The 55,532-nt window shown below is 63.5% G+C and carries 53 protein-coding genes, 1 tRNA gene, 1 other RNA gene and 3 pseudogenes (2 of these 58 cut by a window edge); 30 read left to right on the plus strand and 28 right to left on the minus strand.

The window, feature by feature from the left end:
- Together DC363_RS01385 and DC363_RS01390 are read left to right on the plus strand one after the other, a co-directional pair.
- Window positions 1-164, plus strand: partial view of a LysM peptidoglycan-binding domain-containing protein gene (locus DC363_RS01385; RefSeq protein ID WP_146180726.1) — the 3' end only. 1,501 nt of this gene lie to the left of the window's left edge; only the last 164 of its 1,665 coding nucleotides appear in the window; its start codon lies off the left edge, out of view; it ends in the stop codon at window positions 162-164.
- Window positions 161-1,153, plus strand: coding sequence for an XdhC family protein (locus DC363_RS01390; protein ID WP_108639332.1), 993 nt, complete (start codon window positions 161-163; stop codon window positions 1,151-1,153). Before DC363_RS01385 ends, DC363_RS01390 begins: the two co-directional genes overlap by 4 nt.
- A gap of 58 nt (window positions 1,154-1,211) precedes the next feature.
- Here the strand turns inward: DC363_RS01390 and DC363_RS01395 are convergent, their stop codons facing one another.
- The 6 genes from DC363_RS01395 to DC363_RS01420 all read right to left on the minus strand — a co-directional run bounded on the left by DC363_RS01395 (window position 1,212) and on the right by DC363_RS01420 (window position 4,967).
- Complete coding sequence (locus DC363_RS01395; RefSeq protein ID WP_108639333.1) at window positions 1,212-1,451, minus strand: hypothetical protein; 240 nt, start codon at window positions 1,449-1,451, stop codon at window positions 1,212-1,214.
- 62 nt (window positions 1,452-1,513) lie between these two features.
- Complete coding sequence (locus tag DC363_RS01400; protein WP_108639334.1) at window positions 1,514-1,978, minus strand: baeRF12 domain-containing protein; 465 nt, start codon at window positions 1,976-1,978, stop codon at window positions 1,514-1,516.
- Window positions 1,968-2,177, minus strand: coding sequence for a hypothetical protein (locus DC363_RS01405; protein ID WP_108639335.1), 210 nt, complete (start codon window positions 2,175-2,177; stop codon window positions 1,968-1,970). The genes DC363_RS01400 and DC363_RS01405 overlap by 11 nt, the downstream gene beginning before the upstream one ends.
- Before the next feature lie 342 nt (window positions 2,178-2,519).
- Window positions 2,520-4,232, minus strand: coding sequence for a sensor histidine kinase (locus DC363_RS01410; RefSeq protein WP_108639336.1), 1,713 nt, complete (start codon window positions 4,230-4,232; stop codon window positions 2,520-2,522).
- 11 nt (window positions 4,233-4,243) lie between these two features.
- Entirely contained in the window at window positions 4,244-4,798 is a 555-nt protein-coding gene (locus DC363_RS01415) for an RNA polymerase sigma factor (protein ID WP_108639337.1), read from the minus strand.
- Window positions 4,788-4,967, minus strand: a complete 180-nt coding sequence (locus DC363_RS01420) for a NepR family anti-sigma factor (protein WP_108639338.1) — start codon at window positions 4,965-4,967, stop codon at window positions 4,788-4,790. The genes DC363_RS01415 and DC363_RS01420 overlap by 11 nt, the downstream gene beginning before the upstream one ends.
- 94 nt (window positions 4,968-5,061) lie before the next feature.
- Between DC363_RS01420 and DC363_RS01425 the strand changes: the two genes are divergently transcribed.
- Complete coding sequence (locus DC363_RS01425) at window positions 5,062-5,871, plus strand: response regulator (RefSeq protein ID WP_108639339.1); 810 nt, start codon at window positions 5,062-5,064, stop codon at window positions 5,869-5,871.
- A 20-nt stretch (window positions 5,872-5,891) separates the two neighbouring features.
- Here the strand turns inward: DC363_RS01425 and DC363_RS01430 are convergent, their stop codons facing one another.
- Together DC363_RS01430 and DC363_RS01435 are read right to left on the minus strand one after the other, a co-directional pair.
- Window positions 5,892-7,034, minus strand: coding sequence for an HWE histidine kinase domain-containing protein (locus DC363_RS01430; protein ID WP_108639340.1), 1,143 nt, complete (start codon window positions 7,032-7,034; stop codon window positions 5,892-5,894).
- A gap of 126 nt (window positions 7,035-7,160) precedes the next feature.
- Window positions 7,161-7,331, minus strand: a complete 171-nt coding sequence (locus DC363_RS01435; protein WP_108639341.1) for a DUF1328 domain-containing protein — start codon at window positions 7,329-7,331, stop codon at window positions 7,161-7,163.
- 115 nt (window positions 7,332-7,446) lie between these two features.
- Between DC363_RS01435 and DC363_RS01440 the strand changes: the two genes are divergently transcribed.
- The gene (locus DC363_RS01440) at window positions 7,447-7,788 is read left to right on the plus strand and encodes a hypothetical protein (RefSeq protein ID WP_108639342.1); all 342 of its coding nucleotides are present in this window, start codon (window positions 7,447-7,449) and stop codon (window positions 7,786-7,788) included.
- Between the two features lie 352 nt (window positions 7,789-8,140).
- Here DC363_RS01440 and DC363_RS01445 read toward each other — a convergent pair whose 3' ends face one another.
- From DC363_RS01445 to DC363_RS01475, 7 genes are all read right to left on the minus strand, one after another.
- Entirely contained in the window at window positions 8,141-8,896 is a 756-nt protein-coding gene (locus DC363_RS01445) for a DUF3618 domain-containing protein (protein WP_158270815.1), read from the minus strand.
- Entirely contained in the window at window positions 8,889-9,290 is a 402-nt protein-coding gene (locus DC363_RS01450) for a phage holin family protein (protein WP_108639344.1), read from the minus strand. Before DC363_RS01450 ends, DC363_RS01445 begins: the two co-directional genes overlap by 8 nt.
- On the minus strand, window positions 9,287-9,754 hold the full coding sequence (locus tag DC363_RS01455) for a hypothetical protein (RefSeq protein ID WP_108639345.1): 468 nt from the start codon (window positions 9,752-9,754) through the stop codon (window positions 9,287-9,289). Before DC363_RS01455 ends, DC363_RS01450 begins: the two co-directional genes overlap by 4 nt.
- Before the next feature lie 147 nt (window positions 9,755-9,901).
- The gene (locus DC363_RS01460) at window positions 9,902-11,047 is read right to left on the minus strand and encodes an AI-2E family transporter (RefSeq protein WP_108639346.1); all 1,146 of its coding nucleotides are present in this window, start codon (window positions 11,045-11,047) and stop codon (window positions 9,902-9,904) included.
- 87 nt (window positions 11,048-11,134) lie between these two features.
- On the minus strand, window positions 11,135-11,497 hold the full coding sequence (locus DC363_RS01465; RefSeq protein ID WP_108639347.1) for a DUF4112 domain-containing protein: 363 nt from the start codon (window positions 11,495-11,497) through the stop codon (window positions 11,135-11,137).
- Window positions 11,497-11,655 (minus strand): YqaE/Pmp3 family membrane protein, encoded by a 159-nt coding sequence (locus tag DC363_RS01470; RefSeq protein WP_108639348.1) that lies wholly within the window; start codon window positions 11,653-11,655, stop codon window positions 11,497-11,499. The genes DC363_RS01465 and DC363_RS01470 overlap by 1 nt, the downstream gene beginning before the upstream one ends.
- Window positions 11,656-11,691: 36 nt before the next feature.
- The gene (locus DC363_RS01475) at window positions 11,692-12,639 is read right to left on the minus strand and encodes a YihY/virulence factor BrkB family protein (protein ID WP_108639349.1); all 948 of its coding nucleotides are present in this window, start codon (window positions 12,637-12,639) and stop codon (window positions 11,692-11,694) included.
- Window positions 12,640-12,854: 215 nt separating this feature from the next.
- Here DC363_RS01475 and DC363_RS01480 point away from each other — a divergent pair, with 215 nt between their 5' ends.
- From DC363_RS01480 to DC363_RS01495, 4 genes are all read left to right on the plus strand, one after another.
- Window positions 12,855-14,090 carry a putative DNA modification/repair radical SAM protein gene (locus DC363_RS01480; RefSeq protein WP_108639350.1) on the plus strand — a complete coding sequence of 412 codons (1,236 nt, stop codon included), beginning with the start codon at window positions 12,855-12,857 and terminating at the stop codon, window positions 14,088-14,090.
- The gene (locus DC363_RS01485) at window positions 14,087-15,568 is read left to right on the plus strand and encodes a UdgX family uracil-DNA binding protein (RefSeq protein WP_108639351.1); all 1,482 of its coding nucleotides are present in this window, start codon (window positions 14,087-14,089) and stop codon (window positions 15,566-15,568) included. The genes DC363_RS01480 and DC363_RS01485 overlap by 4 nt, the downstream gene beginning before the upstream one ends.
- A gap of 35 nt (window positions 15,569-15,603) precedes the next feature.
- A complete protein-coding gene (locus tag DC363_RS01490; protein ID WP_108639352.1) occupies window positions 15,604-17,295 on the plus strand; it encodes an FAD/NAD(P)-binding protein in 1,692 nt (563 codons plus the stop codon).
- Window positions 17,296-17,379: 84 nt separating this feature from the next.
- The gene (locus DC363_RS01495; protein WP_158270816.1) at window positions 17,380-19,431 is read left to right on the plus strand and encodes an OmpA family protein; all 2,052 of its coding nucleotides are present in this window, start codon (window positions 17,380-17,382) and stop codon (window positions 19,429-19,431) included.
- Between the two features lie 148 nt (window positions 19,432-19,579).
- Here DC363_RS01495 and infC read toward each other — a convergent pair whose 3' ends face one another.
- Window positions 19,580-20,131, minus strand: a complete 552-nt coding sequence (gene infC, locus DC363_RS01500) for a translation initiation factor IF-3 (RefSeq protein ID WP_108639354.1) — start codon at window positions 20,129-20,131, stop codon at window positions 19,580-19,582.
- A gap of 198 nt (window positions 20,132-20,329) precedes the next feature.
- On the opposite strand from infC, the gene DC363_RS01505 reads away from it, so the two are divergent.
- The gene (locus DC363_RS01505; protein WP_108639355.1) at window positions 20,330-21,202 is read left to right on the plus strand and encodes a hypothetical protein; all 873 of its coding nucleotides are present in this window, start codon (window positions 20,330-20,332) and stop codon (window positions 21,200-21,202) included.
- A gap of 72 nt (window positions 21,203-21,274) precedes the next feature.
- Here DC363_RS01505 and DC363_RS01510 read toward each other — a convergent pair whose 3' ends face one another.
- The 6 genes from DC363_RS01510 to cysG all read right to left on the minus strand — a co-directional run bounded on the left by DC363_RS01510 (window position 21,275) and on the right by cysG (window position 26,777).
- Complete coding sequence (locus DC363_RS01510; protein WP_108639356.1) at window positions 21,275-22,135, minus strand: ferredoxin--NADP reductase; 861 nt, start codon at window positions 22,133-22,135, stop codon at window positions 21,275-21,277.
- Between the two features lie 78 nt (window positions 22,136-22,213).
- Window positions 22,214-22,639 (minus strand): DUF934 domain-containing protein, encoded by a 426-nt coding sequence (locus DC363_RS01515; RefSeq protein ID WP_108639357.1) that lies wholly within the window; start codon window positions 22,637-22,639, stop codon window positions 22,214-22,216.
- Window positions 22,640-22,696: 57 nt separating this feature from the next.
- On the minus strand, window positions 22,697-23,416 hold the full coding sequence (locus DC363_RS01520; protein WP_108639358.1) for a phosphoadenylyl-sulfate reductase: 720 nt from the start codon (window positions 23,414-23,416) through the stop codon (window positions 22,697-22,699).
- Window positions 23,406-25,082, minus strand: coding sequence for a nitrite/sulfite reductase (locus DC363_RS01525; protein ID WP_108639359.1), 1,677 nt, complete (start codon window positions 25,080-25,082; stop codon window positions 23,406-23,408). The genes DC363_RS01520 and DC363_RS01525 overlap by 11 nt, the downstream gene beginning before the upstream one ends.
- Window positions 25,075-25,380, minus strand: coding sequence for a DUF2849 domain-containing protein (locus DC363_RS01530; protein ID WP_108639360.1), 306 nt, complete (start codon window positions 25,378-25,380; stop codon window positions 25,075-25,077). The genes DC363_RS01525 and DC363_RS01530 overlap by 8 nt, the downstream gene beginning before the upstream one ends.
- Window positions 25,380-26,777, minus strand: coding sequence for a siroheme synthase CysG (gene cysG / locus DC363_RS01535; RefSeq protein WP_108639361.1), 1,398 nt, complete (start codon window positions 26,775-26,777; stop codon window positions 25,380-25,382). Before cysG ends, DC363_RS01530 begins: the two co-directional genes overlap by 1 nt.
- A gap of 134 nt (window positions 26,778-26,911) precedes the next feature.
- Here cysG and DC363_RS01540 point away from each other — a divergent pair, with 134 nt between their 5' ends.
- Complete coding sequence (locus DC363_RS01540) at window positions 26,912-27,373, plus strand: Lrp/AsnC family transcriptional regulator (protein WP_108639532.1); 462 nt, start codon at window positions 26,912-26,914, stop codon at window positions 27,371-27,373.
- Window position 27,374: 1 nt separating this feature from the next.
- Here the strand turns inward: DC363_RS01540 and DC363_RS01545 are convergent, their stop codons facing one another.
- The 3 genes from DC363_RS01545 to DC363_RS01555 all read right to left on the minus strand — a co-directional run bounded on the left by DC363_RS01545 (window position 27,375) and on the right by DC363_RS01555 (window position 28,884).
- Window positions 27,375-28,019, minus strand: coding sequence for a DUF1194 domain-containing protein (locus DC363_RS01545; protein ID WP_108639362.1), 645 nt, complete (start codon window positions 28,017-28,019; stop codon window positions 27,375-27,377).
- A gap of 115 nt (window positions 28,020-28,134) precedes the next feature.
- Window positions 28,135-28,483, minus strand: a transfer-messenger RNA (tmRNA) gene (gene ssrA / locus DC363_RS01550).
- A 47-nt stretch (window positions 28,484-28,530) separates the two neighbouring features.
- Window positions 28,531-28,884: a DUF4345 family protein gene (locus DC363_RS01555; protein WP_108639363.1), complete on the minus strand. Its 354-nt coding sequence runs from the start codon at window positions 28,882-28,884 to the stop codon at window positions 28,531-28,533.
- Window positions 28,885-29,071: 187 nt separating this feature from the next.
- Here DC363_RS01555 and acuI point away from each other — a divergent pair, with 187 nt between their 5' ends.
- From acuI to DC363_RS01605, 10 genes are all read left to right on the plus strand, one after another.
- Window positions 29,072-30,055, plus strand: a complete 984-nt coding sequence (gene acuI, locus DC363_RS01560; RefSeq protein WP_108639364.1) for an acryloyl-CoA reductase — start codon at window positions 29,072-29,074, stop codon at window positions 30,053-30,055.
- A gap of 124 nt (window positions 30,056-30,179) precedes the next feature.
- On the plus strand, window positions 30,180-31,589 hold the full coding sequence (locus DC363_RS01565; RefSeq protein ID WP_108639365.1) for a cryptochrome/photolyase family protein: 1,410 nt from the start codon (window positions 30,180-30,182) through the stop codon (window positions 31,587-31,589).
- 117 nt (window positions 31,590-31,706) lie between these two features.
- Window positions 31,707-32,915 carry an SAM-dependent methyltransferase gene (locus tag DC363_RS01570; RefSeq protein WP_108639366.1) on the plus strand — a complete coding sequence of 403 codons (1,209 nt, stop codon included), beginning with the start codon at window positions 31,707-31,709 and terminating at the stop codon, window positions 32,913-32,915.
- Between the two features lie 39 nt (window positions 32,916-32,954).
- On the plus strand, window positions 32,955-33,395 hold the full coding sequence (locus DC363_RS01575) for a TrgA family protein (protein ID WP_108639367.1): 441 nt from the start codon (window positions 32,955-32,957) through the stop codon (window positions 33,393-33,395).
- The gene (locus DC363_RS01580) at window positions 33,395-34,513 is read left to right on the plus strand and encodes an NUDIX domain-containing protein (RefSeq protein WP_108639368.1); all 1,119 of its coding nucleotides are present in this window, start codon (window positions 33,395-33,397) and stop codon (window positions 34,511-34,513) included. The genes DC363_RS01575 and DC363_RS01580 overlap by 1 nt, the downstream gene beginning before the upstream one ends.
- Before the next feature lie 60 nt (window positions 34,514-34,573).
- Window positions 34,574-35,602, plus strand: coding sequence for a cysteine synthase A (locus DC363_RS01585; RefSeq protein ID WP_108639369.1), 1,029 nt, complete (start codon window positions 34,574-34,576; stop codon window positions 35,600-35,602).
- Window positions 35,602-38,175 (plus strand): mechanosensitive ion channel family protein, encoded by a 2,574-nt coding sequence (locus DC363_RS01590; protein WP_108639370.1) that lies wholly within the window; start codon window positions 35,602-35,604, stop codon window positions 38,173-38,175. The genes DC363_RS01585 and DC363_RS01590 overlap by 1 nt, the downstream gene beginning before the upstream one ends.
- A complete protein-coding gene (locus DC363_RS01595) occupies window positions 38,172-38,891 on the plus strand; it encodes an alanyl-tRNA editing protein (RefSeq protein WP_108639371.1) in 720 nt (239 codons plus the stop codon). The genes DC363_RS01590 and DC363_RS01595 overlap by 4 nt, the downstream gene beginning before the upstream one ends.
- Window positions 38,891-39,268 (plus strand): hypothetical protein, encoded by a 378-nt coding sequence (locus DC363_RS01600; protein ID WP_108639372.1) that lies wholly within the window; start codon window positions 38,891-38,893, stop codon window positions 39,266-39,268. Before DC363_RS01595 ends, DC363_RS01600 begins: the two co-directional genes overlap by 1 nt.
- A 62-nt stretch (window positions 39,269-39,330) precedes the next feature.
- Window positions 39,331-39,420, plus strand: a tRNA-Ser gene (locus DC363_RS01605).
- A gap of 1,057 nt (window positions 39,421-40,477) precedes the next feature.
- Here the strand turns inward: DC363_RS01605 and DC363_RS01610 are convergent.
- The 3 genes from DC363_RS01610 to DC363_RS01620 form a co-directional block, all read right to left on the minus strand.
- Complete coding sequence (locus DC363_RS01610; protein WP_158270817.1) at window positions 40,478-41,632, minus strand: NYN domain-containing protein; 1,155 nt, start codon at window positions 41,630-41,632, stop codon at window positions 40,478-40,480.
- A gap of 379 nt (window positions 41,633-42,011) precedes the next feature.
- On the minus strand, window positions 42,012-42,725 hold the full coding sequence (locus tag DC363_RS16640) for a hypothetical protein (protein ID WP_146180727.1): 714 nt from the start codon (window positions 42,723-42,725) through the stop codon (window positions 42,012-42,014).
- 418 nt (window positions 42,726-43,143) lie between these two features.
- Window positions 43,144-44,019 carry a GIY-YIG nuclease family protein gene (locus DC363_RS01620; RefSeq protein ID WP_108639375.1) on the minus strand — a complete coding sequence of 292 codons (876 nt, stop codon included), beginning with the start codon at window positions 44,017-44,019 and terminating at the stop codon, window positions 43,144-43,146.
- 103 nt (window positions 44,020-44,122) lie between these two features.
- On the opposite strand from DC363_RS01620, the pseudogene DC363_RS01625 reads away from it, so the two are divergent.
- From DC363_RS01625 to DC363_RS01670, 10 genes and pseudogenes are all read left to right on the plus strand, one after another.
- Window positions 44,123-44,542, plus strand: a pseudogene (locus tag DC363_RS01625) (acyl-CoA transferase).
- Window positions 44,543-44,566: 24 nt separating this feature from the next.
- Entirely contained in the window at window positions 44,567-45,505 is a 939-nt protein-coding gene (locus tag DC363_RS01630) for a phage tail tube protein (protein WP_108639376.1), read from the plus strand.
- A pseudogene (locus DC363_RS01635) lies at window positions 45,505-45,959 on the plus strand (hypothetical protein). Before DC363_RS01630 ends, DC363_RS01635 begins: the two are co-directional and overlap by 1 nt.
- 98 nt (window positions 45,960-46,057) lie before the next feature.
- Entirely contained in the window at window positions 46,058-46,186 is a 129-nt protein-coding gene (locus DC363_RS17225; protein WP_255453286.1) for a DUF7697 family protein, read from the plus strand.
- The gene (locus DC363_RS01645; protein WP_108639378.1) at window positions 46,179-48,596 is read left to right on the plus strand and encodes a phage tail tape measure C-terminal domain-containing protein; all 2,418 of its coding nucleotides are present in this window, start codon (window positions 46,179-46,181) and stop codon (window positions 48,594-48,596) included. The genes DC363_RS17225 and DC363_RS01645 overlap by 8 nt, the downstream gene beginning before the upstream one ends.
- Window positions 48,596-49,222 (plus strand): DUF2460 domain-containing protein, encoded by a 627-nt coding sequence (locus tag DC363_RS01650; protein ID WP_108639379.1) that lies wholly within the window; start codon window positions 48,596-48,598, stop codon window positions 49,220-49,222. Before DC363_RS01645 ends, DC363_RS01650 begins: the two co-directional genes overlap by 1 nt.
- Complete coding sequence (locus DC363_RS01655; protein ID WP_108639380.1) at window positions 49,219-50,103, plus strand: DUF2163 domain-containing protein; 885 nt, start codon at window positions 49,219-49,221, stop codon at window positions 50,101-50,103. Before DC363_RS01650 ends, DC363_RS01655 begins: the two co-directional genes overlap by 4 nt.
- On the plus strand, window positions 50,100-50,534 hold the full coding sequence (locus tag DC363_RS01660; RefSeq protein WP_108639381.1) for an NlpC/P60 family protein: 435 nt from the start codon (window positions 50,100-50,102) through the stop codon (window positions 50,532-50,534). The genes DC363_RS01655 and DC363_RS01660 overlap by 4 nt, the downstream gene beginning before the upstream one ends.
- Window positions 50,535-50,543: 9 nt before the next feature.
- Window positions 50,544-54,507 (plus strand): annotated as a pseudogene (locus tag DC363_RS01665) (baseplate multidomain protein megatron).
- Window positions 54,508-54,517: 10 nt separating this feature from the next.
- Window positions 54,518-55,532, plus strand: partial view of a DUF2793 domain-containing protein gene (locus DC363_RS01670; RefSeq protein WP_108639382.1) — the 5' portion only. Its footprint extends 62 nt past the window's final position; the window shows 1,015 of its 1,077 coding nt (coding positions 1-1,015); it begins with the start codon at window positions 54,518-54,520; its stop codon lies beyond the right edge, outside the window.

Genomic DNA, 55,532 nt, shown 5'->3' on the forward strand with positions numbered 1-55,532 from the left:
CCACGCTCTGGGCCATTGCCAAGGATCGCTACGGCGCGGGCATCCTGTACGTGCATGTCTTCGAGGCGAACCGCGACCGCATCCGCGATCCCGACCTGATCTACCCCGGACAGGTCTTCACGCTTCCAGCGGACGTGGCGGTGGACACCGCGCAAGAGCCATGAGCACGGTGGACGTGCTGGCCCAGGCGCTGGAGTGGTATCGCGCCGGGCAGGCGGTTGCGGTGGCGACGGTGGTCGAGACCTGGGGCTCCGCACCGCGTCCGGTGGGCAGTCAACTGGTGGTGCGCGGCGACGGGCATATGGAGGGTTCCGTCTCGGGCGGTTGCGTCGAAGGCGCGGTGATTGTCGAGGCGCTTGAGGTCATGGAAGACCGCGCCGCGCGGCTGTTGTCCTTCGGGGTGAGCGACGACAACGCCATCGCCGTCGGGCTCGCCTGTGGCGGGAAGATTCGCGTGCTGGTCGAACCGGTGGCTGACGAGGGGCAGGGCGTTCTGCCGCTGGCCCTGCTTGAAGAATTGGTCGCAGCCAAAGCAGCGCGGGACCCGATTGCCTATGTGGCAGATCTGGACAGCGGCGCGCGGCGGGTGGACGGGCCTGCTAACTGGCCCGAGCGGTTTCGCCTCCAGCGCTCGGGGCTTGAGCCAGACGGCCGCACCTTTGTGACGCTCCACGCGCCGCCCCTGCGAATGATCGTCGTGGGCGGTGTGCACATCGCGCAACATCTGCTGCCCATGGCCCGCGCCTGCGGCTATGACGTGACGCTGGTGGACCCGCGTCCGGCCTTTGCCTCGCCCGCGCGGTTCGGGGATGCGACGCTGGTCGAAGAGTGGCCCGACGAGGCGCTGCGAGGCGCAGGGCTGGACGCCCACACCGCCGTTGTGACGCTGACCCATGATGCGAAACTGGACGATCCGGCCATCGAAGCGACACTCGGCTCGGAGGCGTTCTATCTGGGCTGCCTCGGCTCGAAGCGCACCCACGCCAAACGGCTGGACCGCTTGCACCAACGGGGGTTCACGCCGGACCAAACCGCGCGCATTCACGCACCGGTGGGGCTGGACCTCGGGGGGCGCTCGCCCGCGGAAATCGCTGTGAGCATCATGGCCGAGATCGTGCAGACCGCGCGGCGCCAGGGAACGGCCCCCGTATAGCCAAAGGGCGCGGTCTTTCGACCACGCCCTTTCTAACTCTAAACGTTATGCAAACCGATTATTCGGTCGTCTCATCCGCGTCGTCTTCGGGCGGCGTGACTTCGAGCGTTGGAACCGTAATGGTTTCCTCCTCGACACTCACATCGCCAACGTCTGCGTCAAACTCGGGCATTTCACCCCCTTCGACAGAGACTTCAGGCATGGAGCCTTCCTGCGTCTGATCGATGTCGATCATGTAGAAGGCGAAGATGGCAAGCACGATGACGACGATAACGCCAATAATAACACCGGGTTTCATTACGGTTTCCTTTTCTATTTACAGACACCTAACCGAGTGGGACGCGTTTGGTTCCCGCAAAATCACGCTTCGGCAAGTTCCCGTGCGATCAGTTCCTCGATCTCGTTCATCGGGTGGTTTGTCAGCACCTTCGGCACGTCGAGAATGATCTTGTCGGTGACCGTCTTGTGCAACTCTGAGCGAAGCGCACTGAGCACCGGGCGGCTGGCAACGATCACCAGCTTGTCGAACTTGCCCCCGTGGGCTTTCTGGTAAAGATCTTCGGCCAAATCCTTGGCGAAGCGTTCCTTTTCAAGCTCGTGCCAGTCGGTGTCCTCCATGGCGGACCGGTGGCCGCTTGGCCCGTCGCTCTTGCGGCCGGGGCGGTTCGCGGCCCAGTCCTGCGCCATGGGGTTGTCTTGCTCTTCCTTGCGCACGACGTCAAGGTTCATATCCTCGTCATCGCCCTTGTTGACCATGTAAAGGGCCTTTTCGCCGTCCGCGATCAGCACCCAGGTTCCTTGTGGCAGGCCTGCGTTACGCTTCATCTTCGTTATCCTTTTCCATGGATTTCGTGACGCGCGTGGCCCCGGCGGGGCGCTCGGTCGCGCGCTTCAATTCGTCCTTGCTGCCGACCGCTCTGCTCAGGCGGCCGCCTTCGCGGCCCTGCTGGTCGACAGTGCCACCTTCTCCGAGGACTTTGTCGGTATCTCTGCTCCCGTCGGTGGAGCGTTTGCGATCTGCCATTGGCTGTCCTTTCTTGGTTTTCGGGAAATCAGGGGGCGTGCTGGCGCGTGTCAGAGAAGCTGAGAGAGAAGCGAGACGGCCAGCACGACCGGGATCCACGACATCAACGCCAGATCGGCGGGGGATGTCATGGCAAGGTGCAGCACCCGGGTCCCATGACGTACGGGCTCGTCAACTGTTCGATCGGGTCGGGAGAAGTGACGATGTGACATGGTAAACCCCTTGCTGCGTCTCGAATATGAAACGCGCAAGGCGAGGGATTTGTTCCCGGTGTGGGGGATTGTCCAGCGGAGTCAGGCAGGTATACCGTGTGGGCCGTCCCGGTCGGGGGACGGCTGCCTTTCAGCGCCGTGACAGCCCGTGTTCGGGCAAGGCCTCGGCCCGGCGGGGGAAGGCGATCTCGATCACGTAACCACTGTCGTCGAACTCGATGGACAACTCGCTGTTGAGCTGGTTGGCAAAGGCCGCCATCAGGCTGCGCCTGAGGTTCTCGTCCGCAGTGGGCTCGCGGTCGTTGCCCTCACCATCGGTGTTCTTCACCACTAGGCGGATCTTGCCCGTCTCGTCCTCATGCATCGTGACATTGACGTTGAACGTATGCGCGCGCCCGGTGCTGGCGTTGATCAGCGCGTTGGGCAGGGCTTCTGCCACGAACATCGACAGCGGCATCGCCTGATCGGGGAACAGGGGCACGCTTTCGAGGCTGGATTCAACCTCGACCACGCCGTCTCGGGCGGATTTCGACACGTCATCGACCGCCGCCTGCACCAGTTCGGCCGCGTCGATTGTCGTCATGTCCTGCGTGGTCTGCAACGTGCGGTGCATCATCGCCATGCCGCGCACCCGCCGCTGCAAGCTGGCCAACATGTCCTTGGCCTCTTTCGAGGTCGTCTGCCGCGCCTGCATGTTCATGATCGAGGCGATCAGTTGCAGGTTGTTGTTCACCCGGTGATGGATCTCGCGCAGCAGCACCTCTTTCTCGCGCAGGTTCTGGGTCTGGCGGTCTTCCGCGTCGGCGATGATCAGCGCCATGCGGTTGAAAGCCCGCTGCGCCTCTTCGAACTCTTCCGGCGGATCCTCAAGCTGCAACTCGATTTCCTGCCGGTCACCCAAGGCGAACTGCCGCATGGCCGAGCGCAGCTTGCGGATGTGGCGCACCACAAGGCGCTGCAGACCGAAAAAGGCCACAAAGACCGCCGCCATCCACATCAGGATCGGGAAGATCACCGCCGACCCGGGGAAGACATTGCCCGCGCCGCTGTTGATCGGCTTGCTGCCGACCATGAACAGGTTGTCTTCCAACACCGACGAGACCGCGAAAAGCCGCTGTTTGCCATCTCCGGCTTCGGCCTGGAAGGTCAGGCGGGATTGCCCGTCAAGCGAGCGCAACGGGAAATCGCGCGGCATGTAGAGGCTGGCGTTCTTGACCCCTTCCGAGGCTGAAATCACCTCGCCTCTGGTGTTGACGGTCATGAATTTCATGTCGCTGAGCACAGCACTCTCGCGGGAGACCATGCCGATCACGTCAATCGGGTCGGTGATCCGCAGATAGCCCAGCAGCGTCCCGTCGCGTTCGACAGGGTGCTGGGTGACCAGCACGGCTTCCTCGGAGTCGGTGTCCAGACGGTTGACCAGCACGCGCTGCATGGTCTGGTTGGGCAGCTCTTCGGTGGGGACGGGGGCGTATTGGTCGCCGCCCGTGCCGGTCGAGGAACAGATCGTCGCCCCTTTCAGGTCGATGTAGCGCGCGATCATGATCCGGTCCTGGCTGGCGACATAGTCGCGCAGCAGGCCCCGGCAGGTGTCTTGATCGGTGTTGCGCACGGCTGCCGCAAGCGCCTTGGCGGCGCCCCGCAGCTCGCGGTTGAACTCACGCTCCTTGGCGGCGACGTCCACGGTCTCGGACAAAAGCGCGGCCCGGGTCAGGGCCTGCGCTTCATCGACGACCACCTGCGTCTGATACACGGAAATCAGCCCAAGCGGCAGCATTGCCAAGGACATCAGCATCGCAATTCGCCAAGCCAGAGACTTGGGCAAGAACGAGAAGACATCCATGACGTTCAGCCTTACGCGATGCTTTTCTGTGCCGATACGATGCCGCTGGTCACGCGGTCCGTCATCTCCAGCGACTCGTTTTCATCCAACCCCATGAGCTCCGCCAGACGGGCGCGTCCGCGGTTCACCCGGCTTTTGATCGTGCCCACCGCAACGCCGCAGGTTTCGGCGGCTTCTTCATAAGAAAAGCCTTCCGCGCCCACCAAGGTCAAAGCCTCGCGCTGTTCCGCCTTGAGGGTGCTGAACGCGGTGTTGAAATCGCGCATCTGCAGGCGGCCGTCGTGATCGGGCTTCTGGGACAGTTGCGCCGACATGGTGCCGTCGCTGTCCGAAACCTCACGCCGGGCCTTGCGGAAGTGCGAATAATAGGTGTTGCGCAGGATCGTGAACAGCCAGGCCCGCATGTTGGTGCCGGGCTGGAAGGTGTCGATCTTCGACCAGGCCTTCACCAGGGAATCCTGCACGATATCGTCGGCAAGGGCCGAGTTCCGCGTCAGGCTGAGCGCAAAGGCGCGCATGGCGCCCAAGTGGTCTTTGAGTTCGTCGCGTGGATCTTCAGTTTGCATTTTGGGAACCGCCATTGCTCGACGTTTTGCCCGCTTCAGCGGCCTTCAGTTGCTCAAGCAGTGACGTAAATCTATCGGGGACCTCTTGCTGGATCACCTCATCATAGGCGCGCTTTAAATTCCGCTCGATCTCGAGCTGAACCTTCGAATTTGCCGACTTTGAGTTCATGTTATTTTACACTTTTTTCTCGCTTCTCGGAACTTAATGCTCCAAAAAGCGTTCTGGTTCCACTGTTTGAATAAAAAAGTTAGGGCTCTGGGAGATGACTACAACCGAAACGACGGATCTATCGGCCATGATTGGGAGCAATCTGCCGTTCTTGCGCCGCTATGCGCGGGCGCTGACCGGATCTCAGGACAAGGGCGATATGTATGCCGCCGCAACGCTTGAGGCAGTGTTGAGCGACATGGACTCCTTCGAACGCTCGCTTGCGCCCAAGGTGGCGTTGTTCAAGGTGTTCCACACCATCTGGTCGGGCACCGGTGGCGCGCTGGAAGGGCGCGACGACGGGCTTGCGGCCAAGGCGCAGAAACATCTGGCGCGTCTGACGCCGGACACGCGCGAAGCGCTGCTTTTGCACACGGTCGAGGAGATGAGCTTCGAGGACGTGGGCCACGTGATGTCCTGTTCCGCCGATGAGGCGAAGGAGCTGGTCGACATCGCGTACTCCGAGATGGCGAAATCCGTCTCGGGCCGTGTGATGATCATCGAGGATGAGGCGATCATCGCCATGGACATCGAGGGCATCGTCACCGACATGGGCCACAAGCCCACCGGCGTGGCCCGGACCGAGACCGAGGCGCTTGAGCTGTTCAAGGCCGAAAAGCCGGATCTGATCCTGTCGGACATCCAGTTGGCCGACAACAGCAGCGGCATCGATGCGGTCAACAAGATCCTTGAGGACAACGCCGATATCCCGGTGATCTTCATCACCGCCTTCCCGGAACGTCTGCTCACGGGGCAGGGGCCGGAGCCTGCGTTCCTCATCACCAAGCCGTTCACGGAAGATCAGGTGCGCTCGGCGGTCAGCCAGGCGATGTTCTTCTCGTCCACCGAGACGCTGGCGTCCTGACGCCCTTGCGGTGCTGGGGGTCAATCCTCCAGCACCGTGCGCGGCAACGTGATACGCTGCGCATATGTCCCCGCATCCAGTTCGGCCCTGCGCTCGCCGCCAAGCTGGCGTTCGATTGTCATGGTCAACAGTCGCGACCCGAAGCCTGACGTATCGTCCGAGCGGTCCGCTTCGCTTACCCCGTGTTCTTCCCAATCCAGCTGCAAGGCCTCGTCCGTCACATGCCACGTGATGGCAATACGGCTGTCCTTGGCCGAGAGTCCGCCGTATTTCACCGCGTTCGTCACCATCTCGTGCAGGGCAAGGGTCAGCGGCACCGCCGCCTCCGCCCGCAACGTCACCTGCGGGCCATCGAGGGACAAATGCCCGCTCGTGGTGCCGCTATAAGGGGCAAGCAGCTTCTCCGTCAGCGCCGCCAAGTCGACACCGGTCTTGCCGCCGCGCCCGCTTTGCACCACCGGCAGGATCAGCCCGTGCGCATCGTTCAGCGCGCGCAGCCGACCGTCGAGGCTTTTGGCGAAGGCGTCCACCTCGTCATGGCCGCGGCTTTCCATGCGGATCATGCCGCCCACAAGGGTGAACAGGTTCTTGACCCGGTGGTTGAGCTCATGCACGACAACCTCACGCGCGCGCGCAGTTTCGCGCAAAGAGAGCTCGGTTTCGACCATGGCGGCAAGGTCGTGCAAGCTGGCGAGCTCGGCTTCGGTCCAGTCGCGCGGCTGGTTATCGATGGCGCAGAACGATCCCAGCACCGCGCCGTTGCTGGCGTGCACCGGAACCCCGAGATAGGCGATCACATTCAGATCGTTGATCGCCATGTTGTCCCGCACAAGGGGGTCGTTGCGCGCGTCGCGCACCCGCAGGGGGGCATCGGTATCGACGACATGCTGGCAAAAGGAATGGGACAGAGGCGTGCCGCGCTCTTCGGCCGCCCAGCCGGTCAGCCCCTGTTGGGATTTGAAGAACTGGCGCGTGTCATCAACGAAAGACAACAGGCTGACCGGGGTGCCGATGATCTGCGCGGCAAGACGGGTGGCCCGGTCGAAGGCTTCTTCCTGTTCGGTGTCCAGCACGCCTGCGCCCTCAAGGGCTGAGAGACGCGCCGTGTCGTTCAGGGCGCGCGCCATGGCGGGATCCTGCGCCGTCTGATTGGTGTCCGTCATCTTGCTCCATCCGGTAGCTTTCGGCCTGTTTACCGAAAAAACCGCGCAGGGATACACCAAAACCGTCTTGATGGGCGGCAAATCGCGACCCGCCCAATGTGGCGGATCGCGCTTTTACTTGGGCCGTCATCGCAATCGGTCGTTCGCAGCCATGAGGGCAAGCGCGGCGATGAAGAGCACGCCGAACAGCACAAAGACGATCTGTGCAACCCCCTCGGATGCGCCGGCAAGTCCGGCGAACCCGAAAAGGCCTGCGATCATTGCAACGGCCAGAAAAATCAGTGCCCAATGTCGCATGGGACCCTCCTGTTTTCGTGGCGCGCCATTTGCGGGCCCAACCGGCCCAACGCAGATTCGGTTCCAAGGAACTTTAAGGCCTGTCATCCGTTGTTTGCCTGAAAGGAGACTTATTATGGCCAACACAACAACATCCACAGGTGCAACCACGTCTGCCGCGGCGGACAAATCGACATCTGCGAAGAAGAACAAGGCAGGCGAAAAGATTTCCGAGGCAGCATCCACCGCCAAGGAAAAGGTCGACACCGCTGTTGAGCGCACGCGCGAGGCAGGTCAGGACGCCATCACAAAGGCGCAGGAGACCGGCCAGAAGCTTTATGAGGATGGATCGGACATGGTGCGCACCGCGCAGTCCGAACTCGACATCGCCATCCGTCGCAACCCGACCGCTTCGGTTCTCGGAGCCCTCGGGCTGGGCATCCTGATCGGTGTCGCTATTCGCGGCCGCGATCACTAGGCACTGGTTTTCAGCGGGGCGTGCCCCGCCGCAAAGTTTCAATGGGTGGCCTTGGGCCACCCATTTTTTGTGCGGGACATGTTAGGGGGCGGGCAGGTGACCTCTGGACAAAAAGAAACCGCCAGAGGGGGCTCTGGCGGTTTCAAATGTGAGGTGGGCAGAGGGACAGCTGCACACCCGGGGACGATGCAGGGGGCCGACTGCTCCGGCTTTACCCAGTATCTGAAGGGTAACGCGGTGCGGTGACTTCGGTTCCGCCTTTTTCAGGAATTTTTCGGGCTATTCGGCCGGCCGCAATGCAAAAGGCCCCCGCGGGGCGGGGGCCTTCCATCAATAGATCGCAGCGCTTGGGTCAGTCCGACCGCAGCTCGTTCTGCACGGCTTCGACGCCGGAATTTACGGCGTCCGTGCCTTTCGCGTGCAGTCGGTCCACCTCATCGCGCAGGGTGGCTTCGGCCTGGCGCATCAATTGGTCGCGCTTTTCCCCCATGAGGTCGGCTTCCGCCCGGGTCGAGGGGATGAGCGAGCCAATGAGCGCACCGATCCCGGCAGCGGCCAACGTTGTCGCCAGGGGCTGCGTCTGATGCGCGAGATGGGCCGCCTCGGTGGCCTTCGCCGCCTGCCGCTCCACGCCTTCCTGCGCTTCGATCACTTTCAGCCGCGCCTTGGTCACGCGGTCGCGCGCCTCCGGGCTGAGTTTGTCGAGACCGGTGTCGAGCCATTGGCGCATGGTGCTGGACGACGTCGAGCCCACGGGGTGGTTGGCGCGAATGTGCTGCTTGGCCTTGATCTTGCTGTCGGCGGCAGCGATGCGCGCCTCTTCCCCGCCGCGGTAGTCGGGCGAGGCCACGGCAGCACGCGTCTGCTTGCCCGGATTGATCGCGACAACGGCGGCGCCAAGGGCCAGCAGTGCCAGTCCAGCCGGGTTGCGTTTCGCGGCACCGACCACCGTGTGGATCACGCTTTGTGAGAGGTCCGATGTCGTGCCCATCGCTTCATTGGCGATACGCTGCGGGTTGAGGGCGCGGCTCAGCTCATTGAGGGTTTCACCGACGCGAGCGCGATGTTGCGCGGCGTTCTTTTCATGGATTTCGTCTGCTTTAAGCACGGGGCGCCTCCTTGATTGTGTGAATGTCAGCCTTGATGTTGCGCAAGGTCTGCTTTGGCTTCAGATTTTCGGCCTTGATGCGGGATTTGCCCATGAAGAACAGGACCAGCGCGATCACCACAAGGATCAGCGCGACGATCAGAACAGCCCAGCCGGCGGCAATGTCCAGCGCCATCAGTCCGAAGACCGCAGCGGCGGCCAGGGCGTGAAACGCGGTGAACGCGATCAGCGCGGCCCCCACGAGCATGCCAGCCCCGACGCCTAACTGCGTCAGCTTGTCGGACACCTCTTGCTTGGCGAGCTTCACCTCGCTCACCACAAGCATTTTGGTTTCCGTCATCAACCGTGACAGAAGGGACGGCGCATCTGTGATATCAGGTTTGTGTGGGGTCATGATGCATCCTTCGAATTGTGCTCACCAACGGGACCCGCATAAAGATGTCCGGCCCAAGGATCGTCCCCGCGGCGGGTGCTGCTGCGGCGCGGGCTGGCTTTCATGAACCGTGCGGCGGCAAAGCCCAGCACAGCGGCGCCGGTCAGCACCAAGAGCGGGTTGCGGCGGGCGAAGACGGCGGCATCGTCGAGCATTTCGTCCACCGGCTTGTCGCGCAACTGGCTGGTGAATCCTTCGATGGTGCTCGACACCTGCCGCAAGGCTTCGGCCTGCAGCGAGTTCGGGTCGAAGTTCTGCTCGGCATCGTGGACCGCATCGGCATAGGTGTCTGCCTGCTCAACGGCAGTCTGGCGAGCACTTTCCGCCGCATCTTCAGCGGCCCCGGTCACCTGTTCTTGCGCCTTGTGGGCAAGGTCCTGGGCACCATCTTTGATCGCTTGTGCGGTATCGGTGGAGTCGGTCATGGTATAGCTCCTGTATCCTGGGAAGGGTGGGGCGTGGCCCACCTGTTTCGGCTCATCAACAAAACGTAAAGCAGGTTGAAAAGGTTCCCTTCTGTCCGCGTCGCCCATGCACAGAAGCAGCGGGCCCGGGGCCGGTCCCGAGACGCGCTATTTGTCCGAAGGGCTGGTGTCGGCCTGGGCTTCGGTTTCGGTCTCGTCGCCCAGAAACAGGGCCACCCGCTGCAGGCCGTCAATCTCGTCACAGGCGATCTTGATCACGGTGAGGATGGGCAGGGCGACGATCATGCCCATGATCGACCAGATCCACGCAAAGAAGGCCACGCACAAGAACACTACAGTGGTGTTGAGCTGCATCCGCCGCGAGATCAGCGACGGGGTGATGAACTGCGCCTCGAAAGAGGTCAGGAACATATAGGTGGCCCAGACCCCCAGCGCGGGCCAAACGTCGCCAAAGGTCATCAGCGCCAGAATGGCCGCGATGATCGAACCGGCAATCGCGCCGATGAAGGGGATGAAATTGAACAGGAACGCCATGACGCCAACCATCATGTAGTTGGGCAGACCCCAAACATACATCGCGGCCCCCACCACAAGGCCAAGCCCCGCGTTGATCATGGTGATCCCGCCCAGATAGCGGCCCAGACGGTCTTCGATGTCATAAACGACGTTCACCGCGCGGCGCTTGTCGCTGAACCGCCCGATGCTTTGCACCGTCTTGCGGATGAACATGTCGCCCGAGGAAACAAGGAAATACAGCAGCACGATGGCAAAGGCCATCTGGCCGAACAGCATCGGCGCGATGCGCGCGACCATGGCGGCGATTCCGGGCTTCTGGACCACCTCGACCTCGACCGTGTCGTCGGCCTGATCCTCGGGGTTGATGATGTCATCCGCCGCTTCGACGGCCTCGTTGACGGCCTCCATCGTGTTGCCGCCTGCGCTTTTCAGCTGGCCCTCGATCTGGCGGATCACTTCAGGGATGTCGGCAAGAAACGTAGAGACGGGGCCGCTGAGCCGCAGCAGGCCGTAGCCGATGGCGACCACGATGATGGTGCAGAAAATGATCGCGCTGCCCGTGGGCGAAATGCCGATCCGCGCCAGCCACCGGCGCGGACGATTGAGGATAAAGTACCCCAGAATGGCGGTGGTGACGGGGATCAGAAAGTCGCTGGCCCAGGTCAGGGTCTGGACAAAGAACAGGATGAACAGGCCGATGACCATCGCCTTGATCCCCCGCAGGTTCGCAAGCTTGGACAGGGCTTCGGTCTGGATACCGTTCTGGGGTTCGGACATTTACATCTCATTTTTCGAAAAGGGCGCAGTGCGGGGTCGCAGCGCGAGGGTATCGGTAAAAGTAGCGCGCGGCGGCGTGCGCTCAAGTCAGCGGCGGGTCGGGGCAGGGCCGGTACCGCGGCGTTCTATCTCCTTGCGCAGGATCGCCACGTTGCGATTGTTGGACTTGAACGCCATGTCGAACAGATCGCCCAGCAGCGGGATCGCCCCGACGGTGGTATCAAGGCCGGTGTTCAGGGCCATCCGCGCAAGCGTGCGTTTGCGCGCGCCCATCCGGTAGGCCTGAAACATGAGGTATCCGGCCGGGACAAGCATCACGGCATCGCCAACGCCGGGCACCAGCCCGACGATCGTGTCCCAGCCGAACCGCATGTTGGTTCCGGGCAGACGGAACCGGCTGTCGAGCATCGACGACAGCCGGTCAAGGTGGGCAAGATCAGGTGTCGCCATCAGTCCCTCGCGATGATGTAGATGGCGTGTACGATGCCGGGGATGTAGCCCAGCAGGGTCAGAATGATGTTGAACCAGAAGTGTTTGCCAAAGCCGACCTGTAGGAAAACGCCCAGAGGGGGCAGCAGAACGGCGACGATGATGCGGATGAGATCCATGAAAATGTCCTTTGATGTTGGTTGAAACTAAGGGGGTCAGCCCTTGTGAGCTTCGCCGAGGTTGTCGGCTTTCTCGGCGTCCCGTTCGCCCATGGGCTGGGTCGGGCCGACGGTGGTGTCATAGGTCGTTTGCGCTTCGAGTTCGGCGTTCAATTCAGCCCCCAGCAGGATGATGAAGGCGGAAATCCAGAACCACATCAGCAGTACGACGATCCCGGCCAGTGAACCGAAGCTTTCGTTGTAGGACCCGAAGTTGCCCACGTAGAAGGCGAACCCCGCAGAGCCCACGATCCAGAGGAAACAGGCGGCCAGCGCCCCGGGTGAGACCCACTTGAACTCGGGCTTGTCGCGGGACGGGGCGTAGCGGTAAAGCACCGCAAGGCCGAAAAGGGTGAGCAGGATCAGCCCGGCCCAGACCGTGATCGTGCCGATCAACTCGGCCAGCCAGCCCGCATTCAGTAAGGACAGGACGGCTGGAACGACGAGCGTGGCACCGAGCCCGACGAGAAGCCCGAAGATCAGAAACAGGGTCAGGCCCAGTGTGATGAAGGTGAGCTTGATGAACCCGCGCGATTCATCCTCGTCATAGGCGACGTTCATCCCCTCGATCAGACTTTTCATGCCTTTCGAGGCGGAATAGATCGCGATGAGGAGACCCAGAACAGCCGCCAGCCCAAGCCCGCCCTCGCGGCTGCCTGCGACGGCGGTGGCCTGATCGACGATGATCGTCATCACCTCGTCGGGGACCAGCCCCTTCATGGTGGAAATCTGTTCGATGATCTGGTTCGGCTCGATCAGCAGCCCGCCGATGGCCAGCATGGCCGTGATCGCGGGAAACAGCGCCAGAAGGCCGTAAAAGGCCACGCCCGCGGCAATAAGGCCCACGTGATCGGCGGCAATCTCGTCCTTGAGGCGGAAGGCGACATCCTTCCATCCCTTGGGCGGTATTTCGGTCGGGGTGGAGGCGTGACGACCTCGGGCCATGGCTGTCCTCGGGTATTTGTGATGTGTTCAGGGGGCAAACCCCCCTCCGACCGCATAAGTTCCGCGCACTTCGGCGGTTTTGCGCTGACATCTGCACGGGGCAGGGGGAGTCGGGCGGCGTTTGACCCCTGCGCGCCGGACAAATCCCGCCGGGGTAACTTGTGTTAACTTTCGCCCCCGTTGAACGGGGCGCATATGGAACATATAGTGAACACATGAAAAGCCAGACCTTACAGAACAAGCTTGCGATCCTGTCCGATGCAGCGAAATACGATGCCTCTTGCGCGTCATCGGGATCGACGAAGCGGGATTCGCGCGACGGCAAGGGGTTGGGGTCCAACAACGGGGCCGGGATCTGCCACGCCTATGCGCCGGATGGACGCTGCATCAGCCTGCTAAAAATCCTGATGACCAATTTCTGCATCTACGATTGCGCCTATTGCGTGAACCGCGTGTCGTCGAACATCGAGAGGGCGCGGTTCACGGTGGACGAGGTGGTGAAGCTCACCATCGAGTTCTACCGCCGCAACTACATCGAGGGGCTGTTTTTGTCCTCGGGCATTATCCGGTCCCCCGATGTGACCATGTCCGACATGGTGCAGATCGCCCGCAAACTGCGCGGAGAGGAGAACTTTCGCGGCTACATCCACCTCAAGACCATTCCCGATGCGGCGCCCGAGTTGATCGCCGAGGCCGGTCGGCTGGCGGACCGGTTGTCGATCAACGTGGAGCTTCCGACGGACACTTCGGTCACGCAATATGCGCCGGAAAAAGACCCCGGCCAGATCCGCCGCGCCATGGCCTATGTGAAGACGCGCAAGGTCGAAAGCAGCGACAAGAGCCATACGGGCAAGCGGCCGCCCAAATTCGCGCCCGCAGGCCAGTCCACGCAAGTCATCGTGGGGGCCGATGCTTCCAACGACGCGACCATTCTGGGCCAGTCAACGCGGCTTTATTCCAGTTACGGCCTGAAACGGGTCTATTATTCCGCCTTTTCGCCCATTCCCGACAGCACCAAGGCGCTGCCGCTGGTGCGCCCGCCCTTGCAGCGCGAGCATCGGCTGTATCAGGCAGACTGGTTGTTGCGGTTTTACGGGTTCGAGCTGGACGAGATCACCGGCGTGACGGCGGACGGCAATCTTGAGTTGGACTACGATCCAAAACTGGCTTGGGCGCTGGCCCATCAGGGGCTGTTTCCCGTCGACGTCAACAAAGCCAGCCGTGAGCTTTTGTTGCGGGTGCCGGGGTTCGGGGTGAAAACGGTGAACCGGATCCTCACGACCCGCCGTCACCGCACGCTGCGCTATGAGGATCTGACCCGCATGGGGGTGCCGATGAAAAAGGCGCGGACCTTTGTGACCGCCGGCGGCTGGTCGCCCGGGGGGCTGATCGACAGCGCCAATCTGCGCGCGCAATTCGCCCCGCCGCCCGAGCAACTGACGCTGCTATGAGCCACCGGATCACCCTGCCCAGGATCGGCACGGCGCAGGCTTGGCGCGACGCGGCGCGGGGGCTTTTGGGGGCGGGCGTGCCGCCAGCCGATATCGCTTGGGGGGATGAAGATGCGCCAGCGGGTCTGTTCGATGCCGCCCCCGCGCCGCCTGCGTCCGGTGCGATCACCGTACCGCGCAGCTTCCTGAGCCTTGCGCAGTCGGTCGTCTGGCACAGCGATCCCGCGCGGTTCGCTCTGCTCTATCGGGTGCTCTGGCGCTCGCAGGATGCGCCCCACCTGATGACCGACCGCGCCGATGCGGACCTCGCCGCCCTGCGACGAATGGAGAAGAACGTGCATCGCTGCCAGCACAAGATGAAGGCCTTCGTGCGTTTCCGCGATCTTGGCTCTGCGTCCGATGCGCGCCGGTCTTTCGTGGCCTGGTTCGAGCCCACGCACCACACGGTCGAGCCCACCGCCCCGTTCTTCGCGCGGCGGTTCGGCGATATGGACTGGCGGATCCTCACCCCGGATGTGAGCGCATCCTTCATCGGCGGCGAACTGACCTTCCATGAGGGGCAAGAGAAGCCGCCGCTTCCCGAAGATGCGAGCGAGGAGCTCTGGACGACCTATTTCCGCAACATTTTCAATCCCGCGAGGCTGAAGGTGAAGGCCATGCAGTCGGAGATGCCGAAGAAGTACTGGAAGAACATGCCCGAGGCGGCGGCCATCCCCGAGTTGATCGCCAGCGCCCCCGCCCGGGTGCGCGCCATGAACGAGGCGGCCCCCACCTTGCCGCCGTTGCGCGCTGGGAAGGTGGAGAAACAGCTTGCCGCCTTCGGGTCGCGCTGGAGCGGCTCGCGGGATGAGTTGAGCGCCCAGATTTCCGCCTGCACCCGCTGCCCGCTGTATTGCATGGCCACGCAGGCCGTCCCCGGTGAGGGCCCGTCACAGGCGGCGCTGATGATCGTGGGCGAACAGCCCGGCGATCAGGAGGATCTGCAAGGTCGGCCCTTTGTCGGACCGGCGGGGCAGCTCTTCGACCGTCTGGCCGGCGAGGTGGATTTCGCCCGCACGACTGCATTCGTCACCAACGCGGTGAAGCACTTCAAATTCAAGCCACAGGGGCGGCGGCGGTTGCACCAGCGGCCCAATACCTCCGAGATCGATCAGTGCAAGTGGTGGCTGGATGCGGAACGGGCGACGGTGCAGCCCAAGGTCATTCTGGCCATGGGGGCGACAGCGGCCACCGCGCTGACCGGGGACGGGCGCGGTATCGGCACGCGGCGCGGGCGGGTCTCGACGCTGGAGGATGGCACCGCGCTGATCCTGACCTACCACCCCTCATACATGTTGCGCCTGCGAGACACGGACCAGCGGGCGCAGGCGGAAGAGGCGTTTCGTCAGGATCTCGCCCTCGCCCATAGGCTCAGCCGTTCTATCTCAACCGAAAGACCGGTGGAGGAGGATGGCGCACCGATGCGCCGCGCCCACTGACGGGTCGGGTGTGCTTATGGGATGAAAGGGCGGGGATGACGGATTTAAAGCAGGGCCTTCGGGTGGCGATCGTAGGCCTCGGGCCGCGGGGGCTCGGGGCGGTCGAAGCCTTGATCCTGCGCGCCAGAGAGGCCGGATTACACCTTCAGGTCGATGCATTCGACACGGTCGACCACCCCGGCGCGGGGCCGAATTTCTCGCCCGATCAGACAGACTGCTGCTTGCTCAACACGCCCGCCCGCGCGCTGGATATCGCGCCGGATCCCGCGCTGGGGAAGAGGGTGCCGGTGTTCGACGCCCCCGACACCGACGCGAATGACGCTGACCATTTCCCCACCCGCGCGGCCCTCGGCTCTTACCTTGCGGACCGTCTGTCACAGGTGCGCGCGCTCAACTCAGATGTCCTGTCGTTGAACATTCGCAAACGCACGGTTTCAGACGTCGAGCAACGCGCGGATGGGCTTTGGTTGGAGACGGACGGCGCGTGGATCGGCCCCTATGCTGACGTTCTGCTGACCCTCGGCCAGCCGCAGACGCGGCCTGATGACCAGCTTGCCGCTTGGATCGATCACGTGGCTGCGGGCCATGGCGCACTGCGCGCCGCCTATCCCGACCGTGCCTTGCTTGAGGCCGCGCAGGGTTGGGCCGGGCAGACCGTGGCCATTCGCGGGCTGGGCCTGTCGACGATGGATGTGTTGCGCGTGCTCACCACCGGGCTGGGCGGCGAGTTCACCGCGTCGGGCTATCGCCGTTCGGGCCGGGAACCCGCGCGGATCTTGCCGTTCTCGCTCAATGGCCAGCCCCCGGCGCCCAAGCCGGTAAGCCAAGCGGTCGACCAGCTTTTCGATCTTTCCGACAGGGAGCTCGCATCGATCATCGACGCCCTGTGTTCGGGCATGCAGCAGGGTCCGGACGGCGCGCTCATGACGTTCTGCGCAGGGCTCGCCCCGCCCGTGGTGCGCATTCTTGATGAAGTGGGCAGCCCGGCGACCGCGGCCGATGTGGATCGATGGCTGGCCACCGAGCAGACCGATCCCGGTGGGCAGGCCACCCTGCCGCCCCTGCAGACGTTGCAGCACACTATCGCCATGGCCGAAGGGCGCAGCCCCGCCGACGTGGGCTTCACCGTGGGGCAGGTGATGCGCAAGCTCGAGAACGCGATCCGCAAGGCGTTCAACCCGGAAACCGTGCTTCCGCAGACCGCCAAGGCGTTGGTCGGCTTCAACGAAGGGCTGTCGCGCTACTCTTACGGGCCGCCGCTGCGCTCGGCGCGCGAGCTGTTGATGCTGGTCGAAGCAGGCGTGGTCAGCTTTGTCGAGGCAGAAGACCCGGACATCGAGATGGTCGACGGCGGATGGCTACTGCGCGACGGCAGCGAACAACGCAGGGCGACGGTGATGGTGGACGCCGTCCTGCCGCCGCCGGATCTGGACCGCGTGACCGAGCCACTGTTCGAGGCTTTGCGCCGCAAGGGGTGGATCACCCCCGTGGCCGAGGGGTTGGGCGCGCAGACGGCAGCGGATGGCGGGTTGATCGCCGCGCGCGGGCAGGGCGTGACGAACCTGTGCCTTTTGGGGCGCATGGCCTTGGGCAGTGTCATCGCGGTGGATTCGATCCACGATTGTTTCGGCGCCGCCACCCACCGTTGGGCCGATGGCGTCATGCAGCGCCATGCCACCGGCGGCGGGCAGGCCCCGCAGGGATTGGGCAACAATCCGCCGGAGTGAAAGGCCTCTGTCGGGAACTCTTCGATGCCGCATCCGTTAGTCGTTCGATCCGCCCCGCGGGGCGAAACAGGAAAGGATTGTCCGATGACAAGCAGATTCAACCCCCTCAAACTGAGGTCCACCACCGCCCTTGCGGTGACATTTTCGCTTGCCGCGTCCGCCGGTTGGGCGCAGCAGATCATGCCGTCCTGCACGCTTGACGCCCCCATGGTGCCCTGCGTGGCCGATGACGACGTGATCGAAACCGAAGCCCAATTCCGCGAGGCCCAAGACAGCGGCGAGATCGCGCAAGCGGCTCAGGGAGAGGGGACGTTCTACCTCGTCGAAGACCGTCTGCTGGGCGGCACCAAGGTCGAGATGATCGACGGTGCGGTTGCGGCGGACCTCTCGCCCGAGCTGAAGGCGCAATATGACGCGGCTGTGGCGGCACAGGCCGACCCGGAAGCGCCCGTCGCCGGTGAACTGCTCGACATTGATGAGATCGAGCCGATGGCCGACGAGGAAACGCCGGAGGCGGCACCCGCCGAAGGTGAGGAAGCCGACGTTCTGGACGGCGGGGCCGAGGTGACTGGTGAGGTTGACGCGACGGTTGATCCCGAAGCCAATGTCGAAGGCGAGGTGTCCGTCGATCCCGAACCACAGGTCGAAGCCGGTCAGGATCCGAACGCAACCCCCGAACCGGAGGTTGAGGCCCAGCAGGACCCCACCGTACTGCCCGAAGTCGACGCGCAGCAGGACCCGAACGCAGCCCCCGAAGCCGGTGACGTGACGACCGAAGAGGTCACACCCGAAGCCGAGGTTGAAGACGCCCAAACGTCAGCCGAGACAGAGGGAGACGTCGAAGGCGAGACCCAGACCGAAGGCTCCGTCGATGGCGCTGTGGAGGCTGACCCGACCGAGGATCAAGGCCTGTTCGACGCTATTGAACAGGAACTGGCCAATCAGGAAAACGCCGATGACGCAGCGTCAGTGGATGGCACCGTTGAGGGGGAAGCCGGCACCGAAGGCGACCCGACCCTTGACGGCGAAGTGACGGGCGAGACCGAAGAAGTGCCGGAAGAAGTCGCTCCGACGCCTGAAGAAACCGTTGAGGAAGCCCCCGCCGCCGCAGCCGCCAATGCCGAAACCGAAGGCAGCGCCGATGCGGAAGTGACCACCGAAGAGGTGACCGACGAGGACGTGCGCTCGGCCGATGAGGATTTCGACACCGCCGTGAATGACGATGTCTCGGCGCAAGCGGACGATGACGACGACGGCCTGTCAAGCTTCGAGCGGGCCCTGCTTTTGGGCCTTGGCGCGGTTGCGATCGGCTCGATCCTGGACAACGGGGACGAGGTCGTTTCGAACTCCGGCGACCGGATCGTGGTTGAGACCGAGTCCGGTGAGTTGCGCGTGCTCAAGAACGATGACGTGCTGCTGCGCCAGCCCGGCTCACAGGTTCAGACCGAGCAGTTCAGTGATGGCTCGACCCGCACCACCGTCACCCGTGACGATGGCACCAAGGTCGTGACGATCCGCGCCAACGACGGCCGCGTGTTGCGCCGTGCGCTGGTTCAGGCGGACGGCACCCAAGTCGAGCTGTTCGACGACACGCAAGCCGAGCAAGAGGTCGACGTGACCACCTTGCCCAAACAGACCGCTCCTGCGGCCAGCGTGACCAACATCGCGACCGAGGAAGAGCTGCGTCAGGCGCTTGCGGCGAACATCGACACGCAGATTGACCGCACCTTCTCGCTCCGTCAGGTGCGTAACATCAAGGAAGTGCGCGAACTGGCTCCGGTGATCGAACTTGACAGCATCACCTTCGAGACGGCGTCTGCCGCGATCAAGCCCGATCAGGCCCGCGAGCTGGCACTGCTTGGCACCGCGATCCGCGACTACATCGACCGCCGCCCCGAAGCGGTGTTCCTTGTGGAAGGCCACACCGACGCAGTGGGCGACGCGAGCTACAACCTCGCCCTGTCGGACCGGCGCGCGGAAACCGTGGCACTGGCGCTGACCGAGTACTTTGACGTGCCACCGGCGAACCTGATCACGCAAGGCTATGGCGAAGCCCACCTCAAGGTGCGCACCCTGCAAGCCGAACAGGCGAACCGCCGCGCCGTTGTGCGCAACATCACCGAGTTGCTGCGGTAACCCGCCACACCACTAAAACGACCAAGCGCCCGCTTTCCCCAAGCGGGCGCTTTTTCGTGCCGCGGTTTAACAAAAACACCAAAGCGGCCACAAAAAAGCGCCGACCCTTTCGGAATCGGCGCTCTTGCAAAATCTCGTTGACCGGATGTCAGCCTTTTTGCGGCAGTGGCCCGATCATCATCACCATCTGGCGGCCTTCCATCTTGGGGAAGTTCTCGACCTTGCCAAGCTCCTTGGTGTCCTCGGCCACCCGTTCCAGCAGCTCACGCCCAAGGTTCTGGTGCGCCATCTCACGCCCGCGGAATCGCAGCGTGACCTTGACCTTGTCGCCATGCTCAAGGAACCGGACGACGTTGCGCATCTTGACCTGATAGTCGTTCTCATCGGTGTTGGGTCGGAACTTGACCTCTTTCACGTCGATGATCTTCTGCTTCTTGCGGGCCTCGGCCTCACGCTTCTGGGTCTCGTATTTGAACTTGCCATAGTCCATGATCTTGCACACGGGCGGCGAAGCATTGGGCGAGATCTCGACCAGGTCCAGTCCAGCGTCTTCGGCCAGCGCCATTGCACGCGCCGGCGAGACCACACCGACGTTTTCACCGTCAGCGCCGATCAGGCGGATTTCGGGGGCACGGATGCGGTCATTGATACGGGGTCCGGTGTCGCGCGTTGGGGGCGCATTATGGGGTCTGCGGGCTATGGGTCTTGTCCTTCGATTGTTGTGACTAGAGGCTTAGACGTAGCGGGCTCCCCCTTGCAATTCAAGGCGCAAAAGCCCGTATCCCGGGCTGTTTCGACTTATTCGACGGCCGCCTTGTGGCTTTTATTCGCTGCAACTGCATGCCATACGGCCCGACAAGGTCCATTAGGGGGCCGGAATATGTGAAGGACGAAGATCATGAGAGGGACGATCGCAATTGTCGTCATCGTTTTGCTGGCCTTTTTCGGCTATCAGTGGGGCGTGAACGGCAATACTCCGGGGCAGGCATTGGGACTGTCGGAGACGCAGGCCGAGCTTGCCGCCAAGGCCGCCGCGGAAGAGGCCGCTGCAGAAGAAGCCCGGATTGAAGCCGAAGCCGCAGAGGCAGAAGCACAGGCCGAGGCCGAGGCGCTGGAAGCCGCCGCTGCCGAGGAAGAAGCCGCCGAGCTGGCCGCACAGGCGGAAGCAGAAGCTGAGGCTGCGGCAGAAGCGGCTGAGCAGGAACTGGCTGCCGCCCGTGCTGCCGCCGAGGAAGAGGCCGCTGCGGCTGAGGACGAAGCCGAAGCGCTGGCTACGGCTGCCGAAGCTGAAGCAGAGGCCGCGACCGAGGCCGCCGAAGAAGAGGCTGCCGAAGCTGCTGCTGAAGTCGAAGCGCTGGCCGCTGCGGCCGAAGAAGAAGCCGCTGCTGCCGCCGCTGCTGCCGAAGACGAAGCGGCTGCAACTGTGGATGCCGTGGAAGAGGACGCGGCCGAAGTTGAAGCCGCCGTGGATGAGGCGCAGGACAACGCCTCTGTCACCGTCGACGCCGTTGAGGACGCGGTGGATGCAATCAGCACCGAGGTGTCCGAAGGGGTCGCCGCGATCGAAGAGGCTGTTTCGGGGACTGACGACGTGAACCCCGCGCTGACCGTCGAAGGCTTCGACTTCGACGCCGCCGCCGAAGTGGTGGCCGACTCCGACCTGAGCGACCAGCAAAAGGCTGTGTTCCGCGCCGGTCTGATCGGTGCAGAGCGCAATCCGGACCTTCTGGAAGGAACGCTGGAACGTCTGCGCGACGCGCTCGATCAGTAAGACGGGGCCATCCCAGAATGCGAAAGGCCGCTCTTCCTGAGCGGCCTTTTTGCTGTCCGGGTGTCGGCCTCTCTAGTCCAGAAAGGCTTTCTCGACCACGTAATGCTGCGGGTTGGAATTTGCGCCCTCGACCAGCCCATAGCCTTCCAGCATGTCCTTCAGCTCAAGATTGAACGCAAGGTTGCCGCAGATCATCGCCCGGTCGGTCTCGGGGCTCAGCGGGGGCACCTCCAGATCGGCAAAAGCCTCGCCCGAGCGCATAAGATCGGTGATCCGCCCCATCTTCGGGCTCTCCTCGCGGGTGGTGGTCGGATAATATTTGATCTTCTTCCAGAACCCGTCGCCGATCACCTCGCCCAGCAATTCGTCGTGCTTCAGGGCCTCGATCAGGTCGCGGCCATAGGTGAGCTCGCCCACTTCACGGCAGGTGTGGGTGATGATGATCTCGTCGTAATCCACATAGGTCTGCGGCTCCCGCAGAAGCGAGGCAAAGGGTGCAAAGCCGGTGCCGGTGGCGAAGAACCACAGCCGCTTGCCGGGCAGCAGCGCGTCATGAACCAAGGTACCAACGGGCTTGGGGCGCAGGATGATTTCATCCCCCACCTTGATGTGCTGCAACCGGCTGGTCAGCGGCCCATCGGGGACCTTGATCGAATAGAACTCGAGCTCTTCATCCCAGGATGGCGAGGCAATGGAGTAGGCGCGCAACAAGGGCCGCTGCTTGCCCGTCTCGGGATGAGGATCGCCCATCAGGCCGATCATCACGAACTCGCCCGACCGGAACCGCATCGACGCCGGTCGCGTGCAGCGGAAGCTGAACAGACGGTCGGTGTAATGGGTGACCTGCGTGACGGTTTGCGCGTCGGGCAGGGTCGGGCTCGCCTTGATCGGGGTCTGGGTGTCGGACTGGGTCACGGGGGTCATTTCTGTCATGTCATTTCGGAGCAGGTCTTGGGCCTGCGCCCCTCTGTTACGCTGTCGTTGAAAGCAGTTAAAGGGGAAGCGGGCGCCCTAGGCCAAAACGCCGCGCAGGCGCGCCTGATAGTTGCGCGCGGTCCAGTCCGCCCGGGCCAGCCACTGGGGTTCCGGTTGCCGGGCGGCGAGATCCTCCGAGATCTCGACTTCGTCAAAGCCCGCCCGCCGCGCCATGGCATATTGATCGGCAATCACGTGGCCTTTGGCCCGCAACCGCCCGGCGTAGCCCATCCGCCGCAACATCGCCGCAACGGTAAAGCCGCGCCCGTCGCTGAAACTCGGGAAATCCACCCGCACCATTTCAACCCCCGCCAGAAGCGGCGCGAGCGTTGTGGGGTCGCAATCCGAAGCCACATCCAGCGCGACGCCGGCGCAATCGTTCGCGGCCTGCTCGCCCGGGGCGACGAAGCACCAGCTCTGATCCTCTTGCGCAAATCCTGTATCGGTGACGATCACACTCATCATCTCGGTCCTTTCCCTGCGGGTAGATGCCACTTCATCTGACCCGATAAACTCAATTCAAACAGCCCGTTGCGCGCTGCCGTCCGCGAAATGAATACCGCATTCAGTCTTACCCTGATCGCGCCAGCGTCCGGCGCGCGCGTCTTCTCCGGCGCCTACGCGACTGGTGCAGGGCATGCAGCCGATGGACGGATAGCCGCGCGCCACCAGCGGATGCCGTGGCAACCGGTGCCGCTCGATATAGGACCGCAGATCGGCGCTGTCCCAATGGGCCAGCGGGTTGACCTTGATCCGGGGCAGTTGACCCGTAGGGCGGTCCACCTCGAACAGGTCCAGCGCCGTCCGTGCGCCGCCCTGGAACCGCTTGCGGCCCGAAATCCAGGCGTCGTAGCCGCGCAGTGCCTTTTGCAGCGGTTCGATCTTGCGCAGGGCGCAGCAGGCGTCGGGGTCGTGCAGGTGCAACAGGTTCTCGTTGTCCCGCTCGAACACCACCTCGCGCGGGGCGCGCAGGGTCTGGATGTTGGTCAGCCCCAGCGCGTCGGCCACCTCGCGCTGGTAGGCGAGCGTTTCGGGAAACAACATTTCGGTGTCGATGAACAGCACCGGCATTGTCCGGTCGATCTGGGCTGCCAGATGCAGCAGCACGACCGACTCCGCGCCGAAGGAACTCACTACAGCAGTCTGCCCCAGCGTGTTCAATGCCACGTCGACGACATCCACCGCGCTGCGGTCGCGGTAGATCCGGTTCAGCGTTTGCGTGCGTCCATCAAGCGGCATTGCGGGCCTCTTTCCTGGCGGTTTCCGGGTAGAGCACGGCCTTGAAAGGCGCGGGCCCAAGGCGTCGGTAGGCTTGCAGAAAGGTCTCTTTCTCGGTCTCGCGCAGGTCCAGATAGCCCAGCATCAGCCGTTCGATGGCGGGCACGATCTCGGTCGCGCTGAAGCCCGGACCGGCCCGTTCGCCCACGGCGGCGGTTTCGGTGTGATCGCCGCCCAGCGTGATCTGGTAATTTTCCACGCCTGCACGGTCGAGGCCGAGGATGCCGATATGGCCCACGTGGTGATGCCCGCAGGCGTTGATGCAGCCGGAAATCTTGATCTTCAGGTGTCCCAGATCATGTTCGATTTTCAGCGCGTCGACGCGGGTCGCGATCTCTTGCGCGATGGGGATCGAGCGCGCGGTCGCCAGCGCGCAATAATCCATGCCGGGGCAGGCGATGATGTCCGAGGCGAGGCCGATATTGGCGGTCGCCAGATCGGCATCGCGCAGGGCAGCATAGACCTGCGGCAGGTCGTCCCGGTGCACATGGGGCAGGATGACGTTCTGCTCATGACTGATGCGCAGCTCATCATGGCTAAAACGCCGCGCGAGGTCCGCCATCACCCGCATCTGCTCGGCCGTAGCATCGCCCGGCGTGGCCCCGTGTTTCTTCAGCGAGATGCTGACGATGGCATAGCCCTCGGCTCGGTGCGGGGTAAGGTTGGTGTCGCTCCAGGACCGGAAGGCGGGGTTCGCCAGCCGCGCGGCCTCATAACCTCTGGTGTCGGCGGTCTTGAAGGCGGGCGGTGCGAACTGGGCTTCGATGCTGCGCAGAATCTGCTGATCGACGCCGCTGAATCCGGGCAGGATCTCTGCGAAGCGGGCGTCGACCCGGCGGCGGATCTCGTCGATGCCGTGCTCGTGCACGGTGATCTTGATCCGGGCCTTGAATTTGTTGTCGCGACGGCCGATCTGGTTCCAGACCGAGACGATCGCCTCAACATAAGGTAAAAGATGAGCTTCGGGCAGGAAGTCATTGATAACCTTGCCGATCATCGGGGTGGGGCCAAGCCCGCCACCAACGATCACCTCATACCCGCGCACGCCGTCCTGCTCAACGATGCGCAGCCCGATGTCGTGGGATTTGATCACCGCCCGGTCGTTGGGCGAGCCGGTGATCGCGATCTTGAACTTGCGCGGCAGGAACTGGAACTCCGGGTGATCGGTGGACCATTGGCGCAGCAGCTCGGCGACCGGGCGCGGATCGGCAATCTCGTCTGCGGCGGCGCCTGCGAAATGATCGGCGGTGACGTTGCGGATCGTGTTGCCCGAGGTCTGGATACTGTGCATTCCGACGTCGGCCAGGTCCGACAGCATGTCGGGCACGCGGCGCAGCTCGGGCCAGTTGAACTGGATGTTCTGGCGCGTGGTGAAATGGCCGTAGCCCTTGTCGTAGGTCTCGGCCAGATGGGCCAGCCGATCCATCTGCGCGGAATTGAGCGTGCCGTAGGGCACGGCCACGCGCAGCATGTAGGCGTGCAATTGCAGATACAGCCCGTTCATCAGGCGCAGCGGTTTGAATTCGTCCTCGGTGAGCGATCCGTCGATGCGGCGCTCCACCTGCGCGCGGAGCTGGGCGACCCGTTCGCGCACGAACGCCTCGTCAAAGTCGGTGTATTTATACATGGTCGCGCTCCTGCTTGCCGTGGGCGTAGTTCGAGGGGCCGCGGGTGCGGAAGCTCTCTCGGAAGTGGGTGGGGGCGGGACCCGCCGCATCGGGTCGCGCGTCGGCCAGATAGGCGCCAACGACCAGATGAGCCTGTGTCTCGGCGTCCAGAAGGCGTAGCTCGGCCGTGCCCGCGTCGGTGATCAGCTCTGCGTCGTCCATGCGCGGCGACCAATGGCCGTTCGCGGTGAGCCAGACGGCGTCGCCCTCCAGCAGACGGTTCGCGGTGACAACTTTGGGGGTGAAGGTGCGGGGCATCACAAGGCCTCCTGATTGGGAACGAAGGATTGGGCAGCGGCGCTTGCGGCGCGGGGCGCAAGGCCAAGGAAGATCAGCGCGGGGCCGGACAAGGCGGCGTCGGTCAACGTGGGTTCGAGTGCGCAAAGCGTCGTCGCGATCACCCGCTGATCGGCGCGTGAGGCGTTTTCGATCACTGTCACCGGGGTCGCCGGATCGGCCCCGTGCATGAGCAGCCGACCTTGCACGAAACGCGCCGAGGTCTTGCCCATGTAGATCGCCGCCACCTGTCCCGGCTCGGCCAGCGCGCGCCAATCGTGTTCGGCATAGCCCTTGGTGTCGTGTCCGGTGATGAAGCGCACGGCGGAATTGCGTCCGCGTTTGGTGAGGCTTTGCCCGATGCCCGCCACGGCGGCCGAGGCGGATGTGATGCCGGGCACGATGGTGTAGGGCAGACCGGCCGCTTCGATGGCCTCGACTTCCTCGTCCAGACGGCCAAAGACGGTGGGATCGCCGGATTTCAGGCGCACGACGTGATGCCCGCGCAGCCCATGTTCGACGATCAGCGCGTTGATATCTTCTTGCGCCATGGCCTTGCCGAAGCCCTGCTTTCCCGCGTCGATCAGGATTGCCTCGCGTCGGGCGAGCTCAAGGATCTCGGGGGTGACAAGGCGGTCGTGGATCACCACATCCGCCTGATCCAGCGCCTTGCGCGCCTTGAGCGTCAGCAAATCGGGATCGCCCGGGCCCGCGCCCACCAGATCCACGTGGCCGGGGCGGGCCTTGCGGGTCAGGTGGTCGTGCAGCAGATCGTCAAGGGCTGCTTCAACGGCACGTTCTCCGCCGCCAATCGCACGGGGGCCTGCGTTGAAATAATAGTCAGACCAGAACGTCCGCCGCGCGGCCCCGAAGGGCAGTTTCTCGGCCATGGTGCGGAAGCCCTTGCCGATCCGGGCGAGGGTGCCAAGCGAGGCGGGAAGACGTTCTTCCAAATCGGTCTTGATCGCCCGGGCCAGCACCGGGGCCGCACCCTCGGTGCCGATGGCCACGGTGACCGGGTCGCGATCGACGATGGCGGGGGTGATGAACTGGCTGTCGTGAAGGTTGTCGACGATGTTAACCAGCGCCCCGTCCGTGCGGGCGAGGGCGGCGGTGCGGGCATCCTCGGTGTCATCCTCATCAGCCGCATAGAATAGCGCTGCGCCGACGGTATCACCGGCGCGGAGCGGGCGTTCGATCAGGGTAAGTCTTCTCTGTGCCGCCCAATCCCGGATCTCCGGCGCAGCGTCGGGGGCGAAAACCGTGACCACGGCTTCGGTCTTGAGGATCAGCCGCAACTTGGCGAGCGCGGCCTCTCCGCCACCGGAGAGCACGACCTTGCGGCCTTCGAGATTGAGGAAGATAGGAAAGTGTTTCATCGGTCAGACCCCTTGCTTGGGGTAGAGATAGAATATTTTCCCGAAAGATGCGCCCCCTTGCGGGTTGAAAGGGAAGATCGTTCGCAATATTGAGGGGATCAGTCAGCATGTTTCCCAAAAAGGGTGAAAACCAGATGAGCGTTCGGATCGATGAATTGGACCGGAAAATCCTTTCGGTGTTGCAGGCGGATGCGAGCCGCAGTCTGGACGATATCGCGCGCGAGGTGGGCTCGTCCAAGACGCCGGTGTGGAACCGGATTCGCAAGATGAAAGAGGCTGGCGTGATCGGCCAGCAGACGGTCGTGCTGGACGCGGAAGCACTGGGGTTCGAGGCCTGTTTCTTCGTGCTGATCCGCACGTCGGAGCATGAAGCCAGCTGGCAGGCGAAGTTCCTCAAGGCCTTGCAGGACCGTCCGGAAGTGCAGGAAGCGCACCGGCTGGCGGGGGATATCGACTATATCCTCAAGGTGCGGGTGCAGAACGCGCGGGCCTATGACGTGTTCTATCAGGCGCTGATTTCCGAGGTGCGGGTGTTCAACGTGACCGCGCTTTTGAGCATGGAAGAGCTGAAATCGACGATGGCGCTGCCGCTTTGACCTAGCCCAGCACGCGGGCGACCTCGCGCAGGATTTTTTCGCGGATCGCGCGGGGATAGTCCCGGTGACGACGCGCGGTGATGACGAACCCGTCGCGGGTGATCACATGACGGCGGTAGAAGGTGGTGATCGCGAGCCCCATGCTCTCAATGGCGATGGCATTGATGGTGACGCCGCTTTGTTCGGCCCGGCGCGCGGCGGCGCGCGTGTCGCGCCCTGCATTCGGCGTGCCGTCGCCAGAGATGTCGATGACGCGGCGGGCGCAGGCGGGGGCGGTCGCAAATTGCGCCAACGCGAACAGGATCGCGTCCCCCGGTGCGGTGTCGCTTTGTACAAAGGCACGCGGCATCAGCCGGGCCTGTGCGGCGAAATCCTGCACATCGGCACGGGTGCGGACCTTGTGCCAGGGGATTGTGAGGGCCTGCCGATCCACTCCGGACCATTGCATCACAGCGAGGGCGACGCGGCCTTCGATCAGGGCCTCGGCCACCTCATCATCGAGCACTGCGTCGGCCATGCCGTCGGTTTGCAGCGCATATTCCGCAGCGTCGATGGAGTTCGACACGTCGATGGTCAGCAACAGCGCGGTGTCGCAGGCCGCAGCCGGGGCGGCAGCAAGGCCGAGTGCGAGGCAGAAACCTTTCATGACCGCAGTCTGCGCGAGGATCGCCGCGCGCGCAAAACAAACCGACGCGGCCAGCGCTGTTCATAGGCGACATGATCCGGTAGCCGTGGCCAAGTCATAAAATGTGTGGGGGGGAAGTGCAGGTTTCTGTTGCCAGGTACCTGCGAACCCCGCCTTGAGCTGCTAGGCCCAAGGGCTTAAGATTTAGGTGTTACGCACAGCTTACGCTGCGAGTGCGACCTGAGCATTGTTGTCATTTGCAACTAGCTTATATGTACCGATAACGGTGGTAACTCACCGAAACAAAGCTAACCCCTTTAGACGTTCGTCGATCCTATTTCGGCCCCATGGTCGCCAAATGAGCGATGTTTGGTGGAGCCGCCGGGTACCGCCCCCGGGTCCGATCCGCTTATTACGAGCGCGTTTATGTTCATAGTCCCGAAGGACAGGTCTAATATAGGGGGCGGTGCGCGCTTTGCAACTGGGGGAATAGGTATTTTTGAACCAGAGAAGCGGGCGGGGGTGCGGACCCTTAAAACGTGTTGTTGTATAGGATGAGCCAGGCGGCGGGGGGCCATTCAAGGGCCAGATAGAGCAGCGCTTTTTTCATGGGCGGGCTGTCGAAAAGCAGCGACAGCAAGCGACCCGCGCCGGCGCCCGCATAGGCCACGCCGAGCATGAAATAGGCGTAAGGCTCTCCGGTAAAAAGGCAAAAGGCGCCCAGGGCCACAAACAGGCCCCCCGACCCGGCGCGCAGTTCCGACAGGCCCATGGTGCTGTCGGTGGGGGCCAGATCAAGTGCGCTGGCGGCGTAGCGGGGGGCCAGAAAAGCGATGCCGCCGAAGATGATGGTCAGAAGGGCGAGGGCTGCGTTTATGAGGTCCATGGGATGTCCTTTTTGGCTCTGGACTTGATACGCGGGATCGGACGGATCGGTTTCAAGATTGTGTGACGGGGAACCGTTAAGGCCGGGACCGGGATACAGAAAGCGTTTGCGACAGAGGGCCGATGGCGTTTCACTGGCGCTCAAAGCGGCGCGCGCCAGCGCCGGACCACAGGAAAGGACTGCCCCCATGTTTGATGCATTGATCGTTGAGAAGACCGCAGAGGGCGAGACCCGCGCGGGCGTGCAGCAGATCGATCTGGACCGCCTGCCGGACGGAGAGGTCACGGTCGCCGTCGAGTATTCCACGTTGAACTACAAGGACGGGCTGTGTCTGGGGTCGGGCGGCGGGCTGGTGCGCAGCTATCCGCATATTCCGGGCATCGATTTTGCCGGAACGGTCGAGGCGTCAGAGGATGATCGCTATGCGCCCGGCGACAAGGTGGTGCTGACCGGATGGCGCGTGGGCGAGGCCCACTGGGGCGGCTATGCGCAAAAGGCGCGGGTGCGGGCGGATTGGCTGGTGCCCTTGCCCGACGGGCTGGACACGCGGCAGGCCATGGCCGTGGGCACCGCCGGGTTCACCGCCATGCTGGCGGTCATGGCGCTGGAGGATCATGGCATCAAGGCGGGGCCGGTGCTGGTCACGGGGGCGTCGGGCGGTGTCGGCTCGGTGGCGACCGCGCTGTTGGCGCAGTTCGGCCATGAGGTGGCGGCGGTGACCGGGCGGCCCGAAGCGGCCGAGTATCTGCGCGAGCTGGGCGCCACGCAGATCGTGCCCCGCGCTGATCTGAGCGAGACCACCAAGCGTCCCCTTGAGGGCGAGACATGGGCAGGCTGCATCGATGCGGTGGGCGGTGCGATGCTCGCCCGCGTGCTGGGGCAGATGAAATATGGCGCGAGCGTTGCCGCCGTGGGGCTTGCGGGCGGGGCCGCTTTGCCGGCCTCGGTCATCCCGTTCCTGCTCAGGGGCGTGAACCTGTTGGGCATCGACAGCGTGATGCAACCCTATGACAACCGCGTCCGCGCGTGGGAGCGGATCGCCAAGGACCTGCCGATGGAAAAGCTCGAAGCGATGGTGCAGCCCGCGACGTTGGCCGATCTGCCGAAGTTGGGCCGCGAGATTCTGGAGGGCCGGGTGCAGGGGCGCGTTGTGGTCGATGTGCAAGGCTGAGCCGCCGTTTTGTGGTGGGAGCGCGGCGTTCGAGTTTATTTGGTCAGATGAAGGGGTCGTCGGGCGCCCTTGGCCTCTGCGGGCGGCGCCCTAGCTTGCAGGTGATCGAAAAGGGGGGCGCTTCATGGCACCAGTGATCTATTGGGTTCGGCGCGATCTGCGGCTTGCCGACAATGCGGCCTTGCTGGATGCGGTGGGGCGTGGCGTGCCGGTCATACCAGTCTTTATTCTTGATGAGGTGGTCGAAGGGCAGGGTGCCGCGCCCGTGTTCCGGTTGGGTCGGGGCGTCGCGGCCTTCGCCGAAACTCTGAAAGGTCTCGGGTCGCGGTTGATCCTGCGGCGGGGGCGCGCGTTGGAGGTGCTGCGCGCCCTGGTGGCCGAGACGGGTGCGGGCGCTGTCGTCTGGAACCGGCTTTACGATCCGGCGTCGAAGGCCCGGGACAGCGCGGTGAAAGCGGCGCTGAGCGACGACGGCATCGCGGTGCAGTCTTTTGCGGGACATTTGATGTTCGAGCCTTGGACGGTGGAGACAAAAACCGGCGGGTATTACAAGGTCTTCACCCCGTTCTGGAAAACCGTGCGCGGCCGGGATGTGGCGCTGCCGCTGGCCGCGCCCTCCGCATTGCCCGCGCCGCAGGATTGGCCGGAGTCGGACCGTCTGGCCGATTGGGCGCTGGATGCGCCGATGCGGCGGGGGGCCGAGGTGGTGGCGCGGCACATGGTCGTGGGCGAGGCCGCGGCGCAGGACCGGCTGGCGGAGTTCATCGAGACCCGGGTGGACGATTATGACAGCGCGCGCGACCGGCCGGGGGTTGAGGGCACTTCGGGGCTGTCGGAAAACCTCACCTACGGAGAGATCAGCCCCGCCGTCTGCTGGCATGCGGGTCAGCGGGCCATGGCGCAGGGGCGCAAGGGGGCCGAGACCTTCTGCAAGGAACTGGCCTGGCGCGAGTTTGCCTATCATCTGACGCATCACACGCCGCGCATCGTGGACCGGAACTGGAAAGAGGCCTGGGACGCTTTCCCGTGGCGCACGGAAGAGACCGACGCCGTGCGTCGTTGGAAACAGGGCCGCACCGGAGAGCCTTTCGTCGATGCCGCCATGCGCGAGATGTATGTGACCGGCACGATGCACAACCGCGGCCGGATGATCGTTGCGTCCTACCTGACCAAACACCTTATGACCCATTGGCGGATCGGGCAGGCCTGGTTCGAGGCCTGTCTGATCGACTGGGACCCGGCGAACAACGCCATGGGCTGGCAATGGGCGGCGGGGTCGGGGCCTGATGCCTCGCCTTTCTTCCGCATTTTCAATCCCGAAACCCAGCTGGCGAAATTCGACCCCAAGGGGCGGTATCGCAGGATGTGGATCGCCGAAGGACAGGACGACCCGCCGAAGACGGCCCTGAGCTACTTCGACGCGATCCCGGAGCATTGGGCCCTGTCGCCTGCGGACAGCTATCCCGATCGGATCGTGGATCTGGCCGAAGGGCGGCAGCGCGCGCTGGCGGCCTACAAGAACCGCGATTTCTAACGCCCTCAGACCTTTCGGCATTTTGCGATTTTCCGGTTTGGTGTCATAGTATTCTTCGTGAAACCAAATCGCCGGGCCGCTCGTATCAACTGCAGACAGGACCAACTGGGAAGACCGATGATTTTGACCTCGACCGACGGGCAAGACAACCTGCCCCGCTATTTTGCCACCGTGTTCGACATGATGGCGCATCTGCCGCGCGGGCGGGTGGACTTTGTCTTGCCGGACGGGCGGCGGTTCAGGGCGGAGGCGGAGGCGCCGGGGCATGTGGCGGAAATCGTCATTCACGACAGCGACCTTTTCGCGCGGCTGATCCGTGAGGGGGATCTGGGCTTTTCCGAGGCCTACATGGATGGCTGGTGGGCGACGCCGGATCTGATGGCCTTCATGGATCTGGTCAGCGACGACGCCGAGGCGATCTATGACGGCTTTCCCGGCCAAGGGCTGTTGCGCGCTTATGAAAAGCTGCGCTTCTGGTGGCAGAGCAATTCCAAACGTCAGGCGAAGAAGAACATCAGCTATCACTATGATTTGGGGAACGATTTCTACGGGCTTTGGCTGGATGAGACGATGACCTATTCCAGCGCCAAGTTCGAAACCGGCCAGGAGAGTCTGGAGACGGCGCAGCGGCAGAAATATGCGAGCATGGTCGATCAGATGGGCGTGACGGCGGGGGATCACGTGCTCGAGATCGGCTGCGGTTGGGGCGGGTTTGCCGAATATGCCGCGAAAGAGCGGGGGCTGCATGTGACCGGGCTGACGATCAGTCAAGAGCAGTTCAACTTCGCGCAGCAGCGCATTGAAAAGGCAGGGCTTTCCGACAAGGTCACCTTGAAGTTGCAGGACTACCGGGATGAGGCGGGCACCTATGACGGGATCGCCAGCATCGAGATGTTCGAGGCCGTGGGCGAGAAATACTGGCCGACCTATTTCAACACCCTGCATCGCTGCCTCAAGCCTGGCGCCAGTGGCACGTTGCAGATCATCATGGTGCAGGATGACCGTTGGGAGCAATATCGCAGCGGTGTGGATTTCATCCAGAAATACATCTTTCCCGGTGGCATGTTGCCCGCGCCCACGGTGCTGCGCGACCAGATTACGCGCGCTGGCCTCGACGTGGCCCATGCCATCTCGTTCGGGCAAAGCTACAGCGATACCCTGCGGCGTTGGCATGAAACCTTCAACGAAAAGTGGGACGAGGTCGCGGCGCTTGGCTTTGACGCGCGGTTCCGGCGGATGTGGAACTTCTACCTCGCCTCTTGCGCGGGGGCGTTCCGCGGGGGTATTTGCGATGTAACGCAAATTACGGTGACCCGGCCAGCCTGACGAAGCCGGGCAACGAACAGACTTTCAGGGAGCAGTGCGATGCCGACAACGGGACGTTTTGTGGGGGCTGTGCTGTTCGGCGCGCTGGCTTGGTATACCAGCCTGCTGATCATCCCTTTGTTTCCCGAAGGCACCAATCTGGGCTGGTTTCAGGAGGTGAATACCCTGTTCGGGCTGATCGCGGGCTGGTCCGTGGCCGGATCGCGCGCCGGCACCGGATATGTGTCGGCGTTCAGCTACGGGCTGACCGCGATGGTCGCGATGGTGGTCATGGCGCTGTTCTTCAATTCCACGGTGGTGATGATTGAGCAAAGCCTGCGGCGGCGCTATGGCGGCCCCGGTAAAGCTGTGACCGCGGTCTTCGAGCTGTTCATGGAGTACGGCAGCATGATGCTGACCCCCGCCATCGTCGGCACGCTGGTCTTCGGCGGCATCGGCGCGGGCCTTGTGGTGGAATTCTTCGCCAAACGGTATCCGTGATGGAGCTGTTTTTGTTCGGCACCTTGCTGCACATGCCGCTTCTGGAAGCGGTGAGCGGCGACGCAGACGTCGCGGGCAAGGTCTCATGGGCCAAGCGGGAGGACTACAGCGTGCGTCGGGTTGCGGGGCAGGTGTTCCCGATGATGTATCCCGACGCAGGCGCGGTGGCCGAAGGGATCATCGTCGCAGGATTGGACGATACAGCGCTTGCCCGGCTCGATTATTATGAAAAGGCCTTCGGCTATAATCGTGAGCATTTCACCGTGATCGACGCAGACGGGCAGCCGCGCGAGGTGACCGCATATCTCCCCGAGCCGGACCGCTGGCAACCGGCCGAGCCTTGGGACCGCGAGGGGTGGATCGCCACCATGGGCGAGGTCACGGTGATGACCGCACATGAGGCAATGTCGGTGATGGCCACTATGACCGCGCCCGAGATGGGGCAGACCTATCCGCAGATGATGGCGCGGGCGGCCTCGAAACAACGGGCGCGCAGCAGCGGGCAGGGGGCGGGATACAACAGCTCTGACGTGGATCTCATCGTCGCGCGGCAGCAGCATGTGGGGTTTTACAACGTTGAGGAGGTCGATCTGGCGTTCCGGCGCTTCGATGGCACCATGTCCGAGCCTGTCAATCGCACGGTCTTCATCGGCGTCGATTGCGCCATGGTGCTGCCCTATGATCCGGTGCGCGACCGGGTGCTTGTGGTGGAGCAATTCCGCACCGGCGCCTATCTGCGCGGCGATCCGAACCCCTGGACGATTGAACCCATCGCCGGACGCATCGACCCCGGCGAAGGCCCGGAAGAGGCCGCGCGGCGCGAGGCGCTGGAAGAGGCCGGGATCGAGATCGGCGCGCTCAAATGCGTCTCGGCCGCCTATCCCAGCCCCGGCACCACGACCGAACATTTCTTCGTTTATATTGGCCTGTGCGATCTGCCGGACGGGACCGCGGGCGTCGGCGGTGCCCCGCAAGAGGATGAGGATATCCGCTCTTACGTTATGGATTGGGCCGCTTTCGACACGGCGCTCAACGCCGGTGAATTCCGCCTTTTGCCGCTGCTGGTGGCCGGTCACTGGCTGGCCCGCAACCGCGACACCTTGCGTGCTTCGGCTTGAAGGCGCTGGGGCACTCCCCTACACCCAAGGCAACCAAGCCCTGACGCGAAAGGCCACGACATGACGATCCGCACCGATCTTGCCGATGCTGTCGGCAACACGCCCCTTATCCGACTGACCGCCGCTTCCGAAGCCACGGGCTGCGACATCTACGGCAAGGCCGAATTCATGAACCCCGGCCAATCAGTCAAGGACCGCGCGGCGCTGTTTATCATCCGTGACGCGATCGCCCGCGGCGCGCTGCGGCCCGGCGGCACGATCGTTGAGGGCACGGCGGGCAACACCGGCATTGGTCTGGCACTGGTGGGGGCCTCGATGGGGTTCAAGACGGTGATCGTCATCCCCGAGACGCAGGCCCAGGAAAAGAAGGACATGATCCGGCTTGCGGGCGCGGAATTGGTCGAAGTGCCAGCGGTGCCCTATAAGAATCCCAACAACTACGTGAAATATTCCGGGCGTCTGGCCGAGCGGCTTGCGCAGTCCGAGCCGGGCGGCGCGATCTGGGCCAACCAGTTCGACAACACCGCCAACCGGCAGGCGCACATTGAGACGACCGGCCCGGAAATCTGGGAGCAGACCGGCGGCAAGATCGACGGGTTCACCTGCGCCGTGGGCTCGGGCGGCACGCTCGCCGGAGTTGCTGCGGTGCTGCAGCCCAAGGGTGTCAAGGTCGCGCTGTCGGACCCGGAAGGGGCGGGCATGTACAAGATCTACACCGGAGAAGAGAACCCCGGAAACTCGATCACCGAAGGCATCGGGCAGGGGCGGATCACCGCGAACCTCGAAGGGTTCACCCCTGATTTCGCCTATCGCATCCCCGACGCGGAAGCCGTGCAGGTCGTCTTCGATCTGTTGCAGGACGAAGGGCTTTGCATGGGCGGCTCGACCGGCGTGAACATCGCGGGGGCCATGAAGCTTGCGCGTGAGCTGGGGCCGGGCAAGACCATCGTGACGATGCTGTGCGACTATGGCACACGCTACCAGTCGAAGCTCTACAACCCCGCCTTCCTGCGCGAAAAGAACCTGCCCGTGCCCCATTGGCTCGCCGCGGAACCGCGTGACCTGCCCACTGTATTCGAAGACGCCTGATGAAACATTTTCTTTGCATGATTGCCCTGCTCGCCTCGGTCGCGGGCGGGCCCGCTTTTGCCCAATCCACGGGCATCCTCTCTGACGTGACCGGAGGAGAGGCCCCGGCCGAGGCAGAAAGCGCCCCGGCGGACACCGGTGCGCTGGCCCTGTCCGAGGAAGAGGAGGCCGCCGCCGAGGCGTTGCCCAAGGTCTTTGAGGATCAGGACGAGTGGCGCACTCTGGCCGACCGGGTGGGCGTCGCAGTCGAAGAGGCGCGGGCCTCAACCGCCGTGCTGGGGGACCTGCGCAGCCAGCTTGCAGCCTGGCGCGATACGTTCCTTGAACGGCAGTCCATCAACAGCGCGCGCATCGAAACGATCCGCGCCCAGATCAACGCGTTGGGGGAGCCCCCTGCGGAAGGGGTCGAGGACCCCCGCATCACCGAACGCCGGGTGGAGCTGTCGCAAAAGCTGCAATTGCTGGAAGCGCCGGCGGTTCTGGCCACCGAAGCCTACACCCAGGCCAACGGGCTGATCGGTGAGGTGGACGACCTTATCAGCTCGCGGGAATCGGACCGGCTGTCCGAGCGGGTGCAAACGCCGCTCAACCCCGAAAGCTGGCCGCGTGCCGGGGCCGCGGCGGTGGCCGCCACCCGCGCCATGACGTCCGAAGTGCGCGCCAATCTGGCGAACCCCAGTAAGTTGAACAGCTTTTATTCTGTTCTGCCCGCGATTCTGGTCCTCGCCACCATCGGTCTGATCCTGCTGTTCCGGGGGCGGGGCTGGTATAATCGGGCGACCCGGGCGCTGGTGGACCGCAGCAAGCGCAGCCGCGACGTGCTGCGTTTCGTCCTGTCCCTTGGCCAGATCCTGATCCCCTTCATCGGCGTGCTGGCACTGGCCGAGGCGCTGACCCTGTCGGGCTTTCTGGGCCGCAGACTCTTTCAGGTGGTCGAAGCGTTGCCCATTCTGGCGCTGTTTCCCATCGTCGCCCACTGGATCGCCGGTCATCTGACACCCCTGGGCCTTGACCAGGACCGGCACCCGCTGCTGATGACGCCCGAGGTTTCGACCCAGGCGCACCGCCAGTTCATCTTTCTGGGCTACATGTTGATGATCTTCGGGGTGATGGAACGGCTGATCGCGGTCAACGGGATCGATCCTGTCCCCGCAGCGGTGCTGACCTTCCCCTTCGGTCTGGTGATCGCATGGGCGCTCTACTGGTTTGCCGATGCGCTCAAGCCCGAGTTGGACGACGCGAGCGACGATGCCTCGCGGTCATTCCGGGTGACCCTGCGGACCTTGCTCAGTCGCGGCCTCAAGATCGTCGCCGTGGTGGGCGTCGTGGCCGGGGCCGTGGGCTACATCAACGCCTTCGAAGCGGTCACCGCGCCTGCGGCCCTCACGGTCTATGTGGTGGCGGTGATGTTGTTGCTGCAACGGCTGTCAGTGGACTTCTACGCGATGGTCTCCAAGTCCGAGAACGGCGCGCAGGACGCGTTGATCCCGGTGCTGATCGGGTTCCTGCTGATCCTTATCTCGCTGCCGATTCTGGCGCTGATCTGGGGCGCACAATGGACCGACCTGACCGAGCTTTGGGCGCGGTTCCGCGAAGGCTTCTCCATCGGAGAGACCAAGATCTCGCCCAGCAGCTTCCTGCTCTTCGCGCTGGTCTTCGTTGTCGGCTACACGGTCACCCGCCTGACCCAGGCCGCCCTGCGCACCACGGTGCTGCCGCGCACCAAGCTGGACGTGGGCGGGCAGGACGCGCTGGTGTCCGGGCTGGGCTACGTGGGAATATTCCTTGCCGCCGTGATCGCGATCACCACGGCTGGGATCGATCTGAGCGGCCTTGCCATTGTCGCCGGGGCGCTCTCGGTCGGGATCGGTTTCGGCCTGCAGAACATCGTCAGCAACTTCGTCTCGGGCATCATCCTTCTCATCGAACGTCCGATCAGCCAGGGCGACTGGATCGAGGTGGGCGACCAGATGGGCTATGTGCGCGACATCTCGGTCCGCTCTACCCGGATTGAGACGTTTGACCGCACGGATGTGATCGTGCCCAACGGTGATCTGGTCAGCAATCAGGTGATCAACTGGACCCGGGGCAACAACGTGGGCCGGGTGATCGTGCCCGTGGGCGTCGCCTATGGCACCGACACCGAATGGGTCGCCGGCATCCTGAAAGAGATCGCCGAAGCGCACCCGATGGTCCTGATGAACCCCGCGCCGTCGGTCGTGTTCCAGGGCTTCGGGGCCGACAGCCTCGATTTCGAGATCCGCGCCATCCTGCGGGATGTGAACTATGTGCTCAGCGTGAAGTCCGAAATGAACCACGAAATCGCCAAGCGGTTCGCACAGGAAGAGATCGAGATCCCGTTCAGCCAGCGCGACATCTGGCTGCGCAATCCCGAAGTGCTCGACTTCGGCAAAGAGGGGGACGCGGACGAGACGGATAACGACGCCGGCAAGGGGGCCTCGGCTACACACGCGGAGGACCATCCTAAGCAAGAGCGTTTCCGCGAGATCGAGGACACCGCCGAGGCCGCCGAAGAGGCGCAGGACGGGGATGGTGACGGAGACGGCCGATGACCAAGCCGCTGTTTCTTGATGACGCCTATCTGCGCGATGCCCGGGGCGAGGTGTTTGCTGTCACCGACGAAGGCGGCATCGTGCTCGACCAGACGATCTTCTACCCCACCGGCGCCGGCCAGCCGGGCGATTCCGGCACCCTGTCCTGGCAAGGCGGCCAGATCGAAATCGCCACGACCGTGAAGGGCGATCGGGGCGCCATCGTTTTGGTCCCGGCCGAGCCGAACCCGCTGCCCCCCGTGGGCGCGCAGGTGACGCAGACGCTCGATTGGGAACGCCGCCACCGGCACATGCGCGTGCACACCGCGCTGCATCTGCTCTCGGTCGTGATCCCCCTGCCGGTCACCGGCGGCTCGATCGGCACCGAGAAGGGCCGGCTGGACTTCAACATGCCCGAAGCCCCCGCCGACAAGGCCGCGCTAGAAGCGACGCTCAACCGCCTGATCGGCTGCGATTTTCCGGTGTCGATGGACTGGATCACCGACGATGAGCTCGACGCCAATCCGGGTCTGGTGAAGACCATGTCCGTGCAACCGCCCAAAGGGGCAGGGCGCGTGCGACTGGTCCGCATCGGTGAGGGCGACGACGTGGCTGACCTGCAGCCCTGCGGCGGCACCCACGTGCGCCGAACCTCGGAGATCGGTCGGGTGCGGCTCGGCAAGGTGGAGAAGAAGGGCAAGCAGAACCGCCGCGTCTACATGCATCTGGACGGGTGATGTATGCGGCGCTTTTCAGCCTGACAGGGGTGTTCCTGATCGCCGTGGGCGGGGTCCTCTTTGCCGCCCCCGAGGCTTATCTGTCGCTCTATGTCCCCTCGGACGTCGCCGAAGCCTCCTTCGCCGCCCGCAGGCTGGCCGCCCCGGTCTGCGGCTTGGGCGGCCTTTTGCTTCTGGCGCGCAACCTGCCAACAGGCGCGTTCGCGTCCCGCGTCGCGTGGCTCATATCCGCCGTGTGGCTGGGTGTAGCGGCGACCGGGATTTTCCATTTCTTAACCGGCGCGGCGACACGGGCCATCCTGATCGCGGCGGCCACCGAGGTGATCCTTGCCCTGCTGTTCGGCCTCGCCGCGCTTCAAAAACGCCCTCCAAGATAATCCGGCGTTTTTGCACAAACACCTCTTGCATTCCCCCGCCGTTCGCAGGTAGACCCCGCCTCGGACAGGTGGCCGAGTGGTCGAAGGCGCGCGCCTGGAAAGTGCGTAGGCGGGAGACCGTCTCGAGGGTTCGAATCCCTTCCTGTCCGCCACAAACCATTCGCGAACCCGAGACGAGGCCCCAGTGAGCGCCTTTTTTCTTTTTGTTTCAAAGGGGTTTAGCGAAGCCATCCGACTTTCGGAGACTGGCGTTTCCGCCGAAATCGGTCTCTGAACGCCCCGCGTCTCTTTCTATCCGCCCTTCATCCAAATCGAGACGGATTCAAAAAATGACGCACTTTCAGTGTGTTGGCGAAATCGAACTGCGCCGCAGTTGAGGCAGGTTCGACCGCTTTCGAAACGGTCAGAGACACCTGAAGGCGGCGTGGTTCTTCGAAAATGCGCGAATAGCTGCGAGAAGTCGCTGATGACAAACTCACTTTCCTTTCGTAGCTTTGGCGAGTGAGCTCTTAAGGGGGAGATATGGGAAGACGTCGCCAAAGCGGAATCTTTGAAACGCTATTCAAATCAGCCTTTGGTGTCGGCACCACTGTTCACTACAAGACAGACTGGCTCGGCCGAAAGAAAAAGGTAGTCAAGCACCACGATTCCGGGAAGACCAAGACATACACACACGGCACTGGCTTCTTCGGGAACAAGACGAGGACAAAAACCGTCAAACACGGGAGGGTTATTGAGGAAGGAACCGTCCGCGAGAACCTTTTTTGGAGCGGTGCCACCGAACACGCACGGAAGAGGGACGGTACTGAAGTTAAGCGAAATTATTCACCTGGAATATTTCGCGATCATGTCTCGACTCGGGAAAATGGGATTTGCTTCAAATGCGACGGCGCTGGACAGAAGCAGATCACTTGTAGGACTTGCAGCGGCACGGGAATGTTTACGTTCCCAGAGCGCGAATGTTGGACCTGTGGTGGAACCGGCCGCTATGGGGAAAATCAATGTCGAAGATGTTCCGGTAGCGGTATCTATGCGTCCGGGAAACAAGTCACCTGCAATCGCTGTAGCGGCACTGGGAAGCGTACGGTGACGTGCAACAAATGCGACGGCAGTGGTAAGTTTATCAATAACTCGTATCGTTAGCAGAGTGGGTATTAATGCTTGGTGTATAAGTTATCGGCACGTTACAGTCGTTATTTCATTTTTTGGTCAAATTCTTATGGAGATATCTAGTTCATTTGCCATGAACATACCGTCTGCAATTAGGAACCTCAGCACGCGGCGTGATTTCACGACATCATAGTCGTGATATTCCGCAAAACGATCATTACTTAGTACGAAGGCGTTCTTACCCTTCCCGGCTAGCTTCATCAAATACTCGTCTGCTGCTGTCTTGGTCGGCGCGACGTGTGTGGCGACCTTGGCGCCAAGTAATTTTTCAACGCCTTGGTTGTCTGTCTTCAGCATGGCGCGAATTGACGCATCGAAAACGATAGTGACCTTGAAGCGATCACCCAGCGCCCCAAGCAGCGCGGAAATCCCTCGCAACCCAATAAATGATTGCCCTTCGTAGCAGGCATTGTTTCCATCGATCACGAGATGCGAAATTGTTCGATCAAGTTTTTTCAACTCGTCTCGAATACGGCGCTCGACTTTTGGAATGTTATTTTCAAGCCGTCGAATTTTTCCTCTTCGATCATTGATGACATGCCTAGGGCTGCCAGAGCCAAATTTCTCTTCGCATTCCTGGTGAATCATTGCCCGCTCGTAACTATTCTCCGCAGCGGTCAAGTCTCGATCGAAACGATCTGCCTTTGCGATGTCAGAGTTAAAAGTTTCTAACTCAGATTCTAGCCGATCAAGCTCCTGCGAATGGGGCCGGATCTTTTCCTCAATCCTTTTAAGTTCGGCTTTTGCCGCAGCCAAGTCGCTATCAATCTGTCGGGTTTTTTGTTGAATGGCCGCAAGCTGCGTTTCTGCTTCATTGAGGTTGAAGCACTCGTGTTCAGAAATACGCTTTTGCGTCGAGCTTAAGTCTGATCGCGCCTTAGATAGCGCCTCATTGTCACTCATCAAGTGCTCATTTACTGAGGATATTTCTTTACGAAGCCGACTGGCTTCTACGCGTAGGCGTTTCTGTTCCGCTGTAAAAAACTTCCAGAACACAAGCGGATTGGTCTGGGCCGCTCGGGTATCCTTAAGGCGATTCTCAAGGTTTGCCTTGTAAACTTCCTCGTCCGCTATCTTTTGTGAAAGGCCAACTGAGGTGCTTTCGAAACGCTTTATTTTTCCTAGTTCGACTTCCGGTTCGAACGCTTTATGGCTCTCGATAGAATCCCGGAGAGCTCTTTGTGTCTCCTGCATGGCTCGGTGCTGTTCGGTCAGCCTTTTTATGCGAGAGCGTCGACGCTGGAGAGGTTCAAGAGGGCTGATCGCGTTCATTCGCTCGCTCGCAAGTCTAGGAAACGTCAAGCATTATATGTGGATGGGGGGCATTGGCAACACGATGGGCGCTTGTGTCGGCCTGGAATTGTGGGCATCGGTGCAAGTCACCCCAATGGCATATTATCATCGCTCAGCTCTTCTATGGCAATCAAACAAACACTGATTTCGTAATTGTGCCGAAGGATTGGGTTCCTGACCGCACAGAGCGCACCCTTGCTCAAGTTAAGTCCGAGTTGGGGCGAAACCACAGACTCGGAAGAAAATTAAGCACGCTACCTGTCTAGGCGGATAGCTTGGCTTACGCGGGAAAACCTTCTGGCTCGGGCGCGCGCTTTACCTGCAGTACTCTTTTCTTTCGACCTGTTCGGGTGACAAACACTAGTTCTTCGGAACCGTCCTTATTAACCACATACTTCAGCCGGTGGAGTGAGAACACCTGACCATCCACGGTCAAATCCTTGTGGTCATCCGAAAGCGAAACATTGTCCAACTCGGCATCGAGCCGCGCGAGGATCGTTTCGAGGGAGTGCGCTTCCAGAAGTCGCACTTCCCTAATGATACCCGTCAGAGTTGTCGGTTCGAGCCCGCCCTTTGCACGCTCTTCATTGATCTTACGCATCGTTTTGCGTGTTACATATAATCCAAGCGTGGCCGCGACAGTCGCAGCGGTGCCAGCAATCGCCCATCCAATGGGCGTCAGACCCAAAAAGGTTACCGTGGGGGCAATTCCGAGCGAACTGGCGACGCCGCCCAGGCCGACGGCTGTCAGTGCAGATCCCACACCGAGAGCAGCACTAGAAGAGAGCGCCGCGAGACCACCAGTTGCACCGAAAATGCCCGCCGCTGATACTAGCCCTAGACTGCCGAGTAGGGAGCTGTTTCCGAGAACGAATGCACCGATCCAAGTGCTCGATAGCGTACCTGCGATATAGCCCGAAGCAGCAGTTGAGGCGATCCAAGCGCCTGATGAATGCAATACTGGAATTGAAATGGCGAGAAAAGGCAGTGGCATGAGCGGGCTCCGACGAAATATTATTCCTTAAACTTGGGCGCTCTACCGACCTTGTTCAAGAGTTTGTGAGGTTTTCGCGCAAGCGATGCCACATCACCTGTGAAAAAGGTTGGAGATGGCCTTGGAGCTTTGGTTGAGCTGCTGCAAACGCAGTTGGGCGTAAATGAATCGCTGACCCCGCATTGTCATTGGCTGGCAGGGAACACCCGGCCCATTTGCTTCTCCCATGCCTCTCCTGCCGTAAAACAAAGATCTTAGAGGCTGACCGCTGAAGTCTCCCGCCCGCAGGTCAGCCGCTTCAACACCTCCGGCGCGAGATAGGCCAACCGCGGCGAATTGGGTGGATGGGCGGCTCTGACGCAATTGAGCTCTCTCTGCTAAATGGAGATGCGATCGCTTCTCGACATTGCTGCCGCCATCATTGGCGCTGGACCGTCGCCAACTTGGTCAGAACCTCCATCGGATCAAGGTCGACGTAAACTTCGTTGTTATTCGGTTCCGTCCGATGTTTTGCGAACGCCTCACCCAGATATTTCTCCACATCAATGGCGTCCTGCACAGAGCCGATGGCTTGGTCTGTGTTCAACACCCATTGCGGTTCACATGACAGCCGGAACTTGTTGAATTCGGTCACGCGCTTCATCGCATCCTGTGCATGACCGATTTTCACAACGCGACCACCTTTCCCAAGAGTGGCGACATAAATGCTGTTCATGGCTTCAGCGTTCGGCTCGACAGCATATCCATTTATCGCGAAGGGATGCTTCTGCCGCAGCTGCCGCACTCGATTTTCCATGGTCTGGAAGCGCGGTGTCATAACTTCCAGCTCTTTACCGTTCGTGACGAGAAGGTCTCTGAGAGCCGCAGCCAACTCGCCACCGACTTCCTGCAAAGTCGTGATTGCGCGTTGGGTATGGGTAGAGGGACCGTATCCCGGAAGCTCACGAAACTCTGGAGCATCTCGGATGATCCAAGTGCGTATGGGTTGGAGCGCGTAAGGCCAACGATAGCTGCCATCTTCCAGCTTGTCCCAGGTGTTCGCCGCTTCAACTCCGAATTCGGAGGTGTCCGCAGTGCTGTGGCTTATCTGCCAGACATTTAGAACGCGACCTTTCCATTCGTCGGGGATCTGTACCTTTGGATCGCCGGGGTTTCGGCTGACAACACCAAAAGCGAAGTCTCCTTCCTGTGTACTGCGAACGGCGACGGTTCTGTTTTGTTTGCTGGTAAAGGTAAGTGGGCCGCCACTTTTGCCGTGGCTCCCCCAAACATAGGTAAAAAATACTCCGCTCATGAAACCCCCGTCACTTCTCTTTTCTCAAGCGTAACATCGAAATCAAACAATCCACATAGAACCTAATCCCGTTCCTTGATTGTGTCGCTAGGAAAGCAATCTCATGCCCACCCCACGTGAAGCCATCCTCACCGCGCTGCAAGCGCGGCTTTCAACGCTGCCCGGCACGGTCCTTCGCGGTGAGGTGCTACCCGAGCGCGTGCCGGCCGACGGCCTGCTGATCCTGCGCGATGGCGAGCCAGGCGATCCAGAGGTAACCCTGTCGCCGCTGCGCTACCACTACCAGCACCGCGCCGAGATCGAGGCCGTCATGCAGGGCACCGACCGTGATCCCGCCTTCGATACGCTGACCGCCAGCATTGGCTCCGAACTCGCCGCCGACCGCACGCTGGGCGGCCTCTGCGACTGAGTCGAGGCGGAAGCGCCCCGTCCGGTCGATATGCCGGTTGAGGGCGCCGCCAGTCTGAAGGCGGCCGTCATTCCGGTGGTGCTACACTATTCCACGGCCGACCCGCTCGGCTGATCCCGACAATCTGAGGAGAACACGATGGCACGAGCCCAAGGGGCGCGGGCGCAAATGGCGCTTGCGTTCGAGACGACCTATGGAACGCCCCCCGTGGGCGGTTTCACGAAGATGCCCTTCGCCAGCACCTCGCTGGGGGCAGAGCAGCCGCTGCTCAATTCTGAACTCTTAGGCTACGGCCGCGATCCACTGGCGCCGATCAAGGATGCCGTGACGGCCGATGGCGATGTCGTTGTGCCGCTCGACGCTGAGGCCTTCGGATTTTGGCTGAAGGCGGCCTTTGGTGATCCAACCACGACCAGCACAGGGCCATGTACGCATGAGTTTCAGTCGGGGTCCTGGACGCTGCCCAGCATGTCGATCGAGACCGGCATGCCCGAAGTGCCGCGCTTTGCGATGTATTCGGGTTGCGTGCTGGACCAGATCAACTGGCAAATGCAGCGATCTGGCCTGCTGACCGCAACGGCCCGGCTGGTGGCGCAGGGCGAGACGGTGGACACAACCACCAGCGCCGGGACGCCAGAATCACTCGAATTGCAGCGCTTCGGCCATTTCAACGGGGCGATCACGCGGAACGGCTCCGCCCTCGGCAACGTGGTCTCGGCCGACATCACCTATGTCAACAACCTCGACCGGATCGAGACCATTCGCTCGGACGGCCGCATCGACGGCGCAGACCCGTCCATTGCGGCGCTGACTGGCTCCATCGAGGTTCGGTTTGCCGATCAGACGCTTGTGACGCAGGCGATCAATGGCGATCCCTGCGAGTTGGAATTCGCCTATGTGCTGCCCTCCGGCGAGAGTTTCAGCCTCACTGTGCATGCCGTCTACCTGCCGCGCCCACGCATCGAGATTTCCGGGCCGCAGGGCGTTCAGGCCACCTTCGACTGGCAGGCCGCGCGCGACAGCACGGTCGGCCGGATGTGCAAGGCAACGCTGATCAACGACATTGAGGTATACTGATGCTGACTCTCGACCTGACGAACACGCCGCGCTGGCATGATCTCGTGACAGGTGTGCGGGCGGAGCTGCGTCCACTGACCACGGCCCTGATGGTTGCGACGCGGAGCGATCCGGCCGTCGAGGCGGTCGCCGACGAGGCCTCCGACGAGGAACGCGGTGTCGCCTTCGCCAAGGCGCTGGCGCGGCGTGCCGTGCTTGCATGGGAGGGTATCGGTGATGCGGATGGCAACGCAATCGAGCCGACCCCGGAGGCCATCGACGCGCTGCTTGATATCTGGCCGATCTTCGAGGCCTTCCAGCTAACCTACGTCTCCAAAGGCCTGCTGCTGGAACAGGAAAAAACGCATCCGCGCCCTCGCCGAGTGGTCCTTCGGCGGGGGCGAGCGATACTGCGAGGGTTGCGAACCCAGCGAGCCCGGCCAAACGGCGTGCGAAGACTGCCCGGCGCGGCTGAACCAACCCATCACATTTGAGGGCTGGCAGGTCTGGGACCTCGTCGGCCGTCTCGGCGGACAGCTGCGCGTGCTGCCGGGCGCGGTGATCGGCTGGGACATGTCCGCCGCGCTAGCGCTCGGTGACGCGCTCGGCGTCCCGCCGCTCGCCATGGCCGAACTGTTGCCCGTCATCGAAGCGGTGATGGTGGCCAAACTCAACGAACAGATGGAACGCCCCAATGGCTGAAAAACGCGTCAGCGTCCGCCTCGCTGCGGTCGGCGGGCGACAGGTGCGCGCCGAACTGGAAGGCGTCGGCGAGGCGGGGTCGCGCGGCTTCGGACGGCTCAGCCGCGAAATGGAGGCGGCGAACGCCCGGCTTGCGGCCTTCTCGCGGCGGGTCCGGGTCGCGGCAGCCGCCGCCGTGGCAGCTGCTGCCGCCGCGGGCGTGGCGATGATCCGCTCCGGCCTCCAGACCGTCGATGCGCAGGCGAAGCTCGCGCAGTCCCTCGGGACCACAGTCGCGTCAATCCAGACGCTGGAGCGCGCAGGTGAACTGGCGGGCGTCTCGATGTCCGGCATCGAGCAGGCCACCAAGGATCTGACGCGGCGGCTCAGCCAGGCAGCCGCCGGGACCGGTCCCGCCGCCGACGCGCTGGATCGGTTGGGCCTCACCGCCAACGACTTGATCGCCCTGCCGCTGGACCAGCGCGTCGGCGCGATCAACGCGGCCATCGAGGAGTTCGTGCCGGTGGCCGAACGCGCGGCGGTCGCGGGGCAGCTCTTCGGTGAAGAAGGCTCCATCGCGATGTCGCGGATCGACACCGCGACGCTGCGCCAGGCGACCGAAGACGTCCTTGCGTTCGGTGTCGCCGTCTCGGAACAGGATGCCGACCAGATCGAACGCACCAATGATGCAATCTCGCGCCTTGGCCTCGTCTGGCGCGGGCTGTCGAACCAGCTGGCGGTTGCAGCGGCACCGGCGCTCGAAGCTGTTGCAGACGCCATGGCGGCGGTCGCCAGCCGCACCGGGCTGCTGGGCATTGCCATCCGCGATCTCTTCGACAACATCGGCCGTCTGACGACCTATGCAGCGACCTTCGCGGCGTTTCTTGCGGGCCGCTGGGTCGCTGGGATAGCTGTCGCAGCGCTGTCGGTCCGTGGGCTCGCCACGGCGCTGGTCCTGCTGCGAGGGGCCCTGATCCGCACTGGCATCGGGGCGTTGATCGTTGGCGCGGGCGAGCTCGTCTATCAGTTTACCCGCCTCGTGTCCGGCGCCGGCGGTTTCGGCGAGGCAATGTCGCTGCTGAAGGACCTCGCCGTCGAGGTCTGGGAGCGGATCAAGATGGGCGCTGCTGCGGCGGGCGCGGCCGCCACGGCGATGTTCTTCGACCTGAAGGCCGACGCCGCATCGGGCATGCAGAGTGCCATCGAGAGCGTCGTGGCTTTTGGCAACACCGCCGCGAACGCCTTCGAGGGCGCCTACGAGGCGATCAAGGCGATCTGGGGGCTTCTCCCGGCGGCCATCGGTGATCTGGCGTTTCAGGCGGCGAACAGCCTGATCGACGGCGTCGAGGCTATGCTTAACGGTGTCGTCTCGCGCATCAATGGCTTCATCGGCGGGATCAACCAAGGGCTGGAAGCGCTCGGCTCTGAACGGCGCATCTCGATCATCCCCGATCTTGAGCTGGGCCAGATCGAGAACCGGTTTGAGGGCGCCGCGACGGCTGCGACCACCGCAGCACAGGCTGCTTTCGACCGGGCCTTCGACGACAATCCGCTCACCGCGCCCGATTTCGGGCTCACCCAGGCGGCCAATGCTGCACTGGCCAAGGCCAATACGTATCGCGGGGCGGCACGCGATCTGGCTGAAGGCGCGCGTGCGCCACTCGCCAGCTGGCAGGCCCTGCGTGACGCGGTGCAGGGCAGCAATCAGGCTAGCGCGGACGCGCTGACCGAGGCGACCGACGCGGCTGAGCGGTCCGAGACACCCCTTGGCGATGCGGGACGGGCGGCCACCGGCGCTGGTGCTGCGGTCGGGGCTGCTGCCGCTGCCGCCGGACCCGACACCGAAGCCGCCGTCACCGGCTGGCAGGCGGTCACCGCAGCGCTCAGCGACTATGCCAGCAAGGCGCGCGAGATCGGTGGCGATATCGGCCAGAGCCTTGTCGGTGCCTTCCAGTCGGCCGAGAACGCCGTCGGCCAGTTCGTCAGGACCGGCAAGCTGGACTTCCGCAGTCTGGTCACCTCGCTGCTGGCTGATCTCGCCAAGCTGGCGGCGCGGCGGTTCATCCTCGGGCCGATCGCCAATGCGCTTTCCGGCGCGCTTGGGGGTGCGGGCGGGATCTTCGCGAACATCTTGCATGCAGGCGGCATGGTAGGTGCCTCCGCGCCAGGCCGGATGGTCCCGGCCATGGCGTTCGCGGCGGCACCCCGAATGCATTCCGGCGGCGTAGCCGGTCTCCGCCACGATGAAGTCCCGGCCATCTTGCAACGCGGCGAGCGCGTGCTGTCGCGGCGTGAGGGGCAGAGCTACGGCGGTGGCGGCGGGGTCAACGTCACCATCATGGCCCGTGACGCCGAGAGCTTTCGGCAGTCACGCACCCAGGTCGCGGCGGATATCGCCCGTGCTGTGTCTCTCGGTCGGAGGGGCATGTGATGGCGTTTCACGAGGTCAGGTTTCCCGACAACATCAGCCGGGGCGCGCGGGGCGGGCCGGAGCGGCGGACGCAGATAGTCGAACTTGCCTCGGGCGACGAGGAGCGTAATGCGAGCTGGGCCAATTCGCGCCGCCGCTACGACGTCGCCTATGGCATCCGCCGCGCGGACGATCTGGCGGCCGTCGTCGCCTTCTTTGAGGCCCGAAACGGTCGCCTGCACGGCTTCCGGTTCAAGGACTGGGGCGACCACAAGTCCTGTCTGCCCTCGGGCGCGCCATCGCCGAGCGACCAGGCGATTGGCACCGGCGACGGGACGACAACCGCCTTCCAGTTGGTGAAGCGCTACACGTCCGGGGCTCAATCCTGGACGCGCGACATCGCCAAGCCGGTGACGGCAACCGTGCGCATTGCACTCGGCGGGGTGGAGCAGCTCTCCGGATGGTCGGTCGATACCACGACCGGGACCGTGACCTTCAACGCTGCGCCCGGGGCGGGCGTTGCGATCACCGCAGGCTTCGAATTCGACGTGGCCGTCCGCTTCGACACTGACGCGCTCGACGTGACGCTTGATCTCGAGCGGCTGGGCTCGATTACCTCCATACCCTTGCTAGAACTCCGCCAATGAAGAGCATCACCCCTAACCTGCAGGCGCATCTGGACGACGGGACAACAACTCTGGCCTGGTGCTGGCGCATCCACCGCGCCGACGGCGCGAGTTTCGGCTTCACCGATCATGACCGGACGCTGAGCTTTGACGGCACGGACTTCGAGCCCGAGAGCGGGCTGACAGCCGCCGAGGTCCGGTCCGGCTCCGATCTCTCTGTTGATGCCCAAGATGCCGAAGGTGTGCTCACCTCTGACCGCATCACCGAGACCGACATTCTCGACGGCCGCTGGGACAACGCCGAGGTCGAGGTCTGGCGGGTGAACTGGGCCGATACCGGCCAGCGCGTCCTGATGCGGCGCGGCGCCATCGGCCAGATCCGGCGCGGGCGGCTGGCCTTCGTCGCCGAGGTCCGCTCCCTCGCGCATGTACTCGGCCAGACGGTTGGCCGGACGTTTCAGGCGACCTGCGATGCGGCACTCGGCGATGCCCGCTGCGGCGCCGATCTCGAGGATCCCGCCTTCAAGGGCATTGGCGCTGTCATCGATCTTCTGCGTGATCGGGCTTTCACCGCCTCGGGGCTTGGCAGTTTCGCATCTGGCTGGTTCACCTTTGGCACCGCCGAATGGACCAGCGGCGCAAATGTGGGGCGGCAGGCAGAGATCATCGCGCATGACCTGACTGACAGTATTGCAGTGCTGACGCTGCTCGAAGCACCAGTGCGATCTATCGCTGAGGCCGATGCCTTTACCATCCGCGCGGGATGCGACAAGCGTATCGAGACCTGTGGGGCGAAGTTCGCCAACACCGCCAATTTCCGAGGCTTCCCGCACATCCCGGGTCAGGATGCGGTGCTGCGCTACGCGACGAAGGACGGCGGGCACGAGGGGGCGGTGTTGTGAACGCCGCCGATCCCGAGCGCGTCATCGCCATCGCGCGCTCCTGGCTCGGCACGCCCTACCACGACCAGGCGAGCCTGTGCGGTGTCGGCTGCGACTGCCTCGGGCTGGCGCGCGGCGTCTGGCGCGAGGTCGTAGGTCCCGAGCCGTTCGCGATCCCGCCCTATAGCCGCGATTGGGGCGAGACCGGGCCATGCGAGGTTCTGGCCGAAGGCGCGCGCGCCAGGATGATCGAGTTACCTATAACTGAGGCCTGTCCCGGCGCGCTGGTGCTGTTCCGGATGACGCCCCGCGCCATCGCCAAGCATGTCGGGATCCTCACTGGGCCCGACAGCTTCCTCCACTCCTATGAGCGCCTTGGCGTCATTGAGGAACCGCTCACCCCATCCTGGCGGCGGCGGATCGCCTTCGCTTTCCTGTTCCCGCAACGCTGAGACCCCGACATGGCCACCCTCGTTCTCGGTGCCGCTGGCGCCGCCATTGGCGGTTCGATCGGCGGTGCAATCCTCGGCGTGAGTGCCGCGACAATTGGTGGCTTCATCGGCTCCACCATTGGCTCGGTCGTCGATAGCTGGATCATCTCGTCACTGGCACCAACCCAGCGGATCGAGGGCGCGCGGATGGACAACCTGCGCATCACCTCGGCCACCGAAGGGGCGGTGATCCCGCGCCTCTATGGCCGCATGCGGATCGGCGGCAACATCATCTGGGCCACGGATTTCCGCGAGGAGTCCAAGACCACCACGCAGGGCGGCGGCAAGGGTGGTGGCGGGGGCGGCAAGGTCAAGACTACCGAGTATTTCTACTATGCGAGCTTCGCGGTCGCGCTGTGCGAAGGGCCGATCACCGGCATTGGCCGCATCTGGGCCGACGGCAAGCTGCTAGACACCGCCGGGATCACCTGGCGCTGGTATCCGGGTGACGAGGCCCAGACAGCGGATCCATTCATCGCCGCAAAGATGGGCGCTGCCGACACGCCGGCCTATCGCGGCACCGCTTATGTGGTCTTCGAGGACCTGCCGCTCGGCAATTACGGCAACCGCCTGCCGCAGCTCTCCTTCGAGGTATTCCGCCCGATCGCCGATCCCCACACCGCCGAGGGGCTGACGCAGGCGGTCACGATGATCCCGGCTTCGGGCGAGTTCACTACGCGACGCAGGGCATCCGCAAGGGCAGCGGCGGCGCGCAGACGCCGGAGAACCTGAACGCGCTCTCGGACACCGCCGACATGGTCGTGGCGCTGGACCGGCTGCAGGCCATGGCGCCGAAGGTGGAGAGCGTCAGCCTCGTCGTCGCTTGGTTCGGGAACGACCTGCGTGCGGGCGACTGCACCATCCGACCTGGCGTAGAGGTCTCGGAGAAGACAACGAGTCCGCAGACATGGAGCGTGAACGGCGTCTCCCGCGCCGGCGCCCATCTCGTCAGCCGTGATGACCAGGACCGACCCGTCTACGGCGGCACGCCGGCAGATTTCGCCGTGGTGCAGGCGATCAAGGAAATGAAGGCGCGCGGGCTGCGTGTCACCTTCTATCCCTTCATCCTTATGGACGTGCCGCCCGGCAACAGCCTGCCCAGCCCTTATTCCGACAACGCCGCCGACATGGGCCAGCCCGCCTTCCCGTGGCGCGGTCGGATCACCTGTTCGCCCGCGGCTGGTTTCGCCGGGACCGTGGACAAGACCGCCACGGCGGCAAGTCAGGTCGCGGCCTTCTTCGACAGTGCTGGACCGGAGCGGCGGGCGACTGGGGCCTGCGGCGCATGGTGCTGCATTACGCCCATCTCTGCGCAGCGGCGGGCGGGGTCGATGCCTTCCTGATCGGGACGGAGATGCGCGGGCTGACCACGATCCGCTCGGGCGCCAGCGCCTATCCGGCAGTGCAGGCTTTCCGCGATCTGGCGGCCGACGTGCGGAGCATCCTAGGGTTCGGCACGGCGATCAGCTATGCTGCCGACTGGTCGGAATACTTCGGTCACCAGCCAGGCGACGATGAGGCGGGGAACGCCACCGGTTCGAGTGACCCGCCGAATGGCGACGTATTTTTCCACCTCGATCCGCTCTGGGCGGATGCCGAGATCGATTTCGTCGGGATCGACAACTACATGCCGCTCTCCGACTGGCGCGACGGCTTTGAGCATGCCGATGCGCAGGAGGGCTGGCCCGCGATCTACGACCGCGCCTATCTGTAGGAGAATATCGCAGGCGGGGAAGGCTTCGAGTGGTTCTATGCCAGCGCCGCCGACCGCTCCGCGCAGGTGCGCACGCCCATCAGCGACGGTGCCGCCAGCAAGCCGTGGGTTTTCCGCTACAAGGATCTGCGAGCCTGGTGGTCGAATCCGCACTACGACCGCCCGGGCGGGGTGGAGAGCGCTACGCCGACGGCGTGGGCGCCGCAGTCGAAGCCGATCTGGTTCACCGAGCTCGGCTGCCCGGCCATCGACCGGGGCACCAACCAGCCGAACGTCTTCTTCGACCCGAAGTCGTCGGAGAGCTTCACGCCGCATTTCTCGCGGGGCTGGCGGGATGACGCGATCCAGCGGGCATATCTGGAGGCGACGTATCTCTGGTGGGGTGAGGCTACGAACAACCCGCTGTCCTCGGTCTATGGCGGCCGGATGGTGCATGTGCCGGAATGCGCGGCCTGGACCTGGGATGCGCGGCCGTACCCGTCCTTTCCGGCGCTGACCGACGTCTGGACGGACGGCGCGAACTGGCGGCTCGGCCACTGGCTGACTGGGCGGCTCGGCGCGGTGTCGCTGGCGGCCCTCGTGCGGCATCTCTGCCTGCGCGCCGGAATGCCCGAGGCAAGGATCGACGTCACCGGCCTTTGGGGCGCGGTCGAGGGCTACGCCATTGGTGCGTTGGAAAGCCCGCGCGCCTCGATCACCGCGCTGTCGCGACACTTTGGCTTCGACGCCGTTGAGACCGAAGGCATGATCCGTTTTGTCAGGCGTGGCCGGGCGTCCATCACCAGCATCGCGCACGACGATCTTGTCGCAGCCCGCGAGGGCGACGTGCTAGAGCTCACGCGCGCGCAGGAGACGGAACTGCCGCAGGCCCTCAAATGGCAGGTAGCCCGCGCCGACGAAGATTACGATGCCGCTCTCGTCGAGGCGCGACGCATCACCGTGGACACAACCCGGATTGCCTCTGAGAGCTTTCCGATGGCGGTCCCGCCCGAGGAAGCCGAACGGCGTTGCCGCCGCGCGCTTATGGAAGCATGGACCGGGCGGGAGACAGCTGCATTCCGCCTGCCGGCCTCGCGGCTGGCGCTCGACCCGGCGGACGTCGTCACGCTGGAACATGACGGGCGGCACATCCCGCTGCGGCTTGTCTCCATCGCGGAAGCCGAATCTCGCGGGATCGAAGCTGTTCGTCAGGACCGCGAAGCCCATGATCTACCGCCGGGATCGCCACGACCGTCGTCCCTGTCGAAAGCTGTGGCATTCGGCGCACCTGAGGCGGTGCTGATGGACCTGCCTCAACTTACCGAGGATCAGCCCGCGCATCGGCCGTTCATTGCTGCCCATGCCGTTCCCTGGCCAGGCGAGATGGCAGTGTTTCGCAGCCCCTCGACCGATGGCTTCGAGCTGCTGACGACCTTCGGCAGCCGCGCCCGGATCGGGGCGCTCGTCTCGGACCTCTATGAGGGGCCCACGTTGCGCTTCGACCTCGGCAATGCGCTGGTGGTCGATCTGCTGACCGGCACGCTTGAAAGCGTCACCGACCTGACTCTGTTCGGCGGCGCCAATGCGCTGGCCATCGAGAGCGCGCCGGGTATCGGGGAGATCGTGCAGGCGGGCTCGGCCGAGCTGCTGGCGCCCGGCCGGTATCGGCTGACCCGGCTGTTGCGGGGCCAGCGTGGCACCGAGGCCGCCATGGGCAACCCGGCGCCTGCAGGCGCGCGTGTCGTCGTGCTGGACACTGCGCTAGCATCGCTGCCGATCGCCGAGGCCGACCTGGGCATCCCGTGGAACTGGCGCATCGGCCCCGCGAGCCGTCCTGTCAGCGACGAGACCTATGTGGCGCGGGTCTTCACGCCCGAGGGCGTCGGTCTGCGGCCGTTCTCGGGCGCCCATGTCGAGCAGCCATGGCGCAGACCGCGTGCGTCCGGCGATCTCACGATCCGCTGGACGCGCCGGTCCCGCGCACTCGCGGCCGACAGCTGGGGAGGGCTCGAGGTGTCGCTAGCCGAGGAGCTCGAAGCCTACGAGGTGGAGATCCTAGACGGCGCCACCGTGAAGCGGGTGCTGAGCACCGCCACCACGAGCGCGGTTTACACGGCCGCCCAGCAGACCGCCGATTGGGGCGCTCCGCTCGCCCCCGGTGACACGCTCGACATCCGCATCTTCCAGCTCTCCGCCCTCGTGGGGCGGGGCTCGCCCAAGACCGTCATGCTCACGTTCTGAAGGCCATCCCATGTCCGACGCCACGACCCATCTCCTGCTGCCCTACATCCTGGCGGCGCAGGCCCAGAAGCATGTCACCCACAACGAGGCGCTGCGGATCCTCGACGGGCTCGTCCATCTCTCGGTCCTCGACCGCGATCTGGCAGCACCCCCAGCGAGCCCCGCCGACGGCGACCGATACATCGTCGCTTCGGGCGCGACGGGCGACTGGGCGGGCTGGGACCTGAACGTCGCGCTCTGGACCGATGGCGCTTGGCTCCGCTTGCCACCCGGCACCGGCTGGCGGGCGTGGATCGAGGATGAGGGCCTGCTGCTGGTCTACGATGGCGCGGGCTGGGTCGGCACCACGCCCAGCGAGTTGCAGAATATGGCGCTGCTCGGGCTCGGCACAACGGCGGACGCCTCGAACCCGTTCTCGGCCAAGCTGAACGCCGCGCTCTGGACGGCGAAGACCGTGGCCGAGGGCGGCACCGGCGATCTGTTCTACACCTTGAACAAGGAGGCAGCGGGCGACGATCTCGGCCTGACCCTGCAGACCAACTTCGTGACCAAGGCGCTGGTCGGGCTCTTCGGCTCCGACCGCTTCCGCCTCGCGGTCTCGGCCGACGGCAGCACCTTCTTCGACGGCCTCAACGTCGACAACGCCACCGGCAGCGTCGACCAGCCCCGGCTGCCGCGGTTCAAGGCTTACACGAACTACGACAACTATGTCGGCGTTGGAGCCTGGAAAAAGATCGGCCTGAACAACACCGACTACAACGATCAGGGCGCCTTCGACGCGGCGAACAACCATTTCGTGGCGCCCGTCGACGGCACCTACCTCTTCGGCGCGTCGCTCATGTACAAGGTCAATGCCAGCACGACCGCGCGCATGCGGGGGCGGCTCGTTCTGAACGGCACAACCGAAATCCGCGGCTCCCTCGGCGAAATCTCCGCCACCCACGTCTCGCTCGCCACCGCGATCTGGCTTCAGACCATGGTGCCGCTGACGGCGGGCGATACCATTGAGCTTCAGGGGTATTTCC

This window comes from Thalassorhabdomicrobium marinisediminis (genome assembly GCF_003072065.1).
In the GTDB taxonomy this organism is placed as follows: Bacteria; Pseudomonadota; Alphaproteobacteria; order Rhodobacterales; family Rhodobacteraceae; genus Octadecabacter; species Octadecabacter marinisediminis.

What these genes read in the sequence shown, in the direction of transcription:
- DC363_RS01390 (WP_108639332.1), top strand. Translation starts at nt 161, where the DNA reads ATGAGCACGGTGGACGTGCTGGCCCAGGCGCTGGAGTGGTATCGCGCC.
- DC363_RS01395 (WP_108639333.1), bottom strand. Translation starts at nt 1,451, where the DNA reads ATGAAACCCGGTGTTATTATTGGCGTTATCGTCGTCATCGTGCTTGCC.
- DC363_RS01400 (WP_108639334.1), bottom strand. Translation starts at nt 1,978, where the DNA reads ATGAAGCGTAACGCAGGCCTGCCACAAGGAACCTGGGTGCTGATCGCG.
- DC363_RS01405 (WP_108639335.1), bottom strand. Translation starts at nt 2,177, where the DNA reads ATGGCAGATCGCAAACGCTCCACCGACGGGAGCAGAGATACCGACAAA.
- DC363_RS01410 (WP_108639336.1), bottom strand. Translation starts at nt 4,232, where the DNA reads ATGGATGTCTTCTCGTTCTTGCCCAAGTCTCTGGCTTGGCGAATTGCG.
- DC363_RS01415 (WP_108639337.1), bottom strand. Translation starts at nt 4,798, where the DNA reads ATGCAAACTGAAGATCCACGCGACGAACTCAAAGACCACTTGGGCGCC.
- DC363_RS01420 (WP_108639338.1), bottom strand. Translation starts at nt 4,967, where the DNA reads ATGAACTCAAAGTCGGCAAATTCGAAGGTTCAGCTCGAGATCGAGCGG.
- DC363_RS01425 (WP_108639339.1), top strand. Translation starts at nt 5,062, where the DNA reads ATGACTACAACCGAAACGACGGATCTATCGGCCATGATTGGGAGCAAT.
- DC363_RS01430 (WP_108639340.1), bottom strand. Translation starts at nt 7,034, where the DNA reads ATGACGGACACCAATCAGACGGCGCAGGATCCCGCCATGGCGCGCGCC.
- DC363_RS01435 (WP_108639341.1), bottom strand. Translation starts at nt 7,331, where the DNA reads ATGCGACATTGGGCACTGATTTTTCTGGCCGTTGCAATGATCGCAGGC.
- DC363_RS01440 (WP_108639342.1), top strand. Translation starts at nt 7,447, where the DNA reads ATGGCCAACACAACAACATCCACAGGTGCAACCACGTCTGCCGCGGCG.
- DC363_RS01450 (WP_108639344.1), bottom strand. Translation starts at nt 9,290, where the DNA reads ATGACCCCACACAAACCTGATATCACAGATGCGCCGTCCCTTCTGTCA.
- DC363_RS01455 (WP_108639345.1), bottom strand. Translation starts at nt 9,754, where the DNA reads ATGACCGACTCCACCGATACCGCACAAGCGATCAAAGATGGTGCCCAG.
- DC363_RS01460 (WP_108639346.1), bottom strand. Translation starts at nt 11,047, where the DNA reads ATGTCCGAACCCCAGAACGGTATCCAGACCGAAGCCCTGTCCAAGCTT.
- DC363_RS01465 (WP_108639347.1), bottom strand. Translation starts at nt 11,497, where the DNA reads ATGGCGACACCTGATCTTGCCCACCTTGACCGGCTGTCGTCGATGCTC.
- DC363_RS01470 (WP_108639348.1), bottom strand. Translation starts at nt 11,655, where the DNA reads ATGGATCTCATCCGCATCATCGTCGCCGTTCTGCTGCCCCCTCTGGGC.
- DC363_RS01475 (WP_108639349.1), bottom strand. Translation starts at nt 12,639, where the DNA reads ATGGCCCGAGGTCGTCACGCCTCCACCCCGACCGAAATACCGCCCAAG.
- DC363_RS01480 (WP_108639350.1), top strand. Translation starts at nt 12,855, where the DNA reads ATGAAAAGCCAGACCTTACAGAACAAGCTTGCGATCCTGTCCGATGCA.
- DC363_RS01485 (WP_108639351.1), top strand. Translation starts at nt 14,087, where the DNA reads ATGAGCCACCGGATCACCCTGCCCAGGATCGGCACGGCGCAGGCTTGG.
- DC363_RS01490 (WP_108639352.1), top strand. Translation starts at nt 15,604, where the DNA reads ATGACGGATTTAAAGCAGGGCCTTCGGGTGGCGATCGTAGGCCTCGGG.
- DC363_RS01495 (WP_158270816.1), top strand. Translation starts at nt 17,380, where the DNA reads ATGACAAGCAGATTCAACCCCCTCAAACTGAGGTCCACCACCGCCCTT.
- DC363_RS01505 (WP_108639355.1), top strand. Translation starts at nt 20,330, where the DNA reads ATGAGAGGGACGATCGCAATTGTCGTCATCGTTTTGCTGGCCTTTTTC.
- DC363_RS01510 (WP_108639356.1), bottom strand. Translation starts at nt 22,135, where the DNA reads ATGACAGAAATGACCCCCGTGACCCAGTCCGACACCCAGACCCCGATC.
- DC363_RS01515 (WP_108639357.1), bottom strand. Translation starts at nt 22,639, where the DNA reads ATGAGTGTGATCGTCACCGATACAGGATTTGCGCAAGAGGATCAGAGC.
- DC363_RS01520 (WP_108639358.1), bottom strand. Translation starts at nt 23,416, where the DNA reads ATGCCGCTTGATGGACGCACGCAAACGCTGAACCGGATCTACCGCGAC.
- DC363_RS01525 (WP_108639359.1), bottom strand. Translation starts at nt 25,082, where the DNA reads ATGTATAAATACACCGACTTTGACGAGGCGTTCGTGCGCGAACGGGTC.
- DC363_RS01530 (WP_108639360.1), bottom strand. Translation starts at nt 25,380, where the DNA reads ATGCCCCGCACCTTCACCCCCAAAGTTGTCACCGCGAACCGTCTGCTG.
- cysG (WP_108639361.1), bottom strand. Translation starts at nt 26,777, where the DNA reads ATGAAACACTTTCCTATCTTCCTCAATCTCGAAGGCCGCAAGGTCGTG.
- DC363_RS01540 (WP_108639532.1), top strand. Translation starts at nt 26,912, where the DNA reads ATGAGCGTTCGGATCGATGAATTGGACCGGAAAATCCTTTCGGTGTTG.
- DC363_RS01545 (WP_108639362.1), bottom strand. Translation starts at nt 28,019, where the DNA reads ATGAAAGGTTTCTGCCTCGCACTCGGCCTTGCTGCCGCCCCGGCTGCG.
- DC363_RS01555 (WP_108639363.1), bottom strand. Translation starts at nt 28,884, where the DNA reads ATGGACCTCATAAACGCAGCCCTCGCCCTTCTGACCATCATCTTCGGC.
- acuI (WP_108639364.1), top strand. Translation starts at nt 29,072, where the DNA reads ATGTTTGATGCATTGATCGTTGAGAAGACCGCAGAGGGCGAGACCCGC.
- DC363_RS01565 (WP_108639365.1), top strand. Translation starts at nt 30,180, where the DNA reads ATGGCACCAGTGATCTATTGGGTTCGGCGCGATCTGCGGCTTGCCGAC.
- DC363_RS01570 (WP_108639366.1), top strand. Translation starts at nt 31,707, where the DNA reads ATGATTTTGACCTCGACCGACGGGCAAGACAACCTGCCCCGCTATTTT.
- DC363_RS01575 (WP_108639367.1), top strand. Translation starts at nt 32,955, where the DNA reads ATGCCGACAACGGGACGTTTTGTGGGGGCTGTGCTGTTCGGCGCGCTG.
- DC363_RS01580 (WP_108639368.1), top strand. Translation starts at nt 33,395, where the DNA reads ATGGAGCTGTTTTTGTTCGGCACCTTGCTGCACATGCCGCTTCTGGAA.
- DC363_RS01585 (WP_108639369.1), top strand. Translation starts at nt 34,574, where the DNA reads ATGACGATCCGCACCGATCTTGCCGATGCTGTCGGCAACACGCCCCTT.
- DC363_RS01590 (WP_108639370.1), top strand. Translation starts at nt 35,602, where the DNA reads ATGAAACATTTTCTTTGCATGATTGCCCTGCTCGCCTCGGTCGCGGGC.
- DC363_RS01595 (WP_108639371.1), top strand. Translation starts at nt 38,172, where the DNA reads ATGACCAAGCCGCTGTTTCTTGATGACGCCTATCTGCGCGATGCCCGG.
- DC363_RS01600 (WP_108639372.1), top strand. Translation starts at nt 38,891, where the DNA reads ATGTATGCGGCGCTTTTCAGCCTGACAGGGGTGTTCCTGATCGCCGTG.
- DC363_RS01610 (WP_158270817.1), bottom strand. Translation starts at nt 41,632, where the DNA reads ATGCAGGAGACACAAAGAGCTCTCCGGGATTCTATCGAGAGCCATAAA.
- DC363_RS16640 (WP_146180727.1), bottom strand. Translation starts at nt 42,725, where the DNA reads ATGCCACTGCCTTTTCTCGCCATTTCAATTCCAGTATTGCATTCATCA.
- DC363_RS01620 (WP_108639375.1), bottom strand. Translation starts at nt 44,019, where the DNA reads ATGAGCGGAGTATTTTTTACCTATGTTTGGGGGAGCCACGGCAAAAGT.
- DC363_RS01630 (WP_108639376.1), top strand. Translation starts at nt 44,567, where the DNA reads ATGGCACGAGCCCAAGGGGCGCGGGCGCAAATGGCGCTTGCGTTCGAG.
- DC363_RS17225 (WP_255453286.1), top strand. Translation starts at nt 46,058, where the DNA reads ATGTCCGCCGCGCTAGCGCTCGGTGACGCGCTCGGCGTCCCGCCGCTC.
- DC363_RS01645 (WP_108639378.1), top strand. Translation starts at nt 46,179, where the DNA reads ATGGCTGAAAAACGCGTCAGCGTCCGCCTCGCTGCGGTCGGCGGGCGA.
- DC363_RS01650 (WP_108639379.1), top strand. Translation starts at nt 48,596, where the DNA reads ATGGCGTTTCACGAGGTCAGGTTTCCCGACAACATCAGCCGGGGCGCG.
- DC363_RS01655 (WP_108639380.1), top strand. Translation starts at nt 49,219, where the DNA reads ATGAAGAGCATCACCCCTAACCTGCAGGCGCATCTGGACGACGGGACA.